This is a genomic window from Pontixanthobacter rizhaonensis, from assembly GCF_012972675.1.
Lineage (GTDB): Bacteria > Pseudomonadota > Alphaproteobacteria > Sphingomonadales > Sphingomonadaceae > Pontixanthobacter > Pontixanthobacter rizhaonensis.
Map to the genome: position 1 here is coordinate 175,001 of NZ_JABCRE010000002.1, position 57,671 is coordinate 232,671.

A 57,671-nucleotide genomic window follows, 5' to 3' on the forward strand; every position below is an offset into this window, starting at 1 on the left:
ATGAGCGGTAGCGGAGCGTTCCGTAAGCGGATGAAGCCGAAGGGTAACCGACGGTGGACGTATCGGAAGTGCGAATGCTGACATGAGTAGCGATAAAAAGGGTGAGATACCCTTTCGCCGAAAGACCAAGGGTTCCTACGCAATGCTAATCAGCGTAGGGTAAGCCGGCCCCTAAGACGAGCCCGAAGGGGGTAGTCGATGGGAACCACGTTAATATTCGTGGGCCTGAAGATGTGTGACGGATCGTGGAAGTTGTATGCTCTTATTGGATTGAGTGTGCAGCCAAGCGGTTCCAGGAAATAGCCTCTTCATATAGACCGTACCCGAAACCGACACAGGTGGTCAGGTAGAGTATACCAAGGCGCTTGAGAGAAGTATCCTGAAGGAACTCGGCAAATTGCCTCCGTACCTTCGGAAGAAGGAGGCCCTGATTCGAGGCAACTCTTATCAGGGGGCACAGGCCAGGGGGTAGCGACTGTTTATCAAAAACACAGGACTCTGCTAAGTCGGCTTCAAGACGACGTATAGGGTCTGACGCCTGCCCGGTGCTTGAAGGTTAAGAGGAGGAGTGCAAGCTCCGAATTGAAGCCCAAGTAAACGGCGGCCGTAACTATAACGGTCCTAAGGTAGCGAAATTCCTTGTCGGGTAAGTTCCGACCTGCACGAATGGCGTAACGACTTCCCCACTGTCTCCAGGATATGCTCAGCGAAATTGAATTCTCCGTGAAGATGCGGAGTACCCGCGGTTAGACGGAAAGACCCCGTGCACCTTTACTGCAACTTCAGAGTGGCATTAGGAAAGAGTTGTGTAGCATAGGTGGGAGGCTTTGAAACTTGGGCGCCAGTCCAAGTGGAGCCATAGGTGAAATACCACCCTGCTGTTTTCTGATGTCTAACTAACTACCGTTATCCGGTAGTAGGACCCTCTGTGGTGGGTAGTTTGACTGGGGCGGTCGCCTCCTAAAGAGTAACGGAGGCGCGCGATGGTAGGCTCAGGACGGTTGGAAACCGTCTGCGAGAGTGCAATGGCATAAGCCTGCCTGACTGCGAGACTGACGAGTCGAGCAGAGACGAAAGTCGGTCATAGTGATCCGGTGGTCCCTCGTGGAAGGGCCATCGCTCAACGGATAAAAGGTACGCCGGGGATAACAGGCTGATACTGCCCAAGAGCTCATATCGACGGCAGTGTTTGGCACCTCGATGTCGGCTCATCACATCCTGGGGCTGGAGCAGGTCCCAAGGGTTTGGCTGTTCGCCAATTAAAGTGGTACGTGAGCTGGGTTCAGAACGTCGCGAGACAGTTTGGTCCCTATCTGCCGTGGGCGTCGATACTTGAAAGGAGTTGCCCCTAGTACGAGAGGACCGGGGTGAACATGCCTCTGGTGTACCAGTCATGCCGCCAGGCGTGCCGCTGGGTAGCTATGCATGGACGGGATAACCGCTGAAAGCATCTAAGCGGGAAGCCTCCCTTGAGATAAGGTATCTTCGAGTCGTAGTAGACCACTACGTTGATAGGCCGGGTGTGGAAGTGCAGTAATGCATGAAGCTAACCGGTCCTAATAACTCTGATCGCGCTTGATGAATCCCACCATCAACGACAGGCCTGAATTGGCTTGCTGTTGATGTCGGAAGACATCCAGCCAGATCGAACGCCTAATACAAACGTATCGCATCGATTAAACCCGTACATCCACTGGCTTTATTGCTTGGTGGCCATAGCGTCTGTGCCCCACCCGATCCCATCTCGAACTCGGCCGTGAAACCAGACAGCGCCGATGGTACTAACGCTTAAGCGTTGGAAGAGTAGGTCGTCGCCAGGCATTATAGCTGGTGGATATACGCGGTAAAAACCCATTCATAAGTCAAAGGGCTGACCCATCAAGGGCAGCCCTTTTGGCGTCTCTGGAGTATACTCCTTTGATGCCATATCGGTGACGCGGGATGGAGCAGTCCGGTAGCTCGTCAGGCTCATAACCTGAAGGTCGTTGGTTCAAATCCAACTCCCGCAACCACCATTATTACGGCACCTCATTGAAAACCCATGATTATTCAGCCTCACTGTTGCCAGTGGGGCTTTTTGTGTTGGCTATTGGAATACTGTCGAAGGCCGAGCTTAGTTCCACTTTTCCATTTTTCGATACAGTGTGGAGGGGCTGAGATCGAGGGAGCGCGCAGCCTTGGTGACATTGCCGCCCATCTTGTCGATGCGCTGCGTGATTACGGCCTGTTCGATAGCCATCATGGTCATGTGACCAAACATGTCCGTGGCCGGCTCGCCGGGTGTTTGGTGCGACGCTATATCTGCGGTGTCATCCGCGGGGCTGGCTTGCGAAGCCGTGGGCCCGGCACCAATGGTAATTTCTAATTCGGGGCCGGAACCCATGACGATTGCCCGTCTGATGGTGTTCTGCAGCTCGCGGACATTCCCTGGCCAAGCATGGGTTGAAATGGTCCGCCTGCTTTCGTCGCTGACGCGTTCAAATTCTTTGCCTTCTTCGCCTGAGAACTTCTCGACGAAGAAATCGGCAATCTGCTGCACATCATCCCCGCGCTCACGCAATGGCGGAAGCTCTAGTGGGATCACATTCAACCGGTAGTAAAGATCTTCCCGAAACCGGCCTTCCGCGACTTCTAGTGCGGGGTTGCGGTTGGTGGCGCAAACAACGCGGACATTAACCGGCTCGGGCCGGCTAGCGCCCACGCGCTGGATCATGCCGGTCTGAAGAAAGCGCAGGAGTTTGACCTGAAGCTTCAATTCCATTTCGCACACTTCATCGAGAAACAGTGTGCCGCCATCGGCTTCCTTCGCGGCGCCGATGCGGTTTTCTAGCGCGCCAGTAAAGGCCCCTTTGACGTGGCCGAATATCTCTGATTCCAGCAAGTTCTCCGGTATGGCGCCGCAATTGAGTGCTACAAACGGCCCTGAGGCGCGGCGCCCGCTTTTATGGATCGCATCCGCTGCCACTTCTTTGCCGGTTCCGCTTTCGCCGGTGATGAACACGGTCGCGTTGGAATCAGCGATGTTCTCGATCGAACGATACACTGCCTGCATCAAGGTGGATTCGCCAACGAAGCCCTGAAAGCGGTCCTTCTTTCTGATGGAACGGACTGCTTTGATTTCGCGATTGAGTAATCCCCGCTCTGCTGCATTGCGTACGGTGGTGAGCAAACGCTCTGAATTGACGGGCTTTACCAGAAAATCATACGCACCGAGCCGCATTGCATCGATCGCCCGGGTGAGCGAGCCATCGGCAGTGATGACGATTACACTCGTCTCGCCCAGATCATCCGAATATGTTTTCAGCAGATCCAGCCCGTTTGCATCGGGAAGCTGCAGATCCAGCAAGACGACTTCAAAGGATTGGTTGCCTGTAAAAAAGCTCGCGGCTTCCGCGCCGGTGCCGCATACTTCGACGTGGTGACCGGCCTCGGTCAGCTGTGCCGCATAGCTCATCGCGAGTGACGCGCTGTCTTCTACGATCAGGATACGGCAGATGGTCATGGTTAGACACGCTCTCTTTCGGTAATCACAAAGCGGGCAGATGTGGGATCAGCATCCGCTTGCCATTTTACGGTTCGATCGTCGCCGTAATGGGCCATGCATCCCCGTACCAAGCCGAAAGCAATGTGTGCCATTGGCCGGTGTGACGAATATTCAATCACCATTTCACCGTCTGTTTGGACAGTCGACACCTTAGGAGGCTTCGCATCGGGATACAGAACCACGACCTCTTGGTGGATATGCGAACCAACATGGTCGAGCATCGATTCCGCAGTCTCGTATCGTGCGATGATGTCGGGATACAAAATGGTGAAACGGTGAAACAGCCATTCGCCATATTCTATTGAAAGATCGCTGGCAGGGATGCCGCTCTTCTCGCTGGCGATTTGGACAAGCCTCAGGGCGTGCGCTGCGGGATAGGTGCCGATTTTGGTGAAGGCACCGTGATTTGGCAATGCTGCGGCGTCCAGCACGTCTTCGGCAAATTCAGCTCCGGCCTTATGTTCTACAAAGCCTAGCAGTTCGGTAAAAATCACACCCTTCATGGGATCTCCTTGCGTTCTTGTAATGCAAAAATATGCAAGAACTATGCCGAACAATAGGTCGCGGAATTGCGCCGTTTTGCGTGGTTGAGGTCTAGCATTATGCGAAAATAGTTGCAAATCGCGAAATATTGCTGATGCAAAATGCAAAAGTGGTTTCGCGAATTGCTAGGCTTAGGTGTTATACCGAGGGTGAGGGCAAACTGGCACGGTACTTGAAAAGGTTATCCCAACTGTAGTTTCGCAGATTGGAAGATTGATGTTTAAAGCTGTCCTCAACGCCGCCGTCGCTTCGCTTGCCTTGGCAGGCTGTGTCGCTGGCCCGGCACCGCAGAACTTTCACAGCAGCGCTTGGGCGCCTGGCCAAAGCGCGCCGCAAACAGAACAGCCCGATGGCCGTTGGTACGGTGAACAGGCATCTGGTGCAGGTACCGCTACGTGCAGTGCATCACCTATCCGGCTTCCTGCGACCTTGAGCAGAGTTGATCCGGCAGCGTTGGCTGCCACTGCGCTAGTGCTGTCACCCGGCGACCGGCTGCAAGTCGATGTTGCTGGCGATGATGATATGCTGACCGGGGTGTACGCCATTCAAAATGACGGCACGTTGGCGCTTCGCAATTTTAAGTCTGTCCACGTCGCTGGCCTGACCGAGCAACAGCTTACAGCCACCCTGCGCCGTGAATTGGTGAGTGCCGGTTTGATCCGCCCCCTTGCTTCGTCTGTCAGTGTGCGAACCATCGAAGCCAGCGGCGTATCAGTGGCCATTTCAGGTGCTGTGTTCGCGCCTGGAAGTGTCCGGCCTGGCGAGCGGAGCCCTGAAGGTAGAATTGGCCTGAAAGAAGGCCCGGCAACGGGTGATGCCAATGCGGGACGCACTTTATCAGCCGCCATACGGGCTGCAGCGGGCGTTCGCCCTGATGCAGATATCGGGCAGGTTTATCTGATCCGGGGCAATGAATATGCCGTGTTCGATCTTAACGGTTGGGCCGAGGGCTGGCCGGCAATGGACCCTACGCTGTCCGCCGGTGATCGGATCATTGTGCCGGAAACTGATTGCTTCAATGACAAGCTCGTTCGGCCGACTGCGATTACTCAACCGGGTATCCGTGTATTTATGTCTAACTTGACTCGCGGCGCGAATAATAACGCTGGTGCCGGGGTAGGGGAAAAGACAGGGTCGCTGCCATACGGCACACGCCTGCTGCAAGGACTTGTCGCGATGAACTGCGTTGGCGGCAGCTATATGCAGTCTGATCGCCGGGCAATCCTGATTTCGCGCAACCCGCGCAATGGCCAAAGCATCGTGATCGAGCGTGATATCGAGAAATTGGTCCGTGCCATCGACCGCGATGAAGCTGATCCCTACCTTATGCCCGGCGATGCTCTGGCTTGCTATGACAGCCGCTGGACGAATTTCCGCGAGGCGCTCAGCCTGGCATCCGATGTTGCCAATTCGGCAACGCCTGCAATCATTCTTGGTAATGCGGCAAACTGATGGAACAGGAAAACACCCAGCCGCGCCGGATCGTAAAATTCTGGATGCTTGTGCGTGACGGTTTGCCGTCTGTTGGCCGCTACCGCCGGTACATTATCGCGGTGCTGCCTCCGCTGGCGGCAATTTGGCTGCTGACGATCGCATATGTTGCCCTGGCGCCAACGCGGTATGAAAGCGAAATGACGCTGATTTTGCCTGGTAGCGGCGTCGGTGGATCGTTGAACCTTGAATCTATCGGACAGGCTAGCGGCACTGCGGCTTCCGCATTCTCAAGTACGACCCTTAGCCCTACCGAGAATTACAAACGGCTGCTTATGTCCGACCGTGTCGTCAGTGCGGCGGCGGAACTTGCAGGCGAGGAGGCTGGCGCGTTTCCGCAGCCGAGCATTAAACTGGTCGATCAAACCAACCTTATCGCGGTTGATGTGACCGGCAGCAGCCCCGAGCAGGCACAGCAGCGCAATGCTGCGCTGCGCGAAGTGTTTTTGGCTGCGCTAGATGATTTGCGGAACGATGAAGCGGTGCACCGCGAAGAAGCAGACCAGGCCCGCATCGCAGCACTTGCTGAAAAGGTGGAAGAAGCGCAACGTAAAGTCCTGGAGTTTCAGGGCCGGTCCGGCCTTGTCTCGCTAGACCAGTTTAACAACCGGATTGCGGCAATGGATGATTTGAAAGCGCGGGAAAGAGAGGCGCGAACCGCCCGTAGCCAGAACGCCGCCGTCGCCGGCAGGCTTGCGTCAACGCTCCGTGTTTCAACCGGCACTGCCAATCGCGCGCTGCGATTGTCTTCCGACCAGGCGTTCCAACAATTGTTGGGCCGGTATTCTGAGGTTCTGACCAAAGAAACCGAGCAGGGCGGAACACTGGGCCCGGCCCATGCCAAAATGGAAGCTTTGAGATCGGAACGTGAGGAGCTGGAAGCTGCGTTATCCAAACGGGGCGCGACTGTTACCGGCCTGCGCTCTGCTACTGTGATGAAGTTCGCCGAACTCTCTGTCTCGGACACGCGCGCATCCTTGTTTGAAGGTCTTTTGCTGAGCGATAGTTCAAGCGCAGGCTCCAATGCGGCACTTGCGGAAATTCGCCGTCAAATCGGTCAACAATCGGCCAAGACGGGTGAGTTGGTAGAGCAGGCGTCAGAGCTTGCCGGTCTAACCAGAGAATTGCGGGTTGCAGAAGCGGTGTTCAGTTCAGCACTTGCGCGTGTAGACACCAATAAGTCAGATCCTTTCGCGTCTTATCCGCTTGTTCAGACTTTAGAGGCACCATCCTTACCGCGCACAAAAGCGTCACCTAAGCCTGTTTTCGCAATCGCCGGTGCATTTGCGGCGTCCATTCTCCTTCTAATCGGGTTCATGTTGCTATGGCTGCGTCAGCCAATCATCCGCAAAATCTTGCCGAACGTCTGATATCTCTCACGATACAGTCAACATGGCTGCTGTGGTTGATTGGCGGGCTGTACATTGTCGGCCCGGTGCTGGGATGGGTTTTGGCAATGCTTGCGGTGCAGGAGCTGTATGTCGCGCCGGGCAAGGCGGAAGCAGAGCGACCGCCCAAGCCGGGATGGGTAATCCGACTGTGGTTGTGGGGCATGCTGGCAATGTTGGTCGTGCTATGGATCGGCCACAGCAATTTTGAACTGGGCGCAGCCAAAACGATCAAGTCTTCGATCGGTTGGGCAAAGGGGTGGGCATTGCTCGCCCTTTTCCCGTTTGCGGCGTCTGTCCTCTCGATCAGGCCAGAGATTATCTACCGCGCGGTTTGCAAGCTGGGCATGCAGACGTTGATTGTTCTTCCTGTATTCGTGCTGGCTCCATTTATCGGGCTTCCAGACACCTTATGGGTTTCACCATTGCAAATAGTAGGGGGGTCAGGGCCGGAGTATTTTGCGGCTATCCTCTACACTATTGAGCCAGGCGCAGGGACACCGCGGTGGCAGTTCTTCGCCCCGTGGTCGCCGGCGGCCGGGATGATTGCGGTCGTGTTTGTGCTTTTATCAGCGCAGGAGAAAGAGATCGGCTGGAAAAGCGTCGGGATAATCGCAGGTTTGGCGCTGGCGATATTGTCGCAGTCGAGGCTCGCGCTGGTCGCTTTGATAGTGGTGTTCCCGGTTCTTTTCGCGCTGGGGCGGACGCGCAGCCCCGTGGTCTGGATGATTGCGGCACCGGTTGTTTTGCTGGCGGGCTTTTTCGGGCCAACGCTGATCGAATTTGCAGATCAGCTGATGAGCGACTTCCGCGGTGCAAGAGCGGACTCTAGCCGTGTGCGCGAAGCGTTGGGCCGTATCGCTGTCGAACGCTGGAGCAATGAAGCGCCGTGGTTTGGTCATGGGGTGGTCGAAAACGGGCCGCACATGGTCGAATATATGCCAATCGGCAGCCATCATAGCTGGTATGGCTTGCTATTCGTGAAGGGGTTGGCCGGCGTCATGGCATTGGCCGTACCGCTTGCGGCCAGCGCTGCGATGTTGGCGATTAAAGGAACCGCCGGCCATTTGGCGCGGACCGCGTTTGGCCTGGTGTTGGTCTTAGTGCTGTATAGCTTTGGCGAGAATCTGGAGATATTGAGCTATTTGTATTGGCCTGCCCTGATTATCATCGGGACCGCGTTGAAAAGCGGCACGCCGGGCCAGAGCATCAGCTCTGAAGAAGCGCGATCCACTGTCCAATAATCTGCCCGCGCATACCCGACACTTCTTGCCGGGCTGCATGGCTCATTTGATCAAATGGAAGCGTTTGGAAGCGCTCTATCGCACGCATAATATCGTCTGCGCTGTCGCATTTGGCGGCAAGACCAGCATTGCCGACTTGTTCTGGCAGCCCGTCTATATCCCCCACAATTATCGGTCTGGCAGCCAGCCGCGCTTCGGTGGCGACCAAGCCGAAGGCTTCCCATTTTGAAGGAACAATGACCGCGTCTGCGGACTTTAGAAACCCGCCGATATCGCTGATCGGACCGTAAGTGGTAATGTTGCTCGCCGCCTGCGCAGCGCGGTGCAAGTCCGCCTCGTCAGGACCGCTTCCGGCCAGCTGTAATTCAACTGAAGGCCCGATCTTGGCGACGGCATCAATCAGCGCTGCGAAGTTTTTAACCTCGGAAAATCTGCCATAAGCAGCCAAACGCAGTGGCCTGCCGCTGCGCCTTTCGGGGGCGGGGATTGCAAGCAGCTCTTGCCGCCCGCTCCACGGATGGATTGTACGGCAGCGGCCCGGTTCCAATCCGACCGCGCCGGTCAGCCACTTTCTCTGCCCGTCCGAAACGCAGACAATTTCGTCAAAGTGCCGGAGCGCGAGGCGCAGCAACATTCTGAAGCGGTTGGTGTTTGGTACGTTATGGTGTTCAAACGACCGAGTGTAACTGTGTTCGATGTGAATTAAGCGCGCCTTCGGGTTCCGTAAACGAAGCGTCCAGAAGAACCCGATGCGTGCCCAGCTCGCCGGAAAATGTGTTATGATCACATCTGCATCGAGTTTCGGTGCCACATACGCATTCCGTGCAATTGGCACCGTATCCGATGATGCGCCGCGGGCCAGCTCGGGCTCGTCAAACACGCCCAACGCACGGACCACGCCGCCCATCCCGAAATCGTCAAGCAGATGGACTATTTTCAACATCAAGCAGCGCCTTTGAGATAGGGTCGCATCAGCAGTTTGAACCGCTCGGCACCGATGATGGAACCGACTGCTACTGCGCTGGCTGTCACAAATGTCTTGACCGGTTCAGCGATAGCTATGGTCGGGGAAGCGGCGAGGGCACGTTTCATCAAGTCACGGGCAAAGCCGATTTCGCCAAGCTGCAAGGCGCGCCGGGTAAGATAGCGCAGCTGATAGCCGCGTGCCGCCCGCCCGTGCTTTGCAACCAGTTCAGGTGCGAATTCAGTGGCTTTGCGGATCATCTTTTCCCAACTGACGAACTGATTGACGATATTAGCTGACAACGCGCCACCGACAATCCGGTAATCGGTCAATTGGCCTTCGATACCTTCAAATTGTACATTGTGGGCGCCTGCCAGACGGACCCAGAATTCGATATCTTCAGACTGGCGGAACGTCTCGTCGAACCAGCAAGTCCGGCTTGGCTCATCAGGATGTGGAAATGCAGCCCGGTCAATTGCGGATTTCCGCAGCACCGCTGCACTGCCATTGCCTACAGGGTTTCGTTTCAGAATGTCACCTGCATCAACGTTGGTCAGTTTCGGTTTCATCGCAACCGACATCTTAACACCGTGCTGGTCCATCATGTCGGATCCTGCATAACTTACCCCGATATTCCCGCTTGCACGAAGGTGAACATAGTGAAGCATGAGCTTTTCAGGATGATACCGATCATCGGAGTCCAAAAGGGCGATGAAAGGGGCGCGTGCCTCTGCAATTCCGGTGTTGCGTGCGCCGGGTAACCCGCGATTTGGCTGGCTGACGATCCGTATCCGCGGATCTTCATAGCTACGCGCAATCTGCATCGAACGATCATTACCGCCATCATCGACGATAATCAGTTCAAAGTCGGTAAGCGATTGGGCAAGAACAGAATCGATCGCTTCCGCAATATATTGTTCTACATTGTAGACCGGCATGACGACTGAAATTTTAGGTCGAGGGGCGTTGATGTGAGACATGATGAAATCCTAATCTGAAGAAGTAAATTTGCGTTATGCGAATACGCGAGTGCGGACCCGTGCTGGCATCGCCATTCCGGCCAATGCACCGGCCAGGGTCAGGCTGCCGCGGCGCGGGTCGGACATGAAACCGCGCGGGCTAAGGGTGAAACCTTGTGCAGCGTATTGGACAGCTTTGGAGGCGGGCCCACCGGTGCGCAGGGCGCGACGTGACAGGTACCGGAAGTAGGTGGCCTCGGCTTGGCGTACATTGATGTGACAAGCATAGCGTGCGGCGAGCATGCGCCAGCCAGCCAGCATTTTCTCCAAGTCTGCCGACAGGCCGTCATCGCTCATCCGGTAATCGGTGAGTGTTTCAGCGATCCCTTCGATAACGCCGCCACTCGCAACCAATCTGGCCAGCCATTCTTGATCTTCGGCATAGTTCATGCCTTTTTCAAAGCCGCCATTGCGTAAAAACGCCTTGCGGGTGACGACCAGGTTCGATGTTGTGCAAACAGGGTTGTCGGCAATGATCTGGTCGATCTGGATCGGGCCGGCTGGAACGGAGCTGAAGGTCTTTATTTCGCCGGTTTTCGCTGTAATCGTCTCGCGGAAAGCGATCCGGGCGAAGCTGGCATCCAAAGACGGTTTGGCCTGATGCAGCTGATGATGGATGACAAGTTTATTGACGCGCCAAGCATCGTCGGCGTCGAGGAAGGCCAGCAGCGCGCCGCGGGACATTTCGGCTCCCAGATTACGGGCCTCCGATACGCCGCGATTTTCCTGAGCGATAACGCGAATACGCTCGTCTTCGCTCGCCAGTGACAGAGCAAGCTGGAGAGAACGGTCGGTTGAACCATCATCCACCAGGATCAGCTCCCAATCTTGCAGGCTTTGATTGATGACGCTGGCAACAGCAGTCGTGAGCGTTTCATACGCATTATAAACGGGCATCATTACTGAGATAAGTGGAGTGTTCATGATGGGATCCTTTCAAGGGATGATGTGTGATTTGCCGTGGTCGCAAGGTCCGCGATGGCTTTGGGAATAAAGGTAAGTGCGAGGCCGGTGACGTATCCGGCACACGCAGCTTCAAACGAAAACTGCGCGCCGATGACGAGGCCGGTCAGCGCAGCGATAGTGGCGGCGGCGCTGATCTGTGCTTCACGGCCTGTGCTTTGAGCGGCGCGGTAGAGCGCACTGAGGCTCGCCGCTGCGAAAAGCGGGATGCCGCCCAGGGCCAGGATGGAAACATAGAATGATGAAGATGCCCATGTTTCGCCGAACAGGATCGGCACATAAATTGGAGCGAGCGCTGCTTGAGCAATGATAATCGGCGCGAAGAACAGCAGTCCGAAACCCGTCACCCGGCGTGCTTCCAGCAAACGTGCGGCTGAAGTTTTGATCCGAGCAAGATGCGGAAACAGAACGATACCAAATGCGGATACTAGCGATTGGGCAATGCCGAGGCCGGCGTTGAATGCGAAGTAGTAAATGCCCAATACTTTGGTGCCGAAAATTGCACCAATCAGAAGCTTGTCTGCTTGCGCGCGAAGGGCACTCATGATCTCGCTGCCGAGAATGCCCGCGGCATAGAACCGGAATTCGGATAGTGGGGCAAAACCTGCGGCTGGTTTATTGGACCAGCTACGTGCGCGGCGTACCATGACTGTCCAGACCGGCGCAGTCAGCAGTTTTGGTAGCGCGATTGCCCAAGCGCTCGGCCATACAACAACAAGGATCATGGTCAGAATGTGGTCAAGGATGGTTTGGCTTGCGCCGATCCGGGCTGTCGTCGCCAAATTGCCATCGCGCATCAGCAGGAAGACTTGAACCAAGCCGGGCGGCATGATGAAATAGACCACAGAGAGAACAGCCAGCATGATCGCTGCATCCGCCTGGGCAAAGCCAAGACCTAGAATGGCCGCGATCAGCATTTGAATAATTGCAACGAGCGCACAGACGCCCCAGAACAGGCGAAGGGCGGTATTGCAAACAGCGTCCAGCTCCTCGTCGGTTGCGACGATGATGCGTTGGCCGATGCCAGCATTGGCAAGTACGCGAACAAGTTCAAAGATGCTGAGCGAGAGAGCTGCAGTCCCTAGAATGAGCGGGCTGGTGAAGCTGGCGATAACAATGATCGCAACCAACCGGACGATCCGGGTCATGGCCTCTGCCGAAGCATATGCAAGGAAGGCCCTGATTAAAGGCTCCATCCCTGCTGGCAGTCTTTTTGCAATTGTTGTCACCGACATGGTGTCTCTCCAATGAGTTCAGCCCCACCGTTCCAAGACTCGTGCCAGTTTGCGAAAACGTATATAATCCAATAGCTTATCGATTTTCGGATGGAGTATCCCAGATGGCAACTGTTGCAATTTGCGAAAAGTATATGGAGCTGTTGCAAAACGAGATTGCAAATTGCGAAAATCGCACTTCAAGTCTCGCATCCAGCGGCTTGGATTGACCTAAGGTATTGAATTATAATAGATATGTGAAACTGGCACATACAATGCAGATGGTATCCCAACGCAATTAGGGAACATCAATTATGTCATACTCAGCAATCAATCTTGATGCCGCCGCATATGAAAGAATCTCGATGGAAGAGGCGACAGACGGCGTGCTCTGTTGGACTGAAAAAGCGAAACTGTTTGGTCTGCCGCTGGTATCAAGCACGAAAACAGAGGTAGCCGCACAGCTTGTCGCTGCAGCGGCGCGTGGGCAGCGATTGATTGTCAACTTTGCCAATGCACATTGCATCAATACTCTTAAAGCAGACAAAACATACGCTTCGGCGTTGCGTGCCAGCGACCTGATCCTGCCGGATGGTAGCGGCATGCGGATCGCATCCAAGCTGGTGGATCAGCCATTCAAAGAAAATCTCAACGGGACTGATCTCTTCCCGGAAATTTGCCATGAAGCCGCACAGCACGGTCAGTCGATCTTTCTGTTGGGCGGGGCACCTGATGTTGCGGAAGACGCAGCGCGCACCATGCAAGACCGGGTCAAGGGGCTTGAGATTGCAGGCTGTGCAGACGGCTTTTTCACCGATGAGGAAGAGGATGGGCTGATCGATCTGATCAACGGGTCCGGCGCAGCCATCCTGATGGTTGGATTTGGTGTGCCGCTGCAAGAAAAGTGGATTGTTCGCAACCGTCATCGCTTGAACGTTCCAGTCGTTATGGGTGTCGGCGGATTGTTTGATTATTATTCCGGCCGAATTCCGCGTGCGCCTCATGCTATCCGTGCCGTGGGGTGTGAGTGGGCCTGGCGACTGGCGATGGAACCTCGCCGTCTTGCTCGGCGCTATATCGCCGGTAACATCGTGTTCCTCGGCCATACATTGCACAATGCGTGGACCGAAACAGTTGCAAAGCCGGTCTTTTCACCGGCGACTAAGCGATCTCTCGATATTTTCGGTGCCTTCATGGCGATCATGATGCTTTTACCGCTCTTCTTGTTGGTCGCGCTTGCTATCAAGCTGGAAGATCGCGGGCCTGTATTTTTCAAACAGCTGCGCATCGGTGAACATGGCCGTAGCTTCCCGATGTATAAATTCCGCTCAATGTACACTGACTCGGAGGAACGCCGGGCTGCGCTGTTGAAAGACAGCGAGCGCGACGGGATCTGCTTCAAAATGCGCAATGATCCGCGCATCACCAAGACCGGAAAATTCATCCGCCGGTTTTCGATTGATGAACTGCCCCAGCTGCTGAACGTATTATTCGGTCATATGTCACTTGTTGGCCCACGTCCTGCACTGGGTTCTGAAGTATCAGTCTATCAAAAATCGGCCTATCGCCGTTTGGGCGGCAAGCCGGGTATCACGTGCATTTGGCAAGTGTCAGGCCGGGCAGAAATCCCATTCCAGAAACAGCTGGCAATGGATGTCGCCTATCTGAAGAACCGCGGTATCATAACCGATCTTTGGTTGTTGATCCGGACTATTCCGGCAGTGCTGACCGGGCGTGGCGCTTATTAATCTGCCTGCCAGCCTTTACTGATCTTTGATCATCGCTTCAAAAAGATCGCCGCACGCTTCGAGCGTCGCGGCGATTTTTTGTTTGAGCAGAGCAAATGGTTCGCCATCCAAGGGGGCGCTGGCCTCCCTGAATGTGGCGATTGCCGCGAGCAAGCCGATTGCGCCGATATTGCCTGCTATGCCCTTCAATGCATGGGCTTGCCGGTCTGCGGCATCGGTATCTTTTTCCGCTACAGCCGCCTCTAGCTTGCTGCCATAATTCAGCAGATCTTCCCGCACAGCCGCCAGAAACTTCTCTCGAAACTGCACTGGCAAGGCCTCGAAGGCTTCGCGAAAGCGCCGCAAATCAAACAGGCTTCCGGTTTCATTACCGCCGTCTTGCGGCATCATCGCGGTTGTCAGCGCTGCTCGCAATTCGGCCAGCTGAATCGGTTTGGCCAAACATGCCGACATTCCTGAGGCGAGCAGCCGATCGCGTTCGGCCTGAAGGCTGTGCGCTGTCACGCCAATCACCGGCGTTCTCGATTGCGGCAAGTCGGATGCGCGAATGTGCCGGACGGCTTCTTCACCTGTCATCACAGGCATTTGGACATCCATCAAGATCGCGTCAAATTGCTGGGACAAAGCGGCCTCTACAGCCTCCAGTCCATTGACCGCAGTTTCAACCCGGCACCCAAGGCGTTCGCAAAAGCCGGTTATGACATACCGGTTGCTTTCGGTGTCTTCCGCAATCAGGATTGTCGGCTGGTCGCCAGCCTTATTGCGTAAAAAGCCTGTTTCTTTGGCATCGTCTGCCTCGTGCACTTGGAGCGGAAGCGAAACAACAAGGGTCGCAGCGGGCGATGCGCTGATGTCAATTACCCCTTGCATCGCGGCAATAATGCGTCCCGCCCGGCGCAATTGCGGCTCGGTTGCGGCCAGTTCTTTCTTGCCCTGCGCGTCGATATCTGCGGCTAGTCGCCCGGCAATCATCGATATGCAGAGCCCGTCCTTCCATGTCATGTCGAGCTTCACGTCGCCCGCCGCAGAAAGGCCGTAACCGATCAGATTATCGAGCGCTTCGCGTAAACGGCTAGCATCGACAAATGCTTTGGTGGGCAGCGCGCCGTCTATCGCTATCGTCAGGACACCGCCATCCTCGCTTTCCGATGATGCGCGATCCCAGTAATCTTGCGTTTGTTCCGCCAGTTGTTCCAAATCTGTTGGGTTTGGAAACAGGGTAACGTCGGTTGACCGGCCCTCTGCCTCATCAATGACTTCGTTTACCAGAGACCCGAGACGTTCCGCCGCACGTGTTGCGAATGCCAGTTTTTGGCCGTCCTCTGCTGACCGTTCTTCTATCGAAAGCAAGTCCATCATTCCGGTGAGCGTGTTAAGCGGCGTCCGGAATTGGTGCGCCATATAGGACAAGAAGTCCGTCCTGGCCTTCAGTGCAGTCTCCGCCTGAGCCTGCGATTTCGCAAGGGTGCGAGACAGCCGGTCTAGCTCTATAACTCTTCGTTCCGCCCGCAATTGCAACGCACGGACCGCTCTTTGGTTGGCCCGGCTTTCGGTTATGTCGCGAACAGAGCCGGAGACAGATTGGAAAGTTCCATCGGCCCCCACCTCTTTGCGCAACTTCCAACTAAGCCACCGCAATTCCCCATCAGGCCGCACTATGCGGTGTTCAAAACTATGGTCTGTGTCCGCGCTCATCTGTTCAAAGAATTGCACCGAGCTACGGCTAATTCGCCCTCGGTCCAACGGATGTATGAGGGATATCAGATATTCCGGATCGATTGTGACATCCTCGGCAACGCCCAGAATGCGGTTCAGTTGGACGGAGCTATGATACGGCTTTCCGCGTTCTGCATAAATCGTCGCAAAGCCGCCAACCCGCTGCGCCGCGAGTAGCTTGGCACTTTCGATATCAAGCCGTTCGGCCAGTTCGCTTTCCCGCCGTTGCAGGTCGCGATTGGCCTGATCCAGCTCATGCATTCGGCCTTCAAGAGCCGTTTCGGCATCGGCCAATGCAGCTTGCGCTCTGGCCAATCGGCGTTCGAGGATCTGCGCGCGTTTTTCCAGCGGAATGTCGTCAAAAGGCGTGTCAGTCATCTGCTGAGCCATTCAAGAACGCGGTCAGCAAATCAACGGATATGCCTCCAGACATTTGATCGCCGTCTTCAGCGGTGACAGAGCTTATGGCGATTGCCTTGGCGCCTGGAAACTGCCGTTCAAGTGTTACCGGCAGAATGGCCGTGTCATCATAGAGAACCACATCAATCTGCGTGTCGACCGATTTTGCTTCCTGAATAGATTTTACGCCCTGCACGTCAAAACCTAGCTCATCCAGCACGATTTCAGTGGCGATCCGGCTGGTTGCAGCGGCTTCGATGACTATCGCCGTTTTGCCGGCACCGGGCCGGACAGAGGATGCTGCACTTTCGGCTTTTAGTGCAAGTTTTAGCCAAAAGCTGCTTCCTTCGCCGGGCGTGCTAGATGCGCCGACTTCGCCGCCCATCGCGTGGGCCAAGTCTCGGCAGATCGACAGTCCCAAGCCGGTCCCGCCATAATCAAGTTGCGTAGTTGCTTCTGCTTGTTCAAATTTCTCGAACAGCCGGTCCAGCTTCTCCGGCGCGATCCCAATGCCATCATCGGAAACGGTGAACAGCAGCTCAACCGTTTCTCCCGAAGCAGATTCCAATGCCTCGCACTCAATTCGGACTGTGCCGTTACCCACAAACTTAACCGCATTGCTGGTGAAGTTTGCCAAAATTTGTTGAATTCGGGTGGGATCACCCAGTAGCGTTCCGCGGAAGCTTGACCGTGTTTCGATCTTGCCCTCGTTGCGCTTTGCGAGAGGGACAAAAAGCTCGGCAGTCTGGCGGATGAGTGCAGCCGGCTCGAAAGGACGGTGATCCAGAATGACCTTACCGCTCTCCAACCGTGCTTGCTGCAACACGTCGTCAAGAATTCGCATCAATGCCTGCGCCGAACTTTCAATCAGATCGAGCGCGCGTTCTTTCTCGCGGGCCGATCCGCCGCTGCGCATCTGATCAAGCATTCCCAAAATCCCGCTCATCGGAGTGCGGATTTCATGCGACACTGAAGCAAGCAGATTCATCCGCATTTCCGCCGCTTGCTGTGCTTGATCTCTGGCCGCTACCAGCTTCGCTTCGGCTTGCTTTTCCTCAGTAATTTCGCGGGCGATGCCGAAGTAACCAATAACCTCTTCTGTCCCCGCTGTTGTGGCGGCGGCGATGGGTTCGCCTTTGATCTGAATGAATGAGGCACCGCCGCCTGGGGCATCGAGCTGCGCGACAACATCAAATTGTGTTTTGGCCGCAACCGCCTCAAGAATTGTATCGGCAGTGCCGTTACCTTGGTCGGTTTTGAATTGGTTGAGTATCCGGTCCAGCTTCAAAGGTTTGTCGATCGGCAGGCTGAACTGGTCACCAATCCAGCGCGAGATCGTCAGAGCCTCATTGTCCAGATCATAGGTGAAATGGCCGAGCATTCCGGTATCTTCGGCCATATTCAAAAGCCGGAGATTTTCCTCCATCTTCGCAATTCTGCGGTACTCGTCGCTGCTATCGCGAACGATGTAGGCATACCCGTCCGTTTGCCCTTCTTCGTTCTGGATGACTTGAATAATTTCGGTCGCCCAAAATGACCTGCCGTTGCCGCGGTATCGGCGTGGAGCCTGAAAGAGCCTTCCTTCTTCCTCAACCTTGGTGAGTAGCTGTTTGAGCAAAGCTATTGAGTCTTCCGCGGGGTCAAAAATTTGGCGCAGCCCTTTGTCGTTGCGCTCATCCCAGTGGAAGTGCTCCTTGGCTGCACGGTTGGCGCGCCTGATTTCTCCATTTTGATCGAGTAAAAGGATCGCGTAATCATCAATCGCATCCACCATGGTGTCGAATGATTGAGACATACGTAACCGTTCGCGGGAGACGCGCGATTCCATCGCATCAAATGCCCGGTTAAGCCGGATAATTTCATCATCGTTTGTAGATTGCCCTTCGCTTTCGCTGGCAGAATAGGACGAGATACTATCTGCGCGCTCAGCAAGGCGTTTGAGCGGCACGGCGAGTTGCCACCGCGAGAAGATGATGAGGAACAAGGCAAACGCGGCGGTGGCAACGGCGCCCGCAAACAGCACGGATCGGGCAGCCTCAAACGCTTGCCCGCGCACTTTGTCGCCCGCAATCACTGAAACGATGAACCATTTGGGCTGATCCATCTGGACAAATGAGTAATATTGGTCGCTGGCTTCCAAATAACCCGATGTGGCCTTCCCTTGGCTTTGCTTCAGCAAGCTCCACAGGGCCGTCAGAGCCGGATCTTGGGAACTATCCAGGTCGAGAAAGTCACCGGTCTGTGCGTTGGATTGAACGGTATATTGAGGGTGCCTGATCAGTTGGCCGCTATTCGTGATCACGATTTGCGACGTTTCAAGCGTCCTGCTCTCTTCTCCGGTGTCAGGAAAAATAGTGTCGAGTAACACACTGGAACCCCAAGCCCCCAGATGTTCACCGTCCACCCGAACGGGCATCATACATCCGGTGGTCCAAGTCTTGCGTTCTTTATCATATAAAATCGGCTGAAGACTGGTGCACCGCATCTCTCCGGCCGGATTATTTGCCGGAAGAGTGATGGTCGAAAATTCCTCGTCTTGAAACTCCAAATCGGTCGGCGCTTCTTTGCGATAGAAAAGCAGATTGTCAGGCCGCTCCGGGGCGAACATTATCAGGTCGTTGTCCGGTGAAAAGAAATAGAGGTTGTTGACCTTTTTCGGCAGTCCTTCGGCCATTGCCGTCAACGTATCAAATGCTGCCAACAACTTCGCGCGGCGATCTGCTGTAACAGCTTCGTCCGCTATGAATGCACCATATCCGCGCGGCGAAATGCCTGCGGCATCGCCTGTCCACAGACGGTCTGCGCTTCTTCTGGTTCCGTCACCAAACCTTGGGAAAGCCCGGTCAAAGCGGGCGGCTCCACTGGGCGGCGCTGCAAGAGCAGAAGTCATTAACTCCGCAGCTTTTTTCTGAGCGTCAGCAATTTCTTCAAATTGAACGGCGAGCTCTTGCTGTGAAAAATCCCGTCCTTCGTCGAGCAGGGCGATGGTGGAAGAGATCGCCCGCTGGCGCGCGCTTTCATATGCTATCCAAGTGAGGGCACTGAATAACAGTATTGCAGCGGGCAAAATCAAAGCGATCGCCCGGCCACTGAGAGTTCGGAGTTTTATATTGTCGAACACATCTGCATATGTAGCTGCAACTGGTTACTATACCAATTACTCAATTGCATAGAAACAATCAGATTTTCGGTTGCGCTGCGGCGAGACGGGAAGGGCTAGGTCTGGAAAGCGTCCCTTTGCGCCAGCGCTGCGTGCCAGCGTCCGATATTGCGGTGTGTTTCTGTAGGTCGTTTGCGCACAACTTTGGCAAAGTCGATAAACACAAAAGCTGTAATATCAGCGACTGAGAGCTGCCCTGCCGCCACAAATTCCCGGTCGGCAAGATGGCGGTCAAAGCCGTCCACGAAATTGTCGATCATCTGCATGCCGCGTTCTGCCAGTGCAGGAATTTGCTCGTAATCATGCGGGCCGGGCAATGCGCGCCCCTTCATGGCTGGGTTGGCATTGCGCAGGGCACTGGCGACACCCATGCCGAGCTCCTGTTCAACCTTCCATTGCCAGGTTGCAATCTCCGACTTTTCCATTGCGGTCGAACCCATCAGCGCAGGATCGGGATATGTTGCTTCAAGCCATGCAGCGACACCGGCATTGTCGGTTAGAACCGTGCCATCTTCCAATTGGAGCGCCGGGACAGTGGCGTTTGGATTGATTGCGCGGAACGCTTCGCCCATCTGTTCTGCCTTGCGTAAATCGATTTCAACGACGCTATGCGGAACGTTTTTTTCAGCGAGAATGATCCGGGCACGGCGCGGACTGGGGGCAGTTTTGCAATCGTAAAAAATCAGCGGCATCGCGCGTACTCCGGCTGCTCGGTTTCTGGGGCTTCTTAGATTCTACTGCGTTGCCGGTACTGGCATTGTTGGTATCATATCGCACTGCTACTTTTTGAAGACAAGCATAGTAATCAGGGTATTGGCGCGATGATCGATCTGTACACTTCACCGACCCCAAACGGGCACAAGGCATCGTGCACTTTGGAAGAGCTGGAATTACCCTATCAGGTTCACCCAGTTGATCTGACCGCAGGCGACCAGAAGACAGAGGCCTTTCTGTCGATGAACCCCAATGGCCGTATCCCGGTGATTGTTGACCGCGGAAATGATGATGTGGCGGTGTTCGAATCCGGCGCGATTATGGTGTATCTGGCGGAAAAAGCCGGGCGGTTGCTACCCACAGAGAGCAAATCGAGGGCGCGGGTGATGTCGTGGTTGATGTTCCAGATGGGCGGAATCGGCCCGATGATGGGGCAGGCCAACGTGTTTTACCGCTATTTGCCGGAGAAAATCCCGGCCGCGATTGATCGCTATCAGAACGAATCGCGCCGCTTGTTTGAAGTGCTCGACCGGCGGCTGGGCGAAAGCGAGTGGTTAGGCGATGACTTCTCGATTGCGGATATCGCCAATTGGTGTTGGGTGCGGACGTATCGCTGGTCTGGTGTGTCCCGTGATGGATTGGATAATCTCGACCGGTGGCTGGATGCAATGAAGCAACGACCGGCCTTGCGGGCTGGTGTTCAAGTGCCGGTACAGTCGGAAAATGCGCTGAAAGACGATGCGGCGACCAAGAAATTTGCTGAACGGGCGCGGGGCAATATTCAAACATAAAGCCGTGAGGATGCAACTTCGGGAATGCGATCTAGCCAGCCATTGGCGTGACCCAAACGGGCGCTACTTGCTGAATGCCAGTGCGGGCTAGGCTGATGTCACGTTAAGCAGGACAGGGAATTTGGCGTGAATCTGTAATGACGCCTAGCATTATCATGCGGGCGGGGTATTGCAGAAAGAATGGTCTCAAGGCGTAATAACCAACCGCGAATTGCTACCCCCACGCACCTTTCCAAGGGGCTGACATTGCGACAAGTGCTGTGCACTGGACCGATTGTGATGCTGCTGGCGGGCTGTGTTTCGATGGCACCAGCCGAACAAACGCCAAACATTGTGTCGGACATTCCTGATACGTTCCCCAGCGAGGTTGATGGCAAGCCCTACAAACCCGCCGCATGGTGGAATGCGTTTGAAGACCCGGTTCTGGATGGGCTGGTCACTGATGCTTTGAAGAACAATCTTGATATTGCCGAGGCAGCGGCCCGGTTGGAACAAGTGACTGCACAAGCACGCATCACCAGGGCATCGCTTCTTCCGAGCGTGAGTGCCGGGATTAGTGCGAGCCAATCCAGCAGCCCGCTTGCTGGCAGTGCTTTTGGTGATTTGGGTGCGGGCGCGATTAACCGGATCGAGAACGAAACCTATTCCCCCAGCCTCAGCGCTGCGTATGAGCTCGACCTTTTTGGCCGCGCGCGCAATGATTATGCAGCGGCGCGGCAGGATGCTGTGGCATCAGCCTATGATCTGCAATCAGTTCAGCTTTCCGCCGCCGCTCAGGCAATATCGGCCTATTTCGACATCGTGGATACGCGCCGCCAGATCGAACTGACGGTATTGATCTCTGATGTTCTGAATGATCGGGCAGAACGCACTGACGAACAGTTCCGGCGGGGTTTGTCAGATAGTTTTGAACTGTTCCAAATCCGGCAGGAACTCCGCTCGGCGCAGGCTTCACTGCCGCAGTTTGAAAGCGCGCTGGCGGATACAGAAAACCGTTTAGCGGTGTTGATTGGAACGTATCCGCAACCGCTCCGGCAAAGGTTATCGCAGAGCTTAACCCCCCGGCTGGTGTTTGAACCGGTGCCCGCCGGTTTGCCGATTGATCTGTTGTCCCAGCGCCCCGATGTTGCGGCAAATTGGGCCAGGCTGGATGCCGCACGGTTGAGGATCGGCGCCAGAAAAGCGGAACGCTTCCCGCAGATAAGTCTGTCTGGTTCGGTCGGGACGCAAGGCGATACGGTTTCCGCCGCGCTGGATTTTGCAGATAATTGGACGACATCGCTTGCCGCAAACATTGTCGCGCCGATTTTCAATGCTGGCCGGATTAGCGCCAATATCCGCAGCGCCAGAGCATTGTACGATCAACAAGCCGCTATCTATGCGCGCACCGTTCTCACGGCGTATCAGGAAAGCAGCAGTGCGATTGAAGATTATGAAGAACAACGCCAGCGTTATTTGCTGATCACCGCGCAATTGGATGATGCGGAGCTGTCGCTCGATCTGCAAAAGCGCCGCTTTTCAGCCGGAGTGGGAAGCTATGTTTCCTATCTGGATGCGCTGACCACAGTCTACCGGGTGCAATCCGACTTATCATCTTCCGCGCGCGCAACGGCGTTGGCCAGGCTGAGCGTGCATCAGGCGCTCGCCGGCAATTGGGCACCAGATATTGAGCCAGAGAAACCGCCAATGACCACGCAGGTAGAGCAGTCCCCGCCAGCAGCATCAGACGTACAGGAAGATCAGCAATGAGCAGCCAAATCAAATGGGCCCTGGGTATCTTGCTGGCAGCGGTTGGCATTGCTGCGCTGATGATCTGGATCAGACCGACACCCGAGCAGGAGGAGCGGATCGCTGAAATTCCGCTGGTTAAAGGGCTACCGCTAAAAGCGGCGTCTGGAACCATTCCGGTGATCGTTTCCGGCACTGTGCAGCCACGTGACCAGGTGGTTATCGGCGCGCAAGTTTCCGGCCGGTTGACCTATGTCTCCCCCGCATTTCGTGAAGGCAGCATCGTTCCAGCTGGCGTGGTTGTGGTGCGGATCGACGCGGCTGATTATCAGAACCAAGTCCGCATGGCGCAAGCCGATGTTGCAGCGCAGGATGTCGCGGTTCTTGAAGCCCGCGAAGAAGTGAAAATCGCGCGTGATGATCTGGAACGGTATTCCCGCCGGGAAGCCGGCCAGAACAGCTTGGCGACCACCATCGATAAAGATGATCATGCCGCCCGGATATTGCCGCCAGCCTCGCTGGAAAAGCCAGCCAAATCCAATCGTGCTGCAACAGGCGCGTCCGGAAGCGCGTCAGGAAGTGCGTCCGTACTGGCCACGCGGGAGCCGCAATTACGCTCTGCCCAAGCGGCTAAACAGCGCGCCAGCGCGAGTTTGGCCGATGCCAGGCTCGCGCTGAGCAGAACGCGCATTACATCGCCGTTTCGCGGTCTTGTTCTGGAAGACAGCGCCGCTGTCGGCACGCTGGTGCAGGTCGGCCAATCGCTTGGTTCGATCGCGTCGACCAGCGCCTATGAAGTTCGGTTGTCTTTGACGCAGGATGAAGCGGCGTTGATCCCCGGCCTGCTGAACGGGTCCGGCGGGAATATTCGCGCTGATGTGTTCTACGAATATGGCGGGCTAACCTATCGCTGGCCTGCCTTTGTTGATCGCGCAGACGCCAGTCTGGATGCCGCAACCCGCAATGTGGAGGTTTTCCTGCGAGTGCCATCACCGCTTCGTGGTGGCCGTTTGAGCGATGCCGAACAGGACAGCTCTGTGGCGCGCGCTCCGCCCCTGTTGCTTGGTGCATTTGTCCGCGCAGAAATCGCAGGCGCGAGTGTCGACAGCTATGCCGCAATACCAGCCGAAGCATTGCGGCCCGGCAATGAAATATGGGTCGTGCGCGATGACAAATTGCGGATACTGCCGGTGCGTGTTCTCCAACGCAGTGACACGCTGGCCTATGTCACCATGCCGAGCATCGAACAGGGGGGCAGCATTGTCACCAGCAACATGACCACACCGACTGACGGTATGCCCGTGCGGATCGCTCGCAGTCCTGATCAATGAGCGGATCGGGCGAACAGAATGATGTGACACCGGCGGGCGAACAGCGTCCGGTTGATCGGTTCGGTGAAGTATCCGACGAACGCGCCCGGGATCGTCCCGGGGTGATTGCGTTTATGGCGCGCAACGGCGTGGCCGCGAATATCATTATGATCTTCATGATCATTGCCGGCCTCTATTCCTACTCCACCATCGGGCAGGAGGTATTTGCCGAACAAAGCCTCGATACCGTCAGCGTGTCGGTCGCATATCCCGGCGCGACACCAGAGGAGGTCGAGGAATCGATCATTGTGCGGGTGGAACAGGCGGTAGAAGCGATTGAAGGGGTCAAGAAGATCACTTCCACTGCTTCTGAAGGGGCTGGCTCGGTCAATGTAGAGCTGGAAGTCGGCACTGACCTCGCGAGCGCGCTTGACGAGGTGAAATCCGAAGTCGATCAAATCAACACTTTCCCCTTGGAAGCCGAAGAACCCAATGTTCGCGAGCTGACAACGCGGCAGGTTCTTATGAAAATCGCGCTGTTTGGCGATGTACCAGAACGGACGCTGAAGGAATCGGCCTATGCATTGGAAGATGCAATCTCCGCATTGCCTGATGTCAGCTATGTTACCACCAGCACAGTCAGGGATTACCAGATTTTCGCGGATATATCGCAAGACGATCTGAGGGCGCTCAACCTGTCGCTGACCGATGTGTCCAATATTGTGGCGCAGAGCAGCTTGGATAGCCCCGCGGGTTCGATTGATACCGCGACGGAAGAAGTGCGCATTCGCACTGTCGGCCAGAATTATACCCAACAGGATTTTGAAGACATTGTTCTGCTTACGACCGGCGGAGGTGCAATCCTGCGTTTGGGCGATGTCGCCACTATTGAGGACGGCTTTGCCGACACGGACCTTACCGCGCGCTTTGATAATAAGCCGGTCGCCTTCGTGGATGTTTACCGGACCAGTGACGAGCGCGTCCTCGATGTGTCCGCCGCCGTCAAAACGCTGCTGACGGAAGGCTATTCGCTGCCACCGGGAGTTTCTTATGCGATTTGGGATGATGATTCCGAAATTCTCGATGACCGGCTTTCACTGCTGCTGAAAAATGCGGTGCTAGGCTTGATCTTGGTGCTCGTCGCACTGACGCTGTTTCTTGATTTACGCTTGGCGTTTTGGACTGCCATCGGGATCGGTGCGACGTTTATCGGTGCGATATTCCTGCTGGAATATGCCGGTTCCAGCATCAATATGTTCTCCCTTTTCGGCTTTATTCTGGCGCTCGGTCTAGTGGTTGATGACGCAGTGGTTGTGGGCGAGAATATCTATGCTGAGCGGGAGCGAGGGCGCAGCAGTATCGGGGCCGCGATTGCCGGGGCGCAGCGCGTCAAAGTCCCCGTGATCTTCGCGGTTCTGACGACTGTAACCGCGTTTTCGCCGCTGCTCGCAATTGGCGGGTCAATCGGCAAGATTCTGGCGGATATTCCGCTCGTGGTGTTGGCCGTACTTATACTGTCTCTGGTCGAGGCGTTGCTGGTCCTTCCCTATCACTTGTCCCATCTGCCGGCAGCCGGAACCGTTGCCAAAAACCGGGTCACGCGCTTCTTTGAACGTGTTCAGAAGGCGGTTGACGTCCGGTTCCAGCAATTCGTTGAAGGTCCGCTGGATACCGCGCTGAACTTCACTGTTCGGGCGCCAGCAATTATTATCGCAGGCGCGGTTGCGATGCTGATCCTGTTCGTGGCGATGGTGCCCGCCGGGATTATCAAATTTTCCTTCTTCCCCGATATCGAAGCGGATCAAGTCACGGCGTCATTGGAGATGCCGTCTGGCACAACCATTGATCGCACCACTGCGGTTGCGGAACGGATCGAACAGGCGGGTGAACGTGCGATTGAACGTTTGACCGGCGATGGCAGCGGTGAAGACGGCAATCGTGATTTGCTTGTCGAATCGACCTATACCACCATCGGCCTACAGCAAGTCGCAGGCGGGCCGGATGGCAATAAAGATACATTCAGCCCCAGCATCGCGAGCATCCAGATTGCGCTGTCCAAATCAGACGATCGGACCATCTCGGCAGTAGAGTTTGAAAACGCTTGGCGCGAGGAATTGGGGGATCTGCCCGAAGCAAAGTCTTTCGCAATTTCCTCTGCATTGTTGAGCATTGGTGACCCGGTGAATGTGCAATTGTCCCATCAGGACGAAGCGACGCTGGATATTATCCGGGCCAGAGTGATGGAAGAGCTGGCATCGCTGAGCGGTGTGTTCGATGTTGAAAGCGATCAGGATGCCGGAATGCGCGAGGTTGAGCTGCGGATGAAGCCGTCAGCCCGTACGCTGGGTGTGACCTTGCAAGATGTTGCTGCGCAAGTCCGTGCTGCTTTCTTTGGGGCAGAGGCGCTGCGTGTCCAACGGGGCCGCGAAGACGTTCGCGTATATGTGCGCTTGCCCGAAGATGAGCGTAATTCCATCGCCGACATCGAAAAGCTGCGTATCCGTTTGGCCAATGGTTTCACATCGGTTGGCTCGATTGCGGAGGCTTCCTTCACGGAGGCCCCTTCGCAAATCAGGAGAGAAGGCGGCCGGCGGATCATTACCGTAACCGCAGACGTCAACGAGGATGTGGTAACGGGGCAAGAAGTGACCGATCTGCTCACCGCAGATATCTTGCCCAAAGTGATCGCCGACTATCCATCGCTTGGCTATTCGTTTGGCGGCGCGCAGGAAGAACAGCAGGAAAGCTTTGGTGATTTGGGTTCGGCATTCGGGTTGGCGCTGATCATCATTTATGCGCTGCTCGCCATTCCTTTCCGGTCTTACACCCAGCCATTGATCATTATGGCGGCAATTCCCTTTGGCCTGGTTGGCGCATTGTTCGGGCATTTGGTGCTTGGCATTCCGCTGGGTATCTTGTCGATGTTCGGGATCGTCGCGCTGTCGGGTGTGATCATTAACGGCTCCCTTGTTCTGATCGATTTCATGAACGAGAATTTGGAAGCCGGGATACCGCCGGACGAGGCCGTGATCGACGCTGCCAAATCGCGTTTCAGGCCGATCATGCTTACCGCGATCACGACGTTCCTCGGCGTGGCGCCGATTACGTTTGAAACCAGCATTCAGGCGCAATTCTTGATCCCGATGTCTGCCAGTCTCGGTTTTGGGGTGCTGATCGGGACGATCCAGTTGATGCTGGTAATACCTGCCTTGGCGGTGGTGCATATGAAGGCGAAGGCCAAGGTTAAAGAGTGGGCCGCCGGGGAACCCGATGTTCCCCAGACGGTTACTTCGTAGGCAAGTAAAAATGCTTGCTGGAGTGTCCTGTTGCGCGGGCGGCAAAGTCGCCTAAAAAGGCTATACAGCGGCCACCATGATCAGCTGCCGTGAGAGGAAATATCTATGCTTAGCATCAGCGTGAATGGCAAACCGGAAGAGCTGGACGTTGATCCCGCAATGCCCATCTTGTGGGCGGTACGTGAGCAGCTTGGCCTGACCGGCACCAAATTCGGATGCGGCATTGCGCAATGCGGGGCCTGCACAGTGCATTTGGACGGGCAGCCTGTCCGCAGCTGTTCCACCCCGATCTCTGCCGCTGATGGCAAAGCCATTACGACAATCGAAGGTATTGCTGAGGCGGATGGCACGCTCAGCAAAGTGCAACAGGCCTGGATAAGCGAGCAAGTGCCGCAATGCGGATATTGCCAGTCTGGCCAGATCATGTCGGCCACAGCCTTGCTGAAAGAGACACCTAACCCAACCGACGAACAGATCGACGCTGCGATGAAAGGCAATGTCTGCCGCTGCGGGATGTATGGCCGTATTCGCAAAGCCATTAAAGTGGCAGCGGGCAGTGAACCCTCCGGTTCTCAGGAGGCATCGGCATGAGCGATCCAGTATCTGAAAAGCCCGAACGCAGCCGCGCCGCGAAATGGACCCGCCGCGGATTTATCGGTGCCGGTGCCATCGCAGGCGGCGCTTTGGTTGTGGGTGTGGCTGTCCGGTCCGGCAATCCGGTGGGCAAATTAAAAGGTATCGTGGCTCAGGGTGAGGGCGAGGCTCTGGTCAATGCGTGGGTTAAAATCGGGTCGGACAATCTGGTCACCGCGATTGTTCCGCATTGTGAGATGGGACAAGGTGCCAATTCCACGATTGCCCAAATGCTGGCCGATGAAATGGATGTGAACTGGGAGAATGTCCGGGTAATGGATGCCCCGGCAGACGGCAATTATGTGTCCCAGCACGCTGTACGGACTTTTGTCGGGCCGGGAACGCTGCCTGATCGGCCCAACCAAGTGAGCTTTATGGAGCCGACCTATGACGGTCTGTTCACGCAAATTGGCAAGCTGGCCGGTGCCTATATCACTGGCGGCAGCTCATCCGTGCGGTCAACCGGGCAAAACGGGATGCGGATCGCCGGCGCTGCGGCGCGTGAAATGCTGGTTGCGTCCGCGGCGAAGGAATGGGGTGTTCCCGCCGCAGAAATCACCACGCAAAACGCCACGGTGATCCATGCCGCTTCGGGTAGGTCGGAGCCATATTCCGCCTTCGCCGCAGCCGCCGCTGAGCAAGACTTGCCGCGTGCGCCGCGCATCAAGACGGTCGATGAATATAAATTGATGGGTACACCGGCACCGCGCAAAGATATCCCGTCCAAAGTCGATGGCACAGCCATCTTCGGGGTTGATGCAGGACCGGAAGGCGAGAATTTACGCTATGCTGCGGTGAAGGCGTCGCCTGTGGTTGGCGGGGCAATCGCATCGATGGATGCCAGCGCAGCGAAGGAAATGCGCGGCGTGTTGCAGATCTTGAATATGGGTGATTTTGTGGCGGTGGTGGCCGATTCCTATTGGCAGGCACAGCGAGCGCTCAATACCATCAAAATAACCTATACAGAATCGGAAAACGATTCCGCCGATACTGCCACGATGTTTGCGGGTTTCACCAAAGCCTTGGACGAAGCCGGTGATAGCGGCGGCAACAGCAAGGCGGATTATGGCGATGCGGTGGGCGCTTTGGCCGATGCTGTCACAAAGGTGGAGGCAGAATATAAGGTGCCGTTTCTGGCCCATGCGACGATGGAGCCGATGAACTGCACTGCCTGGGTGCGCGATGGGAAATGCGACATCTGGACCGGCACACAGGTACCGTTGATGGCACGCGATGGTGCGGCGGAGGGTGCAGGTGTCAGCGCTGATGATGTCACAATGCACAGCGTCCTGCTGGGCGGCGGATTTGGCCGCCGTTTGACGCCTGAATATACCAATCAGGCTGCGCGTCTGGCCAAGGCGACTGGCTATCCGATCAAGATGATTTGGTCGCGCGAAGAAGATACTGCTCAGGATTTCTACCGCCCGGCAGATATCAGCCGCTTTACCGGCGGACTGGATGAAAACGGCAAAGTCATTTGCTGGAACAATGTCCATTGCACAGAGGATGAACCGCCAGAGGCACCGCTGGTTGAATTTTACGATATTGCCAATGTCTCGGTTCGCAATGCCGAAGTGGAATGGCCTGTAAGGCTGGGCGCGTGGCGTTCCGTGGCGCATAGCCAGCACGGGTTCTTTGTTGAGAGTTTCGTGGATGAACTGGCTGCGGCTGCGGGCAAGGATCCGGTCGAGTTCCGCCGCGAACTACTGAAGAATTCGCCGCGTCATTTGGCTGTCCTTAACGGTGCTGCCGAAATGGCGGGCTGGGGCAGTCCGCTGCCGGAAGGGCATGGTCGCGGGATCGCCTTGGCGCGGTCATTCAATTCGATTGTCGCGGAAGTGGCGGAGGTCGATATGACCGGCGAAACGCCCAAGGTGACGAAAGTCTATTGCTGTGTCGACGCCGGCTTTGCGATGAACCCCGATGGCCTGAAAGCCCAGATGGAAAGCGGCATCATCTACGGGCTGACAGCGGCCATGTATGATGAAATCACGATTAAAGATGGTGCTGTCGAACAGAGCAATTTTCATGACTATAAAATGATGAGAATGGACGATGCACCGGACATTGCTGTGCAGATCATCAACGGTGCGCCAGACAATTTGGGCGGGGCGGGGGAACCCGGCCTGCCACCAGCGGCACCGGCTGTGACCAATGCCATCTTTGCAGCGACCGGCCAGCGCATTCGCGAATTGCCGATTTCCAAACACTTCGCCTGATACCAAAACTTCGCCTGAGATAGGACGCTATATTATGAATGCTATCAAGCTTACCCTGTTCGCCATGACGGCCACCGTCAGCCTGTCTGCCTGTGGTTCGGAATCGCCAGAACCGACAGAGCAGATTGTCATCCGCGAACCGGGTGAAGCGGCAACGCCGGTAGAGGGTGCTGCCGCTGATGCGGACGGCGCAGACGCAGCTGATCTTGTGGCAGCGGGCAAGTCTGCCTTTGCTGCGTGCGTCGCGTGTCACTCAGTAACGCCCGATGGCGCCTCCAGCATCGGACCAAATCTATACGGGGTCGTTGGCCGCGCGGCGGGTAGCTTGGCAGGGTTTGACTATTCCGATGCAATGGCTGGTTCCGGTCTCACTTGGAATAGCGGTGAATTGGACGAATTCCTGACGAACCCGTCTGCCAAAGTGCCTGGTACCCGAATGGTGGCCGGTGCGGTGAACGATGCGGATGATCGCGCGGCGATTATTGCGTATCTCGCGACACTTTCAGAATAAGGCACTCAAGCGTTGGATAACCGGCGCGTATTTGCCTTTCTGGGTGATTGTTTAACCGCCGGGGCTTCTGTGGTCCTTGTCACCGTGATCGCTGTTGAGGGCTCGTCTATGCGCGGGCCGGGTACGCATATGGGTGTGTGCAGCGATGGCCGGTTTGAAGGCTCGCTGTCGGGCGGCTGTATCGAAAATGCAGTCGTGGCAGAGGCGCTTGATGCGCTTAAGACAGGGCAGGCCCGCATGGTCCGGTTCGGGGCGGGATCACCCTATATCGATATCAAGCTGCCATGCGGCGGGGGCCTCGATATTCATTTTCAGCCGCTGCATGACCGTGCAGTGATTGATGCATCGCTGGCCGCGATTGAGGGCCGGACACCATTTTCGCTTGCGCTACCGCTTGAGGGCGGGAACGCAGATTTCATCTCTGGGCGGAGCGACACCGATACCTCCGTGCCGGATGGAACGGCGACAATCGGGCATTGGCCGGAACCCAAATTGTTGATCTTGGGACACGGGGCAGGGGTGGCATCCTTGGCCCGGCTGGCCAGGCAGATCGATCTCACAGTGGCGGTTCAGTCGCCAGACACAGCGTTGCTGGCGGGCCTGAGTGATCCGGAGATCGCCACCCATCATCTTACCGCGCCATCAGATGTGTCCGCGCTGGATTGCGACAGGTGGACGGCAATCGTGTTTCTGTTTCATGATCATGATTGGGAAACGGAGCTGATGGCCAAGGTGCTTGGCCAACCGCATTTCTACCTTGGCGCTATGGGTGGTCGCAAGGCCCATGCGGTGCGGGTTGTGGCGCTCGGCCATGCTGGTATCAGCGACCAACAGATCGCGTCTATCCATGCGCCGATCGGGTTGTTTCATTCTTCGCGCGACCCGGACACTCTGGCTTTGTCAACGCTGGGGCAAGTGATCCAATCTTATCACGAAGCCGGTTTCACATATGACCGAGCATAGGCCGGACCCGTCTATCTGCGCCGCCATATTGGCGGCTGGCCAATCGCGCCGCTTTGGCCATGCGGATAAGCTTTCGCAGCAATTGGACGGGGTAATGCTGGGCCATCACGCCAGCCATACGGCCGCAAGGCTCGGCTGCGACCATCAAGTGATCATCACGTCCGAACCCAATCATCTGTGCGCGCAAGGCTGGACCGCGCGCGGCTTTGCAGTGCATGTAAACCCGCTGGCGCAGCAGGGTATGGGCACATCGGTTGCAATGGCTGCGCAGATAGCCGCTGATAAAGATGCAGATGCGTTGCTGATATGTTTGGCGGATATGCCATTGGTGACGCGTGAGCACTTTCAGACATTGATCGATCGGTTCGGCCAGCATGGTGATGATCGCGTTATTGCATCGGGCAATGGCACGGCCGCATTGCCGCCCGCTATTTTTGGGAAGCGCTACTTTGCTGAATTAGCCAATCTTGATGGCCAATACGGCGCGAAAGCCCTGTTGGCCAAGGCGGTTATGGTGGCTGCACCGCCAGCGATACTTATCGATATTGATACCCCGGATGATCTGGAAACCGCCCGGCAATTGATCAAAAATCCGGCTTAAGGACTGTAGAAGGTCGGTGATCCCGGGCCAACCGGAATGCCAAATACGAATGTCCAGAGATAGAAGAATACCGACCAGAACAGCATGAAGAATATGGTGTAAGGCAGCATCATCGCGATCAACGTACCGACACCCAAATTCTTGTCGTACCGGGTCGCCCAAGCCAGAATTAACCCGAAATAACTCATCATCGGGGTGATGATATTGGTGGTGGAATCGCCGATCCGATAGGCGGCTTGGATGACCTCTGGCGAATAACCGATCAGCATCAGCATCGGGACAAAGATCGGCGCGGTAACGGCCCATTGCGCTGATGCTGATCCCAGCGACAGGTTGATCACCGCGCACATCAGAATGAACACAAAGAACACTGCCGGGCCGGTCATGCCCGTCTCTTGCAGGAAGTTTGCCCCGGTGACGGCGGTGATCGCGCCCAAATTGGTCCATCCGAAGAATGCGACGAATTGCGCGGCAAAGAATACCAGCACGATGTATAGGCCAAGCGAAGCAAGCGCGGCGGCCATTGCATCAATGACATCGCGATCAGTTTTCATGGTGCCCGCTGCCCGGCCATAAGCGTAACCCGTGGCGACAAAGAAAATCAAAATCCAGACCACGAACCCTTTGAAGAAAGGGGAGTTGATCCGGTCGCCCGTTTCCGGATTTCTGAGCACACCCCAATCGGGCAGCAATGTCAGCGCCATAAACGCCAATACGCCCAGCAAGGCGATACCGGCCCAGCGCAGCCCTTTGCGTTCCTTATCTGCCAGCGGCTCCATCATATTATCATCAAGGATGGTCGGGTCCGCGTCGCTGGAGTCATATTCGCCCAGCTTTGGTTCAACGATAAAGATGGTCACCAGCGACCCGATAATCGTGATCAGAAAGGTGGATGCGACCATGAAGTACCAATTGGCGGTCGCCACTACGATATAGTCAGGAGCAATCAGCCGGGCTGCCTCTTGTGTGATACCCGCCAGCAAGGGGTCGATCGTACCAATCAGCAGATTGGCGCTGTAGCCGCCGGATACACCGGCAAATGCGGCGGCCATACCGGCCAGCGGATGCCGGCCAAGCGCATAGAAAATAGCGGCTGCCAGCGGGATCAGAACCACATAACCAACCTCTGACGCGGTGTTGGAAACGATGCCGGCAAAGACAATCGCCACCGTCACCAAATGGCGCGGTGCGCCCAGCACCATGTTGCGCACTGCGGCTGATAACAGCCCTGATTTTTCTGCCACACCCACGCCCAGCATGGCCACCAGCACCACGCCTAAAGGCGCAAAACCGGTGAAATTGCCGACCAGATTGGTGAATATACGGCGGACCCCGTCACCATCCATCAGGCTGACCGCACGGATCATTCCGTCTTCCGCGACGCCTTTGCCCCCTGCTGGCCGCGGATCTTCTACTGCCACGCCAAGATAGCCCATAAGGCCGGACAGCAAAACGATCCCGATGGCCAGCAGCGCAAATAGCGTGACGGGATGCGGCAATAAGTTGCCGAGCCATTCAACCCCGTCGAGAAAGCGCGTAAACGCATTGCGTTTGGTCGGAACGCTTGGGGATTGCTTGCTCGCCATTGATATATCTAGCCCTGATGATTTTCAATTCTGGATGCTTCGCGCAGAAGCAGTTTGCCTGATGGTATGCGGCTCTATCTGAACCAAGTCTATACCCGATCAGCCGGAGCCTTTGCAGCGGTGTGCCCACACCCTTTCTGCGGTTGCTGATCGGTGCGGTGCCAGCGGTGTTGACGGGCAGGGCGCTATTTACTGCACGCAGATAGCCTATCGCCCTGATGCGCAGACCGTTGTAGGTGGCGGGATATGCAATTGGTCAACTTCGATTCTGCGGATTTTCTGGCAAAGTATTGGCAGAAAAAACCGCGCCTGATCCGCAATGCCTGGGACGGGTGGGTCAATCCGGTCGATGAGAATGATGTGGCAGGGCTCGCTTGCGAGGAAGAAGTGGAATCGCGGCTCATCGAACATTGCGATGACGGGCTGACGCTGACCCACGGGCCAATGATGGCGGACCGATTGCAAACCCTTGGGCCAGCGGCTTGGACATTGCTGGTGCAAGCGGTCGACCAGTTTATTCCCGAGGTCGCTGATCTAATCGAGCCTTTCCGGTTCGTACCTGATTGGCGGATTGATGATGTTATGGTCAGCCTTGCCAATGATGGTGGCGGGGTCGGGCCGCATTTTGACCAGTATGACGTATTTCTGATTCAGGGGGCGGGCAAACGCCGATGGCAAACGGGGCAGGTGTGCGATGCATCTTCCCCGTTGTTGCCGCATGATGATTTGCGCCTACTGGCAGATTTTGAAGTGCAGGATGATTGGGTGTTGGAACCCGGTGATATGCTCTATGTCCCGCCCGGTATTGCCCATAATGGCGTGGCAGTGGGCGATGGTTGTATGACCTACTCCATCGGTTTCCGCGCCCCGGCGACGAGCGAGTTGCTGGCACATTATGCCGACCATGTGCTGCTCTCCATGACCGAAGACCCACGCTACGGTGATCCCGATCTTGTCGCCCAGAAACATCCCGGTGCCATCGCACCCGCTGTGCTGCAAAAGATGCAGCGTATGATGCTCGATAGTGTGAGCGATCCAGACCAGTTTGCGCGGTGGGCAGGGGAATATGCCACTGCCTCCAAATATCCAGATATTGATTGGCAACCGGATGAACCTTTCACCCGGTCAATGATGGAAAGCGAATTGGCACTGGGCCAAGCGGTGCGCCGCAATCCAGCCAAACGGTTCGCCTTCACAGAAATCAGCGCTGCGGCTGTGGTGCTGTTCGTGGATGGTGAAAGCTATGAATGCGATGCCGAAATGGCGCATATGGCGCAGCGCCTCTGCCGCGAAAGGATTACCGAATTATCAGCCGGTGAAATCGCCAGCGAGAGCGCGATGGAGTTGGTTGTTCTGCTATACAATAAAGGCGCGTTGGAACTGGTCGAAGCCGATTAACGCTTAGATATGCGCGTCCACTTCGCGCCACATCCCAAGGTCTAAATCATCAAGCGACCACGGCCCGATAGACCACCGCACGAGCCGCAATGTCGGCAGGCCCACTGCTGCGGTCATGCGCCGGACTTGCCGGTTGCGTCCCTCTGTAATGGTCAGGCGGATCCAGCTATCGGGCACTGTCTTGCGGAAGCGGACGGGCGGATCGCGGTCCCACAGATCAGGCGGCGGGATAGGCGCCGCCTGTGCCGGACGGGTTACGCCATCCTTCAGCGTCACGCCCTGCGCCAGCTGCGCCAGTTGGTCTTCATCAGGTTCACCTTCCACTTGCGCGAGATAGGTTTTGGGCATTGTGTATTTCGGCTCGGCAATGCGCGCTTGCAGCTTTCCGTCATCGGTGAGCAGCAGCAATCCCTCGCTATCGCGGTCGAGCCGGCCTGCCGGATATACACTGCGCACATCGACAAAATCGGACAGCGTCTGCCGCTTGGTTTCGGTGCCCTTATCGGTGAATTGCGATAAAACTCCGTGGGGTTTGTTGAAGAGAATAAGGCGCGCCATCGGGGGCTAACCTGCAACCTCTATTGTCTCGCTCAGCGCCAGCCACTCAGCCTCTTTTTCTTCGATCAGCGCGCTCAGCTTGCCCCGTTGATGGGACAAATCGCCCATCGACATATCGCGCACTTCGGGGGCGGCTTTGGCGGGTTCAAACATCGCTTGATCAATGACCGAAATTTTCGCTTCAAGCTTGGCGATTTCTTTCTCGCACGCAGTGATTTTGGCCTTGGCGGCGCGTGCATCCGCGCGTTCTTTGGCAGCGGTTTTCTTGTCTTTTTTGGGCGCCTTGGGCTTGTCGCTCGACTTGTTCTGGTTCCGGCCCAGAACGAAGTCGATATAGTCCTCCATACTGCCATCATAATCCGTCGCCCGGCCACTATCGACCAAGACCAAGCGGTCTGCTGTCAGTTCCACCATATGGCGGTCGTGGCTGATCAGGATCACAGCGCCATCATAGGCATGGAGCGCCTGTACCAGCGCCTCGCGCGCGTCGACGTCCAAGTGGTTGGTCGGTTCATCCAGGATCAGCAAATGCGGGGCATGGCGGGTGATCAGCGCCAGCGCGAGCCGGGCCCTTTCGCCGCCGGAAAGCTTGCTGACCATCTGTGTTGCGCGTTCGCCCGAAAAGCCGAAGCGCCCCAGCTGCGACCTGATCAAGCCGGGTTTTTCATCCTTCATCACCCGCGTCATATGTTCCAGCGGTGTGGAATCGCCGGACAGTTCTTCGACCTGATATTGGGTGAAGTACCCGACCGACATTTTGCCAGACGCGTTCATTTCGCCTTCCATCGGCAGCAATTGCGCTGCGAGTAGCCGGGCGAGGGTGGTTTTGCCGTTGCCATTCCGGCCCAGCAGAGCAAGCCGTTCATCCGGATCAATCCGCAGATTCAGCCGCTGAAGGATCGGCTTTTCCTCCTCATAGCCAACCGCTGCGAAATCCAGCGTGACCAGCGGGGGTTTGAGTTCGCTCGGCTGGGGAAAGTCGAAACTGAGCGAGGGGTCTTCCATCATTGCCGCGATCGGCTGCATTTTTGCGAGCATCTTTGCGCGCGATTGGGCCTGCTTGGCAGTCGATGCGCGGGCCGAGTTCCGGTTCACATAATCCTGCAAGCGGGCACGCTGGGCGTCTTGCGATGCACGCGCAGCCTCGAGCTGAGCCGCGCGTTCGGCACGTTGGCGTTCAAAACTGTCATAGCCGCCGGGATACAGCGTCAATTTGCCGCCCTGCAGATGCAGAATATTATCGACCACATTGTTGAGCAGATCGCGTTCGTGACTGATCACGAGCACCGTCGCAGGGTAGGATTTCAGGAAGTTTTCAAGCCACAGCGTCGCTTCCAAATCCAAGTGGTTGGAAGGTTCATCCAGCAGCAGCACATCAGGCTGGGTGAACAACAACGCAGCCAGCGCAATGCGCATTTTCCAGCCACCAGAAAAACTGTCTACCGGCTGTTCCTGCATCGCTTCATCAAAGCCAAGCCCGATCAGGATACGGGCTGCACGCGATGGTGCGGAATAGGCATCAATGGCCAGCAATCGTTCATGCACATCGCCCAGCCGGTCCGGGTCTTCGCAGGTTTCGCTTTCTTCCAGCAATTCCGTCCGCTCAACATCGGCGGCCAGCACTGACTCCAGCGGTGTTATAGAACCGGCGGGTGCTTCCTGCGCGATATAGCCGAGGCGGGTGTTACGCGGCATATCCACGCTGCCCTCATCAGGATCAATGTCGCCGATGATCGCTTTCATCAAAGTTGATTTCCCCGCGCCATTGCGGCCGATCAACCCGACACGTCCGCCCGGCGGGATGGCAGCGGTGGCCTTGTCAATAATGACGCGGCCACCAAGCCGCACTGTAATTCCGTTGATTCCTAACATGGCGCGGCGCCTACCAGCGCTGGTTGTCTATGCCCAGCATTCAGTTTGGGAGCCGTGCTGGGCTGCTGGGCCTACTCGTGACGCAGTGCGTCAATCGGGTCGAGCTTGGATGCGCGCCGCGCAGGATAATAACCGAAGATAATTCCCATCGCCGCAGAAAAGATAAAGCTGAGAATATTGATCATCGGATCGAACACAAAGGGCACACCGACCGCCGCCGCCAATCCGAATGACAGGCCGAATGCCAGCACAATCCCGACCAATCCGCCAAGACAGCACAGCACAACCGCTTCGGTCAGGAACTGCAATTGCACTTCCTTGGCCAAGGCCCCGATGGCCAGTCTGATGCCGATCTCTCGCGTTCGTTCAGTGACCGATACGAGCATAATATTCATGATCCCGATCCCGCCGACCAGCAGGCTGATCGCTGCAATCGCGGCGACCATTCCTGTTAATGCGCCAATCGCCGTACCAAGCGCTTGGTTGACCTGCGCAGTATCAATGATGTTGAAATCGTTTTCCTGCCCCTCTTGCAGAAGCCTGCGCTCGCGGAGCAGGTCGATCAAACCGGTTTGAATGCTCGCACTGGAATAGGCCGCGTCATATTTGACCACAAAAAACTGGATTGTGTCATCGCCGGTAAAACGGCGTTGGACGGTTTTGAGCGGCATCATCACGACATTGTCTTCATCGCGCCCGCCGCCGCCTTGGCCGCGTTCTTCAAGCACACCGATGACAGTACAAGACACCGAATCCAACCGCATTTCCTCACCCAGCGGTGAAACGTCCGGCACAAAAATGGCTTCGCGCACTTTGGGGCCAAGGATGCAGACATTCTGCCCGGCTGTTTCCTCCGCCGCTGTGAAGCTGCGCCCCTCGGCAAGGTCAATGGATTGCGCGCGCAGGAATTCGTTGTTCACACCATTGACGGAAGTCGACCAGTTTTGCCCGTTATGGAAAGCGGTTGCAGCGGCTGAGGCGCTGCCGGCGGCGGCTTCGACGCCGGCGATTTGGTTGGCGACTGCGTTCACATCCGCTTCGTCAAACGGGCGCGGGCTGCCGCGTTCGGTTCGCACCGGGAAAATAATATACACATTCGCGCCGAGCGACGAGATGTCTTCTTTAACGGATGCCGTTACGCCATTGCCCAATGTGACCATCGTGATCACGGCGGCCACACCGATAATGATCCCCAGCGTGGTCAGGAACGACCGCATCAAATGGCGGCGGATTTCGCGTAGTGACAGCAGCAATGTCGCGCCGAAAATACCAAACATCAGCCGCTCGCCTCGGTTATCTGTGCCGATCTGGTGCCGCTCTCGATCCGTTCAACGACACCATCGCGGAACCGCACAATGGTTTTGGCGAAGGCCGCCATTTCTTCTTCATGCGTGACCATGAGAACGGTAATCCCGGACTGGTTCAGCTCGGTGAGCAATTCCATGATTTCAATCGAGCGTTCGCTATCGAGATTGCCGGTTGGTTCATCGGCCAGCAGCACATCGGGCTGTGTCACCAACGCGCGGGCAATGGCAACCCGCTGCTGCTGGCCGCCGGACAGTTCCGCCGGTGTATGGCCAGCCCAAGGGACTAGCCCGACCATATCCAGCGCGCGCAGACCAGCTTTGCGCCGTTCAGCCTTGCTTTCGCCGCGATACAGCAGCGGCAGCTCCACATTTTCAAGCGCGGTGGTACGGGCGAGCAAATTGAAGCCCTGAAACACAAAACCAAGGTAACGCCGCCGCAGCAGACTTCTCTGATCGCGGGTAAGCGATTGCACTTCCGTGCCGCGAAACCGGAAAATACCCGAGGTCGGGATATCTAGGCAGCCCAAGATGTTCATCGTGGTCGATTTGCCCGAACCCGATGGCCCCATGACCGCGACGAAATCGCCGCGTTCAATCGACATGTCGACGCCTTTCAACGCCTGAAACGCCGCATCGCCGCTGCCGAAGGTCTTCGTTATGCCTTCCAGCTGGATGAGCGGATCGCTGCTCACTCGCCGGCCGCTTTCACGCCGGTAATAACCGCCATTCCTTTTTTGAGATCAGCCGATTTTACCACCGTGAGGCGGCCATCACTTTGCCCGGTGGTCACTTGGATCGGTTCAGTCGTGCCATCGTCTTTCAGAATATAGACCGTCTGCCGGCTACCTGCGCCGATACTGGCTTGCTGCTCTCCGCGTTCCAGCCCGACTTGGACGTTGAGCGGCCCTCCGCCGCCGCCTTCATCTTCGTCATCCGGTTTAAACCGCAGTGCTCCATTGGGCACCAGCATTTGTACGCCGGTACTCTCTGTTGCGACGGTCGCCGTTGCGGTCATACCGGGGCGCAGCAGCCCGTCACCATTGGCAACCGACAATCTGGCTTCATAGCTGACAACAGAGTTGGCCACCGCTGCAGCGGAGCCGCCCTCGGCGGAGGTCGTGTTGGAAGCCAGATCGATCCGGTCAACCCGCGCCGGGAAACGTTGCCCCGGATAAGCATCAACGGTGAAGCTGGCTTTCTGGCCGGGGGCAATCTGCCCCACATCAGCCTCGTCAATCGCAACGCGCAATTGCATGACCGAGAGATCTTCGGCGAGTATGAACAGGGTGGGTGTGTTAAATGCGGCCGCCACGGTTTGTCCCGGTTCAACCCGCCGGGCGAGCACGACACCGGATACAGGGCTGCGGATTACCGCGCGGCTGCGCTGCACATTGTTGCTCGACAATGTGGCCTCGGCTGCGCGCACATTGGCGCGTGCGGCAGCCACGGCAGCTTTATCGCGGGCGACGGAAGCCTCGGCCTGTTCCAGCTCAACGCGGGAGGGCACTTTCCCATCCGACAGGCGGTAGACCTCGCGGAAACGGTTGAGCTGCGCTTGGTTGACGTTCAGCCCGGCCGCGGCCTGCGCCACTTGCGCCTTGGCGGCGTTCAGATTGGCGCGGGCTTGGGCAATTTGATCGTCAATAATCTCTGTATTGACCACCGCCAAAATTTGGCCGCGAGTCACGCGGTCATTCACATCGGCGCGAATATCATCGATCCGGCCAGAGATTTCCGAACCCACCTCAACTTGGTTGGTCGGCCGCAAATTACCGGTGGCTGACACTGTGAGATCAAGCGACTTTTCAGTCACGTCTTGAGTGATATATTCCGGACCATCATCACCGCCGCTGCACCGAGAGATGGCGAGCACGAGCACGATCAGGATCAGCGCAGGCACCCAATATTTGGCCCATCGCCGCCAACGGGGGCGTTCTTTCTCACCGAGAAATTCCTCGACGCTCTGCTGCGAGGTGTCTTCGGTCATGGCGTATTTCCTTCAGCCGGTGGAGTTTGAGGGGTAGGGGTGCCGGTTTCTGTCCAGCCCCCGCCCAATGCCTGGGTTAAGCGGACAAATGCACTGGCGCGCTGCGCTTGGGCGGCGGCGAGTGCATTGCGCGCTGACAGCAATTGGTTCTCGCTGGTCAGCAGAAACTGGAAATCAATCAGTCCGGCCTGATATTGGCTGCGCGCGAGTATGGCGGCATTGCCCGCCGCCTCTTGTGCCTGTGCCAGAATTGCCACCCGTTCACGCGATGCGTCTAAATCGACTGCAGAGCTTTCCACGTCTTCAAGCGCGCGCAAGATAGTTTGCTGCCACGCGGCGAGCGAGATTTGCGCGGTTGCTTCTGCACTGTCTATTTGAGAGCGCGCTTGCCCGCCATCAAAGATCAGCTGGCCCACGCTGGCAAAGAGATTTCCCGTAATGACGTCGAATAAATTGCCGATCCCGCGAGAGGAGGAACCCAGATTTCCGGTTAGCCGGACCATTGGCAGCAATTGCGCGCGTGCGATATTGATCCGTGCGCTGTTCGCCAGCAGAGCGCTTTCCGCGCCGCGCACATCAGGGCGGCGGCGTAGGACTTCGGCAGGGGCCGAAAAACCGACTGTCATCGGCGGTGCCGGGATAGCTGCTTCTTGCCGTAACAGCGACAGTACCCGGCCAGGCGGCTCCCCGATCAATGTCGAGATAGCGTTCGCGGTCGATGCGAGGTCGCTCTCAAAAGCGGGGATACTCGCTGCCGTTTGGGCTTGCTGGACGCGTGCTTGTTCTACATCAAGGCTAGAGACAAGACCGGCTTGATTGCGCCATTCAGCGATTTGCAAATTTTCGTTCTGATTGGCCAGAGTATCGCGGGCAATGGCTAGCTGAACCGCGGTAGACCGCGCCGCAATGGTGGACAGGGCCACATTGCCAATGACCAATCGCTGGACATCACCCAGTGAATATCCCGCAGCGGCCAAATCAGCGCGTGACGCGGTCACAGAATTGCTGATTTGACCGAACAGATCGGCTTCCCAGCTGGCATCCAGACCGCCGGAAAACAGAACATCCGTATTGGCGAAATCACCGACATCACGCCGGGCACCGCCGGTTGCAGACAGTTGTGGCAGACGGCGCGCTTGCGCACCTTTCAATCCCGCACGGGCTTGCGCTAACCGGCCGGCAGCTTGTGCAATATCCAAATTCTGCTGAACGGCTTGATCGACAAATTCTGACAGAAGGGGATCGCCCAGCAATTGCCAATACTGGTCAATATCGGTTTCAATCGGCACCGTTTCGGTGGCCCAAGATTGCGGGACGGCTATTCCCGAAACGGCAGGCTCTACATTGGTCAGACCAGTGGCACAGCCGCTCAGCGCCGCAGCCGAAGCGGCGCAAAAAAGGCACCGTTTGGCCAAACTTGCCCGCGCAGTAATTGCCGTAACGCCCATGTGTCCCCGACTCCTCTTGGCATGGCTATGCGTGAGAAGATCAGAAATTCAAAGCGATACTGCCAACCATTCGACAGACGGCAATCGGCAGCGGACTACCGGCGTGGCAAGTTAACCCCGCACGCCCACCAAGAAGTCAGAAACCTGGTTGCGTAGTGTGGCGGCTTGCCCTTCCAGATCAGTCGCGGAGTTGAGCACTTGTGAAGCCGCTGCTCCGGTCGCGAGTGACGCTTCACGGACGCTGGACACGCTGGCAGACACTTCATCGCTGCTGCGTGCGGCAAGATCAATGCTCCGCGCCAGATCTTGGCCGGCAACAGATTGCTGGTCGACTGCGGAGGCGATGGAAATAGCCGTGGATTCAAGCTGCGATACTTGTTCGCCAATGTTGCGTAGAGCGCTAACGCTGTTGGTGGTTGAGCTTTGCATAGCGCGGATTTGTTCCGCGACTTCTTCGGTCGCGCGGCTGGTTTGTGCGGCCAGCTCTTTGACTTCCGAAGCAACCACCGCGAACCCGCGGCCTGCTTCGCCGCCCCGTGCTGCCTCGATAGAGGCATTGAGGGCAAGCAGATTGGTGCGCTTGGCGATGGAGTGGATCAGCTCGACAATATTGCCGACTTGCTCTGCGGAAACCGACAGTGCCGAGATAGTTTCATCGGCTTCGCCCGCGGACTGCGAGGCCTGTCGGGCAAGCTCTGCAGAAGAGGCCGCCTGACGGCTGATTTCGCCAATAGACATGGCAAATTCATCGCTGGCGGTTGCAGCAGCGGTAACGCCGGTGGACGCATCGCCCATGGCACGTGACACCACATCTGCTTGCCGGGATGAACCATCTGCGGCATCCGCCATTTCGCCGGCTGTCGATTTAAGCTGCGAAGAAGCTGCGGCAACGCTGCCAACGATGTCGCCGACAGTGCGCTCGAACCGATCGGCCATGGCGCGCATCGTATCCCGCTGCTTATTCTGTAGTTCCTCGCGTTCATCTGCATGGCGGATAAGGCGGGCATTGGCGGCTTTGAATACATCGAGTGCGCGAACCATGTCACCAATCTCATCGGTGCGGTGGCCTCCTTCGATTTCAAAATCGGCCTTGCCGACGGCGAGCTTGTTCATTGCGCCGTTTATTTCGGTTATTTTGCCGATCAGGTCGCTATGCAGAAAGCGAAGGCCCAAGGCTGTGACCACGATTGCCAGCGCAGCAATGGCAAGTACAAACGTGACCAAGTTGAGGAAATACGCCATTCCTGACTTTTCCAACTTGGTGGAACGGGCCGCCAGATCCAGCTGGAGGCTGTCGGTCTGTTTATACAGCGCGTCGCCAGTTGCTGCCAATTCGTAAGCGAGCCGCGTTGTGTCATCGCTTCGGCCAGTCGTTGCCAGGCTGTCCTTCACTCTGGCAAAAGCAGTGCGGTAACTTTCCAGTTGGCTGGTAAGGGCGCCAACAGCGGGCGCCAGTGCGGGTTGATGGACCGTCACTATCTCACGGATGTGCGTGATCTTTTTTTCCGCTTCGGCGAAGTTCTCTGTCATCCCCGCACTCGCAGATGTCTCTCCGGCGAGGGTATAGCGCAGGGCTTGATAGCGCATCTCGCCAGCGGTGTTGCGCAGGTCTGCGGCGTCGGTCACAGTGTGGGTCAAAGCGCTGTTGGTTTGATACTTGTTATAGACGTTGAGCATGCCGACCCCGGCGACCAGCGCAAGGATGATCCCAACGGCAAAGAATGAACCAAAAACCGCTATGAGTTTGGATTTGACCGGCAGGTTTTGGAACCAATGCACCAGTGCAAATCTTCCTTTTGCCTGCGTGTGACCCTGCCGTTTCTCGCTTTCGGCAAGTTCGGTTTCGATCTCTGCGACGATTGTGTCCATCACGCTCATGATGCGGCCTTTTTGGGTAGTGAAACTGTCGGAGAATTGACGCTTGCGGGTGTCAGATGTTGCGAAATCTGATCTGCCGGCATGGCTTTAAAATACAGCCAGCCTTGGATCTGATCACAGCCTGCGGCCCTGACCAAATCGGCTTGGGCTTCGGTTTCTACACCCTCGGCAGTCACGTCCATTTTCAGTGCTTGGGCCATTGAAATGCTGGACAGCATCATGGCGCGCGACCCCTCATCATCAGCGGACCCAACAATTAGCGACCGGTCCAGTTTGAGCTTCTCAAAGCGGAACTGACGCAGGAAGCCGATTGATGCATAGCCGGTGCCGAAATCATCCAGCACCACATTGACGCCGAAGCCGCGGATCACATCAAGGCTCCGCTCTGCAACTATTGGATCAAGGACCAGGCAGGTCTCGGTAATTTCCAGCTCAAGAAGTTCTGGCGCGAAGCCCGTATCTTCCAGAATTTGGCCCAGTTGGATCGGAAATTCAGGATCACGGAGCTGGGCAGCTGAGATATTGACCGACAATTTGATGCCGTTCCAATCCAGTGCATCTTGGCAAGACTGGCGCAGAACGAACAAACCAATCGCGTGGATCAATCCCGATTCCTCGGCCACCGGAATAAAGATGCTTGGCCCGACCATTTTTCCATCAGGCCGCGCCCACCGGATTAACGATTCCACTGCGACAACTTTGCGCGTTTGGGCATCTACCAAGGGTTGGTAGTTGACCCGAAATTCATTGTTACGAAGCGCAGAACGGAGCTCTTCATCCAGTTTCCGGATAGCTTCAAGGTTGCGATCAAATTCGGCCATGAACCACGTGCAACGCATTTTGCCCCCACCCTTGGAGGCATACATGGCGACATCGGCCCGGCGGAGCAATTCGGAACTGCTGAGGTCTTGCTGCCCACTGCTGTGGGCGAGGCCAACGCTGGCCCCGATCGCAATACGGCGATCGTCAATTTCAATGGGATGACGCAACCGTTCGAGCAAACGGCGGCAAACCCCCTCCAACAGGGTGTTGGATAACGGCCCTGCCATGAAGATAGCGAACTCATCGCCGCCAAGCCGGAAATACTGGGCTTCATCACCGCAAATTTCGCGCAAAAGGCGGGACACTTGTTTGATAAGCTCGTCGCCGATGGCGTGGCCGTACAGATCATTGACCATCTTGAAGCCATCAAGATCGATGAGTGCGACTGCGATTTCACCGTGCTTAGCGGTGATTTTGTGGATATTCTTGTGCATTGCACGGCGGTTAGGCAACTGGCTGAGGCTGTCGGTCAGACCCAGATTTTCCAGTCTGGCAACGCTTGAAAGCCCGACTTTACACAGCAAGGCCACGGCGGCGGCATAGATCGAGATGCAACCGATCAAAAGGGATGCTGCCGGCGCCGATGTCAGGTTGCCGTTCCACACAATTGTGCCAATGACACCGGCGAAGATCAGTGTCAGCACGATCAGCGGCGCGATAACCAGCATTGCGGGGGCCATGATGAGCTTGCGCCACGAATTTTGCATTGAAAAGCCCCCCTTCTGTTTGCGGTTTACCTAGGCAATCAGCGGTAACTGTGGGGGACTAAGGAAGGGTTAATTTCGGGTTTACCCGCGTCGCCGTACGAAGGGCGTTGAAGGGTCTGCAATATGCATGGTGTCCGCCGCTGAGGAACGGATGAAAAGCCCTTGATTGCCGGCAGTGGGCCGGAAAATATCGGTCCGCCCGACGGTTGTTTCACCTGCGCCAAGCATCAGCCAGCCATCGTCGCACATTTGTTCTGCGAGCCGGTCGAAAGCCTGCATCCGCGCCCTTGGGCCAAAATACAAAAGGACGTTGCGGCACAGTACCAGATCAAACCGTTGGATAGAGGTTGACGGCTCCAATATGCTCTTTTGTTTGAACCGGATCATCCGCTTTAGCTTATCAGATGCCTGCCAGCCGCGATCTGTTTCTTTAAAATGGCTGATCATCTGGCCGACGCCAAGACCGCGTTGGATTTCAAACTGCGTATACACGCCCTGCTGCGCAGCTTTTACCGCCTGTTCGGAAATATCAGTTCCAACGATGTCGATATTCCAGCCATCCCATTTGTTGGGCTGGCCGGCAAATATCATTGCAAGCGAAAGGGCTTCCTGACCGGTTGAACACCCGGCTGACCAAATGGATAAACGCTTCGACCGGGCCCTTTTCTCAGCCAATGCGGGAAGTATGCGGCGGTCGAGCAGTTCAAACACAGAACGGTCGCGGTAGAAGTACGTCTCGTTATTGAGTAGCGCCTCGACTACTTGCTGCGCCAGCGAGCCAGATGCCGGATCTGCGAGCAAGCAGACCAGTTGATCAACATTGGAAATTCCATGTTCGCGAAAGACGCCAGCCAGCGCCGTTCCGATCCGCCATTGGCGATTGCGGGTCAGTTGCTGGCCAGTCCGCGCTTCGAGCAGATCGGCGATGATGCGGAAGGAGACTTCGCTTACTTCCATGCCGCCGCTCCCGCAGTGGACATAATCGCCAGCGCCAGGTCGGCTGGCGGTAATATGGCAGAGGCAAGGCCCTGCTCAGCCACCGCGCGGGGCATACCCCACACAGCAGAACTGTCTTGGTCTTGCGCCAAAATCGTGCCGCCTGTCCGGCCAAGCTTTTCTGCGCCAATTGCACCGTCGCGGCCCATGCCGGACAAGATGACCGCGATGGCTTTACCAGCGGTTGCTGCGGCGAGCGATTCCAGCATAGGATCGACCGAGGGCATACATCCGCTAGGCGCTTTCCCGTCAATGATTTTGACAACCAGATTGGATCCGCGTTTTTCGACCGTCAAATGGCCGCCGCCTGGCGCAATATAGACTGTCCTGGGCTGTATGATCATGCCATTTTCGGCGACAACCGCTGTGCGGCTTGCGGCGAGTTCCAATTGCTTGGCGAAAACCTGCATGAAAGAGCCGGGCAAATGCTGTGTCACAAGAATGGGCAAATCAAACTGCCGGGGCAATTTGGCCAACATCGCGCACATCGCATGGATGCCGCCCGTAGAAGCACCGATCGCCAAGACTTCTGGTTTTTCCTTCGCCAGATTCTCGCGCCGTGGTTTGATGTTCGGCGTGCCAGCCGACTCTGAGCGATCATTGCCGCGCGACTGCGAATGGCCAAGCGCACGGATTTTTTCGACCAATCGGTTGTTGTAATCAGCACCGAATTCACCTGCGCGCGGTTTCGCCAGCGTGTCTGCAGCACCCATAGAGAGCGCTTGCAGCGTATGTTCTGCGCCATCTTCCGTCAGGCTGGATACCACCAGAACTTGCGCCTTGGGCGCGCTGGTCAGTATTTTTGGCAGCGCATCTAGCCCGCCCATTCCGGGCATTTCCAAGTCAAGCAGGATTACATCGACTTCGATCTTAGCCAGTTCTTTCAGGGCGAGTTCCGCGCTGCTAGATTTGCTGACGACTTCTAGATCAGGTTGTTGACCGATTATCCGCGCCAATACTGTGCGGATAATAAGGGAGTCGTCCACCACCATCACACGGGTTTGCCGGGCATGCGCGCTGATACTGGATGCGCTGCCTTTGGATTTGGCTAGTGGGAGGATGGAGGAGCTGCCCATCGTGCAGCAATCACACCATTCCGACCAGTTGCAGCTTTATCTGGAGGGTCTCGTGGTCAAACGGTTTCATCACATACTCATCGGCACCGGCGCTAATGGCTTCGCGGATATGGGCCATATCGTTTTCAGTGGTACAAAAGATAACTTTCGGAACATTACCGCCCGGCAAAGTTCGTAATTTGGCGACAAATTCAATGCCGGTCATAACCGGCATGTTCCAATCGAGCAGGACAACGTCTGGCATTGCTGCTTTGCAGTGATCAATGCCTAGCTGGCCGTCTTCCGCTTCTTCGACAGCGAAATCCAGCGATTCCAGAATATGACGTGATACGCGGCGAATTACCCGTGAATCGTCAACGATTAGGCAGCTTTTCATTTCCGGCGATCCCCTCTTATCTTGGTTTCGATAAAGTAAAGCAGTAACCAAGTGATTAAGCCGCCTTCAGCGACCGCTTGAGGACGAGCTCTGCTGGATCAATCAGCAAAACCGGCCCGGTGTCAGTTTCAACCATGCCTTTTGCGACGCCTGCCCATGCAGCACCGTAGCCGCCGGCGATTGGGGTACATTCAGATGATGTCTCCACGACATCTTCGACATTGTCGACCAGCAGCGCGTAGAGATGGCCGTCGATATTGATAACCGGGCAACGTTCAGCGTTTTGGGATGCGGATGGTAGCCCCAGCGCAACGCTGGAATCTATCACCGTCATGGTCTGGCTGCGCATGGCGGTGAGGCCTGCAACATAGGCTGGCGCGCCAGGCACAGGATAAATGGCTTCCAGCTCAATCACCGATTCTACATCCGGCGCGGCGATTGCTGCGCGCTTTCCATCAATCGTAACAAGGACGACCAGCCCGCTCATGATGCAATCTCCAATTGGGCTTGGTGCAGTGCCTGAAGCAATGCTGCACGATCATAGCGGTAGATGCCGTTACCGGGGTCGCCCGCTTTATCGATGTCCGAGTGGACGTGAAGAACCTTGCCGGATGGATTGGGCGCGGCGTCCGGCGCGCCATCTGTGACAATGGATATGTCCGCATTATGCGCATCGTGCGTGCTGACCGTGTATCCTGCCGCAGTAATCAACGGGGCCAGTATACGCTGTGCCCAATCGTCATTTTCGGGCAAAGCGCAGGTCAATTTCCGCATATGCGGACTATCGGTTCCAAATCTGGCAAAAAGAGAAAAGCCATCGACCACTGGGACAGCTTTGCCATCTAGCAAAGCGATCCCTTCAATAGATGCGTCTGTATCATGCGGCGCAAGATCTTCGGTTGTGTCAATACTCTGACCAAGCTGTTTGACTGGATAGCCAATCTCGTTCTCTCCATCTGACAGGCGGAGCAGCTTGACTCGTCCATCGGGGACAGTCGCGCCATCGATACCGGCAAGGGGGATGATCGCGTCATTGATGACAGCCTGGCTGCGGTCCCCTTCTGTCGAAATCGTCTCGCTGGCGATTTCTTCGATGCGCGTCACCAAATTCATGGCGATGGCACGTTGGCGGTCATGCAGATCGACAAATGTCATGAATGTCCGCTTGGCGATATCCGCTTGGGCGGTTTCGTCAGGCTCGTTTTGCACCGCGCGAATTTGGTTCACGGACAGCAGATCGTGCATTGTGGCAATCGCCGGAATATCCAACATCAATATTGGCTGACCATCATCGCGCAGGGTGCTGCCGCCATAAAGCTTCGCTTCCATCACCGCCGGGGCCAAAGGCTTGATAACGAGATCTTCCTGATCGTGAATTTGATCGACCGCCAGAGTGAAAGTCTCACCGCCGCTAAGCTTGATCATGATCAGGCGTTGATCGGTACCGGCGCGGCGGTTTGTCAGGCCAAGCACATTGCCCAACGTCAAACAGGGGATGCGGCTGCCACGAAATGTGACCAGATCTGCTTCACCTACTTGAGACAGGAAAATAGCGGCCGATTTCCCATGCGCAATCTCTGCCACATAGGAATGCGGTATCGCAAAAGATTGCTCCCCCACACTAACAGTCAGCGCGGATATGATGCTGAGAGTGAGCGGCAAATTCATGATGAATGTCGTGCCTTGACCCGCTGCGGAGCGTACTTCGATAGTGCCGCCTATCTTCTCGATATTGGACCGGACGACATCCATGCCCACGCCGCGGCCCGATATGCCGCTGACGGTGTCGGCGGTGGAGAGGCCGGCTTCAAAGATAAGGTTGATAACGGCGTGTTCGGACATGGCGTCAAGCTCTGCCGCGCTCAACAAGCCGGAGCTAAGCGCCTTCTGTTTGATTTTGGCGATGTCCAAGCCGCCGCCATCATCGGAAAGCGCGATAGCGATTTTGTTGCCCGACTGGCGCGAGGCCACCGTAATCCGGCCCGTTGCAGACTTACCCGCAGCAAGGCGGGCCTGGGATGGTTCTATCCCGTGGTCGACTGCATTGCGGATCAAGTGGGTGATCGGATCGCGGATCATCTCGATCATCTCGCGGTCGAGTTCAACCGTACCGCCTTCGACCTCGATGGTGACATTTTTGTTGAGCTCTGCCGATAGATCGCGGACCAAGCGCGGAAGGCCGTGATACAAATGCTCGATACGCTGCATCCGCATACGGGTAATCGCCTCGCGGACGTCGGTCAGAATGCCCGATAACCGGTCAAACGGGCCCTCTAGAGCTGGCTCGCTGCCCGTTTCGCGCAAACGGCGGGCAAGATCATTTCGGGCCAGAACCATGTCGGAAACACCGCTCATAACCCGGTCCAGCAGTTCCACTGGCAGCCGAATGGTCCGCGGTGCAGCGGGGGCGTTTGGCTGTGATTGGACAGGGGAAGGGGACTGGACAGGGGAAGGGGATTGAACGGGAGTAGGGGTTTCAACGAACGTGTCGTTCAGATCCAAGCCCGCACCATCGCCGCCAATGGCAGCAATCAGCGCGTCATCATTGCCTTCTGGATCGGGTGTTCCGGCCTCGATTGCGTCATTTATTATAGCGATCCGGTCGATGATCGCGAGTACCGCAGAAACCAGCGGTTTGTCTGCCTCACGCCATCCCGCCCGCACATCTGCCAGGGCGCTTTCGGCTGCATGGCTTAAAGCTTCAAGCCGTGGAAAATCGAAGAAGCCGCAATTGCCTTTGACGGTGTGCACAAAACGGAAAATGGAATCGAGGCGTGCGCGATCAGCGGGGTCTTGCTCCCAGCTTATCAGCTCGCTCGTAATGGCTTCGAGCATTTCCCGCGTTTCCGCGATGAAATCCGTAAGCAGATCATCCATCCGTACAATCCCCGGCAGTGTTAGCCGCCGGTTATGAAGGATGATGGTTAACGAAGTGTCACTGCCTGCGTTTCAAAACGCGCCAGACAACAAGCAGGGCAACCGTGCCGCCAATCACGTTCGCGGCCAGTTCGGCGGTGTAGATCGCGCTTGCTCCCCAACCGGGAAGGAGTAGCCACGCAACTGGCATCATGATCAGAAACACTCTGGCACAGCTTTGGACCAGAGCGGAGCGGGCTTTGTCGACCGCGTTGAGCGCACCATTGCTGACGATGAGTACGCCATATCCTGCATAGCCCCACGCCGCGATGGACAGATAGGCGGCGAATTCACGGATGACAGCGGGGTCTTCGGTGAAGAAATCGGCGAACCATTCACCTGCGGCAAATAGAATAATCGCCAGCACCAAACCGTAAGCGAACGAGAAACCGCCAGCCCATAGCATGGCTTCTCGGGAACGTTCGGGTTTATCCGCTCCCCAGTTTTGGCCAACAATCGCGCCGATTGCCCCCGATAATGCGAGTAACGGAACGACGGCGAAACTCTGTAACCGTCCGGCAGCACCAAATCCGGCGACGACGGCCTGACTTTGGGATGCGGCCAGCGCGGTCAGAACAGACAGACCGATCGGGTTGATTGCGTTGGAAAATGCGGCTGGCCCGGCAACGCTGGCGACAGCTTTAAGCGACGGGCCCACTTCGCATTCGCGCACTTTGGCGAGGCTGAAGGGAAGTGCCGTCGTACTGAGCATCCAGAAGCCGAAAACAACGGCAATGATCCACCCGATAATTGTTGCATAGGCTGCGCCAGCCACACCGTAGCCTTCAAAGCCGAATGCGCCGGTAATCAGGATCGGATCCAGCACCCAGTTGGCAGCTGCATAGGTAATCGAGACATACGATGTCTTTTTCGCCTCCCCCTGACCGCGCAAGACCCCGTTGAGGCCCATGATCAGCATCAATAGCGGGAAGCCCAAGGCATAGGGTGTCATATAAGCTTTGATTAGTGGCAGCTGGGTTTCATCCGCTTGCATCAGCCCGAACAGCGGATCGAGCAGCAGATATAGAGCGGCGGCCATGATCAGGCCCAAGCTGGCGGCAAGCGCAATTCCGAAATTGCCCCGGCGTCCTGCGCGGTCCCGGTCGCCTTCACCCAATGCGCGCGCAACCACTGAATTAATGCCGACAGAAATGCCAACACCCAGACTGGAAAGCGCCACGCTGATCGGGAAGATAAAGGCTATTGCGGCCAGTTCTGCGCTGCCCAATTGACCGATGAAGTAGGAATCGACCAGCCCGATGGACATAATCGCCGCCACGCCAATCATCATCGGAATTGCTTGTGTAACCAAGTGCCCGCGAACGCTTCCGCGGGTTAATTTCGCATCTTGGCTCATCACCGGGGCGATAGCGGGGTGGCATGGATCGGGGAAGCCACTTTTTGATGCCGAACACTGGCATCATGTACGCTTGTGCAGTTCGGCTCATTTGTGCGATGTAGCACTATAGAGATGAGATGACGGGGAGCGCTTTATGGCGACGCAGTTGAAACCGAAATTGGAATGCAGCGAAGCTGAATGGGCTGCGCGCCAGCAATTGGCGGCTTGCTATCGGATTTTTGACCACTTTGGCTGGTCGGAATCGATCTATAATCACATCAGCCTGAAAGTACCCGGCGAACCGCACGCATTTCTGATCAACCCGTTTGGCCTTCTGTATAGTGAAGTGACCGCATCCAATCTGGTCAAGATTGATATTGACGGCAACACATTGGATGGCAGCCCCTATCCAGTGAACAAAGCAGGCTTTACGCAGCACGGCTATTTCCACCGGCATCTCGATTGGGCCCATGCCATTTGCCATACGCACACCACCGCGACGATGGCCGTCTGCAGTAGCGAGAATGGCTTGGAAGCAAGCAATTTCTACGCGTGTAATTTTATCGGCAAAGTCGGATATCACGATTTTGAAGGGGTTACCGTTCGCGAGGAAGAGGGCGAACGTCTGGTCCAGAATTTGGGCGACAACCGCATTTTGCTGTTGCGCAATCATGGCCCGGTTGTGCTGGGTAAGACTATTCCGGAAATCTTCCTGCAATTCTGGGCATTGCAACGTGCCTGTGAAATTCAACTGGCTACCCATTCAATGGGTAAGCCGATTATCATTCCGGATGAAGTTGTTGCGGTACATCAGCGCGATCTGGGCCAAGTGGCCCCGCCGGGTGGTCCCGGATTTGCAGATTTTGAGGCGTGGAAGCGCAAGATCGATTTGATTGACCCGAGCTGGCGTGATTGATTGATGATCGCGTGATAGTTTTGACAGCCAAGGATCGCCAGCAATGCCGCGGATGACGTTGAACGATCAGCCGATCGAATTTGATATGGCCCCGGACACGCCGTTACTGTGGGCAATCCGCGATGCTGCCAATCTGACAGGCACCAAATATGGCTGCGGTGTGGGTGACTGTGCTTCCTGCATGGTGATGGTTGATGGGGAAGCGCTGCGGAGCTGTTTGATCACTATCGCTGAAGCCGAGGGGCGCTTTATTACCACGATAGAGGGGCTTTCTCGCGACCGGTCGCATCCCGTGCAACAGGCCTTGGTGGCAGAACAAGCGATCCAATGCGGGTTTTGCACCCCGGGTATCGCCATTGCAGCAGCGGCGTTAATTGCTCGCAATGCTGATCCATCGAAAGAAGAGATAGAAGAAGCGATCCCCAACCTATGTCGCTGCGGCGTGTATCCACGTTTGGTGAAAGCGGTCCAGCGTGCGGGCCGTGTTGCACGCCGTCAGGAAACCATCAGTGCTGCGCCCGCACCCGGTATCAGCGCAGAAGATGCCGCTGGGGAAGTACCGGCGATAACGCCGCCGGACCCGCAAACGTAAGCTATCCAAAAACCGGGCCGCAAGCACGTAGCTGGCGGCCCGGTTATGTGTGATTAGAACTTCGCGCTCACCGCAAAGCGGGCATTCAAAGGCGCGCCCACTGTTGCCTGATGGGTCGAGTGGGAGTTCGGGAAATATAGCTCGTCGGTCAGGTTTTCGATGTTCACCTGAACCCGCAGGTTCTCCGAAACATCGTAATAGGCAGACGCATCAAACCGGGTGTAGCTTGGCAAAGTGGCGCTGTTACCATTGTTGATGAAGCTTTCATCTTGATAGGTCACGCCCAAACCAAGACCGAATTTGCTGGTGACGGTGAAGGCATTCCACAATGAGAAAGTGTTTTCCGGCAATTCGCGCGGGCGCAGCCCGGTTGGCCCGGCTTGCTCCACCTGTTCTCCATCCAGATAGCTGTAGCCTGCAGATACGGACCAGAAATCCGTCACCCGGCCTTGCAATTGAATTTCAAACCCTTGGATTTCGGAATCAACGACAACGAAGTTCTGCACGTTGTTATCGTCCACTTCCGGTTGGCTTTGCTGGATCTCAAAGACCGCAGCGGTCAAGCTGAGGCCGGAATTGAAATCCCATTTGATGCCAGCTTCCAGATTGGTGAACGTGTTGGGATCAAGCACGTTATTGCTGCCATCAATATTGGCGAATTGCTCGCCCGAACGGGGCAGGAAGCTTTCTGAATAGCTGGTATAGAGAGAGATGTTCTCTTGCGGCTTAATGACCAGGCCCAAGCGCGGTGAAATCTCTTCATCCTTGCGGGTCCGCACTTCGGCGCCAACGACATTGTTCACTTCGATATCAAAACTGTCGAACCGGGCGCCGACAATAACGTCCAGCCAATCGGTCACTTCAACTTCGTCTTGGATATAGGCAGAGAAGACATCGATAGAGACGCGTGTGTCGTCATTGATATCGACGCCGAAATCGTTCGTCGTTGTCCGGCCATCGGCCACTACGCCAACACTGTTGCGCAGGTTGATTGGGCGAACGGCCAAGAAATCCGCCCGGTCTGTGCGGGCACCGGGCACGTTATTGGCAACATCGTCAACCGATGTGCTGAAGCGCGTGTTGAAACGCTTTTGATCGGACGATGTGCTGATATATTCAAACCCGCCAACCACTGTGTGGCCAATGCTGCCGGTTTCAAAATCACCCACCAGATTGCCGGACAGGCTGAAATTGTCGCGCTTGGTTGTATCTACATAACCGTCCAGTTCTGCGATATTGGTGACCGGGTCATAGCTGTTGGTGAAGAAGTTGGAATACACCTTGTCATAGCTGCCATAGAACGCGCTGAAATTGCCCTTCAGATTCTCTGAAAACTGATGCTGCACATTGGCGCGGAGCAAATGGGCTGCCAGATCGAGAAAGTTCTGATCCGGGTCACCAAACACCACATCTTGCAGTGCCTCTACCGGGCGGCCATCGGCGCCGGTTGGGATGCCGCGATCAATGAAACGATCATGATTGGCATATTCATAAGATAGATCGAGCGTGGTGTCTGGCGAGATCGCAAAACGGACGGTCGGGTTAATGCCGATCCGATCACCATCATAGAAATCACGGTGATTATTGAGGTTTTCGTACGAGGCGTTCAGCCGGACGGCGACTGTTTCGCTCGCGGCCAGATTGATGTCGCCTTGGATGCTGAATTCACCAAACGTGTCGAGGGCCAACTGGCCGCCGCCGAATGTCTCGCCAATGGTGGCCTTTTTGGTCACCCGGTTGATGATCCCGCCTGACCCGCCGCGGCCGAATAACAGCGCATTTGGACCCCGCAGAACCTCTACTTGCTCTAGATTGTACAGGCCGCGATAATATTGAACATCATCGCGCACGCCGTCGATGAAGAAATCCGCTGTTGAACGTGTTCCGCGAAAGACGATCGCGTCCCGGTGGCCTTCACCTTGCGATGTGTTGATGCCGGGTGTGTAATCGACAATCTGACCGATGCTGGTGAAACCGCGCTCTGCAATTTCTTCGCTAGTCACGATGGACAGGCTTTGCGGTACATCGATGATCGGTGTGGGAGAGCGCAGTGCGTTGACTTGGTCAGTATAGAGAACCTTGCCGGTTACGACGATGTCTTCGCTGTCCGCGCTATCGGCATTAGCCTGCGCCATTGCAGGGGCAGCCAAGGTAGCGGCACTAACCAGCAAGGCACTGCGCAACGAGCGGTAACACATCAACAATTCTCCAAATGCGAATGATTCGCGATTGGAGCTAGCTATTGAGAGTTATTCGCATTTGCAAGGATCGTTTTGGGCTTGGCGTGTCTTTTCCATAGCTGTAGCGTTTGTATCACATACGAAGGAGTACAACGGTGAAAGCAACAATCTGGCACAATCCCAAATGCGGCACATCGCGCAAGACACTGGCCATCTTGCAGGAGCAAGCCGGCATTGAGCTGACGGTTGTCGAATATCTTAAAGAGCCACCGGCGCGCGCCAAGCTGGCGCAGCTTTTCAAAGATGCTGGTATGACACCTGCAGAAGCATTGCGCTTGCGCGGGACCGATGCCGAAGAACGCGGATTGCCCGATGCTGACGCCGACACAATTCTGGACGCAATGGCCGCGGAATCGAAATTTATGAATCGCCCCTTTGTTGAAACGGGCAAAGGCGTGCGCCTATGCCGTCCGCAGGATGTGGTTCACGAAATTCTTTAAGCGGCCTTATCCGGTTGTTCGGAGGTTTCGTCGCTCACCAGCGATCGCCAGCCGATCACTGCGACCGCAAGGCACAGTGCCACAACCACCGCAAAGGCTATGCTATCGGAATGGCCATATAACCATACGCCAAGGGCCGGGGCGAATACAAAAGCCGCTCCGGTAACCGACGCAACCACGCCCGATGCCTCGCCCTGTTCCGCGCGGCTGACAGCCAAAGATGCACCGGCGTTAAAACCGGGGCGGAACAGGCCAAAGCCCAGAGATGCAATGGAATATCCCAGCGCAATGCCGTGCAGGTTCTGAGCCACGCCAAACAGGATGGTTCCCAGCGCGGCCAGCGCCACACCCCACAAGATGGCGGCACGCGGCCCCATATTAAGACGCGGGATAACACCCCATTGTGCGAGTAACGTCGCAATGGCACCGCACATCAAAACGATGCCCACAGGACCTGCCCCCTCGGCCGGGCTGTCGCGCAGTCCCAATCGGTCCAGGACCAGGAAACCGGCAATGCCCAGGATCATCGCATGGGCGTGCCCGCCCAACAATCCGGCTATCACCCAAGGCCGGATCCGCGCCTCGAACCATCCCATTTTGGCGACGGGTTCTGGGGCGGCATCGTGTTCCGGAGCAATCTCTTGATCTTCATCGCCAGACCGGCTGTTGGAACTGGCCCCGAATGGCGCATCATAGGTGACACCGCGTGCGGCAAATTGTGGTTCGTCATTGGGCAGCAAAATGCGCAAAGCGACCAGAGTTACTGCGCCAAGAATGGCAAACGCCAGAAACGGCCCGATCAATCCAACGCCGGGCAGGATCATCAACGGCGCCAGTGCAGGGCCGAGCACTGTCCCAAGGCCGAAGCTGGACGCGATCAGCGATAGGGCTTGCGTTCGCTCAGACCGTGCGGTCCGCGATGCGACATAGGCTTGCACCGCTGGCGGGGCTGCCGATCCAAAACCGCCGTAAAAACTGCGCGCTAACGCAAACAGCAACAATGTCCAAAATGCTGGCAACAGCCCAGCCAGCCCGAACCACAGCACCAAAGCGCATAG

The 57,671-nt window shown here is 56.3% G+C and carries 43 protein-coding genes, 1 tRNA gene and 2 rRNA genes (2 of these 46 running past the window's edge); 20 read left to right on the forward strand and 26 right to left on the reverse strand.

Going from position 1 to position 57,671, the window contains the following annotated elements; all coding sequences use genetic code 11:
• From HKD42_RS00755 to HKD42_RS00765, 3 genes are all read left to right on the forward strand, one after another.
• A 23S ribosomal RNA gene (locus tag HKD42_RS00755) occupies positions 1-1,580 on the forward strand (it extends 1,211 nt beyond the left edge of the window).
• Between the two features lie 125 nt (positions 1,581-1,705).
• A 5S ribosomal RNA gene (gene rrf, locus HKD42_RS00760) occupies positions 1,706-1,820 on the forward strand.
• 115 nt (positions 1,821-1,935) lie between these two features.
• Positions 1,936-2,012: transfer RNA gene (locus tag HKD42_RS00765), tRNA-Met, on the forward strand.
• Positions 2,013-2,113: 101 nt separating this feature from the next.
• Here HKD42_RS00765 and HKD42_RS00770 read toward each other — a convergent pair.
• Both HKD42_RS00770 and HKD42_RS00775 read right to left on the reverse strand, forming a co-directional pair.
• A complete protein-coding gene (locus tag HKD42_RS00770) occupies positions 2,114-3,502 on the reverse strand; it encodes a sigma-54-dependent transcriptional regulator (RefSeq protein ID WP_170009391.1) in 1,389 nt (462 codons plus the stop codon).
• A 2-nt stretch (positions 3,503-3,504) separates the two neighbouring features.
• Positions 3,505-4,047: a heme NO-binding domain-containing protein gene (locus HKD42_RS00775; RefSeq protein ID WP_170009393.1), complete on the reverse strand. Its 543-nt coding sequence runs from the start codon at positions 4,045-4,047 to the stop codon at positions 3,505-3,507.
• A gap of 256 nt (positions 4,048-4,303) precedes the next feature.
• Here HKD42_RS00775 and HKD42_RS00780 point away from each other — a divergent pair, with 256 nt between their 5' ends.
• Genes HKD42_RS00780 through HKD42_RS00790 form a run of 3 tightly spaced genes read left to right on the forward strand, consistent with a single transcriptional unit; the run spans position 4,304 to position 8,210 of the window.
• On the forward strand, positions 4,304-5,539 hold the full coding sequence (locus tag HKD42_RS00780) for a polysaccharide biosynthesis/export family protein (protein ID WP_170009395.1): 1,236 nt from the start codon (positions 4,304-4,306) through the stop codon (positions 5,537-5,539).
• Entirely contained in the window at positions 5,539-6,948 is a 1,410-nt protein-coding gene (locus tag HKD42_RS00785) for a GumC family protein (RefSeq protein ID WP_170009397.1), read from the forward strand. Before HKD42_RS00780 ends, HKD42_RS00785 begins: the two co-directional genes overlap by 1 nt.
• Positions 6,903-8,210 carry an O-antigen ligase family protein gene (locus HKD42_RS00790; RefSeq protein ID WP_170009399.1) on the forward strand — a complete coding sequence of 436 codons (1,308 nt, stop codon included), beginning with the start codon at positions 6,903-6,905 and terminating at the stop codon, positions 8,208-8,210. The genes HKD42_RS00785 and HKD42_RS00790 overlap by 46 nt, the downstream gene beginning before the upstream one ends.
• On the opposite strand, the gene HKD42_RS00795 is transcribed toward HKD42_RS00790, so the two are convergent.
• The 4 genes from HKD42_RS00795 to HKD42_RS00810 are packed head-to-tail and all read right to left on the reverse strand — an operon-like array spanning position 8,176 to position 12,391.
• Positions 8,176-9,153 carry a glycosyltransferase gene (locus HKD42_RS00795; RefSeq protein WP_170009401.1) on the reverse strand — a complete coding sequence of 326 codons (978 nt, stop codon included), beginning with the start codon at positions 9,151-9,153 and terminating at the stop codon, positions 8,176-8,178. The two genes, HKD42_RS00790 and HKD42_RS00795, sit on opposite strands and share 35 nt — an antisense overlap.
• Entirely contained in the window at positions 9,153-10,154 is a 1,002-nt protein-coding gene (locus HKD42_RS00800; RefSeq protein ID WP_170009403.1) for a glycosyltransferase family 2 protein, read from the reverse strand. The genes HKD42_RS00795 and HKD42_RS00800 overlap by 1 nt, the downstream gene beginning before the upstream one ends.
• 33 nt (positions 10,155-10,187) lie before the next feature.
• Complete coding sequence (locus HKD42_RS00805) at positions 10,188-11,117, reverse strand: glycosyltransferase family 2 protein (protein ID WP_170009405.1); 930 nt, start codon at positions 11,115-11,117, stop codon at positions 10,188-10,190.
• Positions 11,114-12,391 carry an oligosaccharide flippase family protein gene (locus HKD42_RS00810; RefSeq protein ID WP_170009407.1) on the reverse strand — a complete coding sequence of 426 codons (1,278 nt, stop codon included), beginning with the start codon at positions 12,389-12,391 and terminating at the stop codon, positions 11,114-11,116. The genes HKD42_RS00805 and HKD42_RS00810 overlap by 4 nt, the downstream gene beginning before the upstream one ends.
• Positions 12,392-12,684: 293 nt before the next feature.
• On the opposite strand from HKD42_RS00810, the gene HKD42_RS00815 reads away from it, so the two are divergent.
• Complete coding sequence (locus HKD42_RS00815) at positions 12,685-14,118, forward strand: WecB/TagA/CpsF family glycosyltransferase (protein ID WP_246236596.1); 1,434 nt, start codon at positions 12,685-12,687, stop codon at positions 14,116-14,118.
• Positions 14,119-14,133: 15 nt separating this feature from the next.
• On the opposite strand, the gene HKD42_RS00820 is transcribed toward HKD42_RS00815, so the two are convergent.
• From HKD42_RS00820 to HKD42_RS00830, 3 genes are all read right to left on the reverse strand, one after another.
• The gene (locus tag HKD42_RS00820; RefSeq protein WP_170009409.1) at positions 14,134-16,212 is read right to left on the reverse strand and encodes a response regulator; all 2,079 of its coding nucleotides are present in this window, start codon (positions 16,210-16,212) and stop codon (positions 14,134-14,136) included.
• Positions 16,205-19,354, reverse strand: a complete 3,150-nt coding sequence (locus HKD42_RS13425) for an ATP-binding protein (protein ID WP_170009411.1) — start codon at positions 19,352-19,354, stop codon at positions 16,205-16,207. Before HKD42_RS13425 ends, HKD42_RS00820 begins: the two co-directional genes overlap by 8 nt.
• Positions 19,355-19,449: 95 nt before the next feature.
• Complete coding sequence (locus tag HKD42_RS00830) at positions 19,450-20,085, reverse strand: glutathione S-transferase family protein (protein WP_170009413.1); 636 nt, start codon at positions 20,083-20,085, stop codon at positions 19,450-19,452.
• 129 nt (positions 20,086-20,214) lie between these two features.
• Here HKD42_RS00830 and HKD42_RS00835 point away from each other — a divergent pair, with 129 nt between their 5' ends.
• The 9 genes from HKD42_RS00835 to HKD42_RS00875 all read left to right on the forward strand — a co-directional run bounded on the left by HKD42_RS00835 (position 20,215) and on the right by HKD42_RS00875 (position 32,159).
• Positions 20,215-20,898: a glutathione S-transferase family protein gene (locus HKD42_RS00835; RefSeq protein ID WP_170009415.1), complete on the forward strand. Its 684-nt coding sequence runs from the start codon at positions 20,215-20,217 to the stop codon at positions 20,896-20,898.
• 255 nt (positions 20,899-21,153) lie between these two features.
• Complete coding sequence (locus HKD42_RS00840) at positions 21,154-22,647, forward strand: efflux transporter outer membrane subunit (RefSeq protein WP_343042106.1); 1,494 nt, start codon at positions 21,154-21,156, stop codon at positions 22,645-22,647.
• Positions 22,644-23,957, forward strand: coding sequence for an efflux RND transporter periplasmic adaptor subunit (locus HKD42_RS00845; protein ID WP_170009417.1), 1,314 nt, complete (start codon positions 22,644-22,646; stop codon positions 23,955-23,957). Before HKD42_RS00840 ends, HKD42_RS00845 begins: the two co-directional genes overlap by 4 nt.
• Entirely contained in the window at positions 23,954-27,232 is a 3,279-nt protein-coding gene (locus HKD42_RS00850) for an efflux RND transporter permease subunit (protein ID WP_170009419.1), read from the forward strand. Before HKD42_RS00845 ends, HKD42_RS00850 begins: the two co-directional genes overlap by 4 nt.
• A 105-nt stretch (positions 27,233-27,337) precedes the next feature.
• Positions 27,338-27,823 (forward strand): (2Fe-2S)-binding protein, encoded by a 486-nt coding sequence (locus tag HKD42_RS00855; RefSeq protein WP_170009421.1) that lies wholly within the window; start codon positions 27,338-27,340, stop codon positions 27,821-27,823.
• Positions 27,820-30,084 carry a xanthine dehydrogenase family protein molybdopterin-binding subunit gene (locus HKD42_RS00860; protein ID WP_170009423.1) on the forward strand — a complete coding sequence of 755 codons (2,265 nt, stop codon included), beginning with the start codon at positions 27,820-27,822 and terminating at the stop codon, positions 30,082-30,084. The genes HKD42_RS00855 and HKD42_RS00860 overlap by 4 nt, the downstream gene beginning before the upstream one ends.
• A gap of 34 nt (positions 30,085-30,118) precedes the next feature.
• Entirely contained in the window at positions 30,119-30,595 is a 477-nt protein-coding gene (locus HKD42_RS00865; protein ID WP_170009425.1) for a c-type cytochrome, read from the forward strand.
• Between the two features lie 12 nt (positions 30,596-30,607).
• On the forward strand, positions 30,608-31,558 hold the full coding sequence (locus HKD42_RS00870) for an XdhC family protein (RefSeq protein WP_246236598.1): 951 nt from the start codon (positions 30,608-30,610) through the stop codon (positions 31,556-31,558).
• Positions 31,545-32,159: a nucleotidyltransferase family protein gene (locus HKD42_RS00875; protein ID WP_170009427.1), complete on the forward strand. Its 615-nt coding sequence runs from the start codon at positions 31,545-31,547 to the stop codon at positions 32,157-32,159. Before HKD42_RS00870 ends, HKD42_RS00875 begins: the two co-directional genes overlap by 14 nt.
• Here HKD42_RS00875 and HKD42_RS00880 read toward each other — a convergent pair.
• Positions 32,156-33,745, reverse strand: a complete 1,590-nt coding sequence (locus tag HKD42_RS00880) for an AbgT family transporter (protein WP_170009429.1) — start codon at positions 33,743-33,745, stop codon at positions 32,156-32,158. The two genes, HKD42_RS00875 and HKD42_RS00880, sit on opposite strands and share 4 nt — an antisense overlap.
• A 246-nt stretch (positions 33,746-33,991) precedes the next feature.
• On the opposite strand from HKD42_RS00880, the gene HKD42_RS00885 reads away from it, so the two are divergent.
• A complete protein-coding gene (locus tag HKD42_RS00885) occupies positions 33,992-35,143 on the forward strand; it encodes a cupin domain-containing protein (protein ID WP_170009431.1) in 1,152 nt (383 codons plus the stop codon).
• Between the two features lie 3 nt (positions 35,144-35,146).
• Here the strand turns inward: HKD42_RS00885 and HKD42_RS00890 are convergent, their stop codons facing one another.
• From HKD42_RS00890 to HKD42_RS00955, 14 genes are all read right to left on the reverse strand, one after another.
• Positions 35,147-35,701: a pseudouridine synthase gene (locus tag HKD42_RS00890; RefSeq protein WP_170009433.1), complete on the reverse strand. Its 555-nt coding sequence runs from the start codon at positions 35,699-35,701 to the stop codon at positions 35,147-35,149.
• Positions 35,702-35,707: 6 nt separating this feature from the next.
• A complete protein-coding gene (locus tag HKD42_RS00895; RefSeq protein ID WP_170009435.1) occupies positions 35,708-37,573 on the reverse strand; it encodes an ABC-F family ATP-binding cassette domain-containing protein in 1,866 nt (621 codons plus the stop codon).
• Between the two features lie 71 nt (positions 37,574-37,644).
• Positions 37,645-38,841: an ABC transporter permease gene (locus HKD42_RS00900; protein ID WP_170011979.1), complete on the reverse strand. Its 1,197-nt coding sequence runs from the start codon at positions 38,839-38,841 to the stop codon at positions 37,645-37,647.
• Between the two features lie 8 nt (positions 38,842-38,849).
• On the reverse strand, positions 38,850-39,572 hold the full coding sequence (locus HKD42_RS00905; protein WP_170009436.1) for an ATP-binding cassette domain-containing protein: 723 nt from the start codon (positions 39,570-39,572) through the stop codon (positions 38,850-38,852).
• A complete protein-coding gene (locus HKD42_RS00910) occupies positions 39,569-40,867 on the reverse strand; it encodes an efflux RND transporter periplasmic adaptor subunit (RefSeq protein ID WP_170009438.1) in 1,299 nt (432 codons plus the stop codon). The genes HKD42_RS00905 and HKD42_RS00910 overlap by 4 nt, the downstream gene beginning before the upstream one ends.
• Positions 40,864-42,315 carry an efflux transporter outer membrane subunit gene (locus HKD42_RS00915; RefSeq protein ID WP_170009440.1) on the reverse strand — a complete coding sequence of 484 codons (1,452 nt, stop codon included), beginning with the start codon at positions 42,313-42,315 and terminating at the stop codon, positions 40,864-40,866. Before HKD42_RS00915 ends, HKD42_RS00910 begins: the two co-directional genes overlap by 4 nt.
• Before the next feature lie 111 nt (positions 42,316-42,426).
• Positions 42,427-44,193 (reverse strand): methyl-accepting chemotaxis protein, encoded by a 1,767-nt coding sequence (locus HKD42_RS13250; RefSeq protein ID WP_246236607.1) that lies wholly within the window; start codon positions 44,191-44,193, stop codon positions 42,427-42,429.
• Positions 44,190-45,722, reverse strand: coding sequence for a putative bifunctional diguanylate cyclase/phosphodiesterase (locus tag HKD42_RS00925; RefSeq protein ID WP_246236609.1), 1,533 nt, complete (start codon positions 45,720-45,722; stop codon positions 44,190-44,192). The genes HKD42_RS13250 and HKD42_RS00925 overlap by 4 nt, the downstream gene beginning before the upstream one ends.
• An 81-nt stretch (positions 45,723-45,803) precedes the next feature.
• Entirely contained in the window at positions 45,804-46,679 is an 876-nt protein-coding gene (locus HKD42_RS00930; protein WP_170009442.1) for a CheR family methyltransferase, read from the reverse strand.
• Positions 46,670-47,794, reverse strand: a complete 1,125-nt coding sequence (gene cheB / locus HKD42_RS00935) for a chemotaxis-specific protein-glutamate methyltransferase CheB (RefSeq protein WP_246236611.1) — start codon at positions 47,792-47,794, stop codon at positions 46,670-46,672. The genes HKD42_RS00930 and cheB overlap by 10 nt, the downstream gene beginning before the upstream one ends.
• Before the next feature lie 10 nt (positions 47,795-47,804).
• Complete coding sequence (locus HKD42_RS00940; protein ID WP_170009444.1) at positions 47,805-48,170, reverse strand: response regulator; 366 nt, start codon at positions 48,168-48,170, stop codon at positions 47,805-47,807.
• 55 nt (positions 48,171-48,225) lie between these two features.
• On the reverse strand, positions 48,226-48,657 hold the full coding sequence (locus HKD42_RS00945; RefSeq protein ID WP_170009446.1) for a chemotaxis protein CheW: 432 nt from the start codon (positions 48,655-48,657) through the stop codon (positions 48,226-48,228).
• The gene (locus tag HKD42_RS00950) at positions 48,654-51,047 is read right to left on the reverse strand and encodes a chemotaxis protein CheA (RefSeq protein WP_170009448.1); all 2,394 of its coding nucleotides are present in this window, start codon (positions 51,045-51,047) and stop codon (positions 48,654-48,656) included. The genes HKD42_RS00945 and HKD42_RS00950 overlap by 4 nt, the downstream gene beginning before the upstream one ends.
• Positions 51,048-51,105: 58 nt before the next feature.
• Positions 51,106-52,443, reverse strand: a complete 1,338-nt coding sequence (locus HKD42_RS00955; protein WP_170009450.1) for an MATE family efflux transporter — start codon at positions 52,441-52,443, stop codon at positions 51,106-51,108.
• A gap of 136 nt (positions 52,444-52,579) precedes the next feature.
• Between HKD42_RS00955 and HKD42_RS00960 the strand changes: the two genes are divergently transcribed.
• On the forward strand, positions 52,580-53,341 hold the full coding sequence (locus HKD42_RS00960; protein WP_170009452.1) for a class II aldolase/adducin family protein: 762 nt from the start codon (positions 52,580-52,582) through the stop codon (positions 53,339-53,341).
• A gap of 43 nt (positions 53,342-53,384) precedes the next feature.
• The gene (locus HKD42_RS00965) at positions 53,385-53,933 is read left to right on the forward strand and encodes a (2Fe-2S)-binding protein (protein WP_170009454.1); all 549 of its coding nucleotides are present in this window, start codon (positions 53,385-53,387) and stop codon (positions 53,931-53,933) included.
• A gap of 53 nt (positions 53,934-53,986) precedes the next feature.
• Here HKD42_RS00965 and HKD42_RS00970 read toward each other — a convergent pair whose 3' ends face one another.
• Positions 53,987-56,131: a TonB-dependent receptor gene (locus tag HKD42_RS00970; RefSeq protein WP_170009456.1), complete on the reverse strand. Its 2,145-nt coding sequence runs from the start codon at positions 56,129-56,131 to the stop codon at positions 53,987-53,989.
• Between the two features lie 137 nt (positions 56,132-56,268).
• Between HKD42_RS00970 and arsC the strand changes: the two genes are divergently transcribed.
• A complete protein-coding gene (arsC, locus tag HKD42_RS00975) occupies positions 56,269-56,613 on the forward strand; it encodes an arsenate reductase (glutaredoxin) (protein WP_170009458.1) in 345 nt (114 codons plus the stop codon).
• Here arsC and HKD42_RS00980 read toward each other — a convergent pair.
• A protein-coding gene (locus tag HKD42_RS00980) for an MFS transporter (protein ID WP_246236613.1) crosses the window boundary here: on the reverse strand, positions 56,610-57,671 show its 3' portion. The gene runs 297 nt beyond the window's last position; 1,062 of the gene's 1,359 nt are visible here — the last part of the coding sequence; its start codon lies beyond the right edge, outside the window; the stop codon is at positions 56,610-56,612. The two genes, arsC and HKD42_RS00980, sit on opposite strands and share 4 nt — an antisense overlap.

Excerpts from the sequence above, each read along its gene's own strand:
- HKD42_RS00960 (WP_170009452.1), top strand. The coding sequence starts at position 52,580 with ATGGCGACGCAGTTGAAACCGAAATTGGAATGCAGCGAAGCTGAATGG.
- HKD42_RS00890 (WP_170009433.1), bottom strand. The coding sequence starts at position 35,701 with ATGGCGCGCCTTATTCTCTTCAACAAACCCCACGGAGTTTTATCGCAA.
- HKD42_RS00805 (WP_170009405.1), bottom strand. The coding sequence starts at position 11,117 with ATGAACACTCCACTTATCTCAGTAATGATGCCCGTTTATAATGCGTAT.
- HKD42_RS00845 (WP_170009417.1), top strand. The coding sequence starts at position 22,644 with ATGAGCAGCCAAATCAAATGGGCCCTGGGTATCTTGCTGGCAGCGGTT.
- HKD42_RS00850 (WP_170009419.1), top strand. The coding sequence starts at position 23,954 with ATGAGCGGATCGGGCGAACAGAATGATGTGACACCGGCGGGCGAACAG.
- HKD42_RS00930 (WP_170009442.1), bottom strand. The coding sequence starts at position 46,679 with ATGGAAGTAAGCGAAGTCTCCTTCCGCATCATCGCCGATCTGCTCGAA.
- HKD42_RS00785 (WP_170009397.1), top strand. The coding sequence starts at position 5,539 with ATGGAACAGGAAAACACCCAGCCGCGCCGGATCGTAAAATTCTGGATG.
- HKD42_RS00880 (WP_170009429.1), bottom strand. The coding sequence starts at position 33,745 with ATGGCGAGCAAGCAATCCCCAAGCGTTCCGACCAAACGCAATGCGTTT.
- HKD42_RS00795 (WP_170009401.1), bottom strand. The coding sequence starts at position 9,153 with ATGTTGAAAATAGTCCATCTGCTTGACGATTTCGGGATGGGCGGCGTG.
- HKD42_RS13250 (WP_246236607.1), bottom strand. The coding sequence starts at position 44,193 with ATGAGCGTGATGGACACAATCGTCGCAGAGATCGAAACCGAACTTGCC.
- HKD42_RS00940 (WP_170009444.1), bottom strand. The coding sequence starts at position 48,170 with ATGAAAAGCTGCCTAATCGTTGACGATTCACGGGTAATTCGCCGCGTA.
- HKD42_RS00970 (WP_170009456.1), bottom strand. The coding sequence starts at position 56,131 with ATGTGTTACCGCTCGTTGCGCAGTGCCTTGCTGGTTAGTGCCGCTACC.
- HKD42_RS00810 (WP_170009407.1), bottom strand. The coding sequence starts at position 12,391 with ATGTCGGTGACAACAATTGCAAAAAGACTGCCAGCAGGGATGGAGCCT.
- HKD42_RS00925 (WP_246236609.1), bottom strand. The coding sequence starts at position 45,722 with ATGCAAAATTCGTGGCGCAAGCTCATCATGGCCCCCGCAATGCTGGTT.
- HKD42_RS00875 (WP_170009427.1), top strand. The coding sequence starts at position 31,545 with ATGACCGAGCATAGGCCGGACCCGTCTATCTGCGCCGCCATATTGGCG.
- HKD42_RS00790 (WP_170009399.1), top strand. The coding sequence starts at position 6,903 with ATGGCTGCGTCAGCCAATCATCCGCAAAATCTTGCCGAACGTCTGATA.
- HKD42_RS00800 (WP_170009403.1), bottom strand. The coding sequence starts at position 10,154 with ATGTCTCACATCAACGCCCCTCGACCTAAAATTTCAGTCGTCATGCCG.
- HKD42_RS00885 (WP_170009431.1), top strand. The coding sequence starts at position 33,992 with ATGCAATTGGTCAACTTCGATTCTGCGGATTTTCTGGCAAAGTATTGG.
- HKD42_RS00780 (WP_170009395.1), top strand. The coding sequence starts at position 4,304 with ATGTTTAAAGCTGTCCTCAACGCCGCCGTCGCTTCGCTTGCCTTGGCA.
- HKD42_RS00950 (WP_170009448.1), bottom strand. The coding sequence starts at position 51,047 with ATGGATGATCTGCTTACGGATTTCATCGCGGAAACGCGGGAAATGCTC.
- HKD42_RS00775 (WP_170009393.1), bottom strand. The coding sequence starts at position 4,047 with ATGAAGGGTGTGATTTTTACCGAACTGCTAGGCTTTGTAGAACATAAG.
- HKD42_RS00910 (WP_170009438.1), bottom strand. The coding sequence starts at position 40,867 with ATGACCGAAGACACCTCGCAGCAGAGCGTCGAGGAATTTCTCGGTGAG.
- HKD42_RS00865 (WP_170009425.1), top strand. The coding sequence starts at position 30,119 with ATGAATGCTATCAAGCTTACCCTGTTCGCCATGACGGCCACCGTCAGC.
- HKD42_RS00830 (WP_170009413.1), bottom strand. The coding sequence starts at position 20,085 with ATGCCGCTGATTTTTTACGATTGCAAAACTGCCCCCAGTCCGCGCCGT.
- HKD42_RS00815 (WP_246236596.1), top strand. The coding sequence starts at position 12,685 with ATGTCATACTCAGCAATCAATCTTGATGCCGCCGCATATGAAAGAATC.
- HKD42_RS00860 (WP_170009423.1), top strand. The coding sequence starts at position 27,820 with ATGAGCGATCCAGTATCTGAAAAGCCCGAACGCAGCCGCGCCGCGAAA.
- HKD42_RS00955 (WP_170009450.1), bottom strand. The coding sequence starts at position 52,443 with ATGAGCCAAGATGCGAAATTAACCCGCGGAAGCGTTCGCGGGCACTTG.
- HKD42_RS00820 (WP_170009409.1), bottom strand. The coding sequence starts at position 16,212 with ATGACTGACACGCCTTTTGACGACATTCCGCTGGAAAAACGCGCGCAG.
- HKD42_RS00965 (WP_170009454.1), top strand. The coding sequence starts at position 53,385 with ATGCCGCGGATGACGTTGAACGATCAGCCGATCGAATTTGATATGGCC.
- HKD42_RS00945 (WP_170009446.1), bottom strand. The coding sequence starts at position 48,657 with ATGAGCGGGCTGGTCGTCCTTGTTACGATTGATGGAAAGCGCGCAGCA.
- HKD42_RS00835 (WP_170009415.1), top strand. The coding sequence starts at position 20,215 with ATGATCGATCTGTACACTTCACCGACCCCAAACGGGCACAAGGCATCG.
- HKD42_RS00855 (WP_170009421.1), top strand. The coding sequence starts at position 27,338 with ATGCTTAGCATCAGCGTGAATGGCAAACCGGAAGAGCTGGACGTTGAT.
- HKD42_RS00770 (WP_170009391.1), bottom strand. The coding sequence starts at position 3,502 with ATGACCATCTGCCGTATCCTGATCGTAGAAGACAGCGCGTCACTCGCG.
- HKD42_RS00895 (WP_170009435.1), bottom strand. The coding sequence starts at position 37,573 with ATGTTAGGAATCAACGGAATTACAGTGCGGCTTGGTGGCCGCGTCATT.
- HKD42_RS00915 (WP_170009440.1), bottom strand. The coding sequence starts at position 42,315 with ATGGGCGTTACGGCAATTACTGCGCGGGCAAGTTTGGCCAAACGGTGC.
- cheB (WP_246236611.1), bottom strand. The coding sequence starts at position 47,794 with ATGGGCAGCTCCTCCATCCTCCCACTAGCCAAATCCAAAGGCAGCGCA.